The sequence below is a fragment of the Chryseobacterium polytrichastri genome (genome assembly GCF_900142445.1).
Taxonomy (GTDB): Bacteria; Bacteroidota; Bacteroidia; order Flavobacteriales; family Weeksellaceae; genus Chryseobacterium; species Chryseobacterium polytrichastri.
Map to the genome: position 1 here is coordinate 1 of NZ_FRAV01000029.1, position 57671 is coordinate 57671.

Sequence of the window (57671 nt, forward strand, 5' to 3'; positions counted from 1 at the left end):
GATTCACTGTTAAATATACAAAAAAACAACCAGTAAAACAAACTAAATTAACTGAAAATCAATATATTAAAGCCTTAACTTAATGACATTGGGCTAAAGCCCATTCCTATTGATTTCTGCTTTTGCATTTAATTTATTTTCTTTTAAAATTAATCAATATTCTTATCAATTAATTTGCTTAAAATCTTTTGAATATGGAGAATAAGATCCATAAACCTCATCAAAATTTACATCAAGAGTTCCTATTTTAAATTCTTCATCAATTTGATCTAAACACGTTACAACCAGGTTTTTCTTATTGGCAAAAACATAAGCTTCATCTAATTTCAGAGCATAGTTTAATAAGTCATAATCTAAATTTCCAAAGCGAAGATCCTTTTGATATTCGTTGAATAGGCAGGTTTCTTCTTCGTTATTTTTTAGTTCTATTTCATTTTCATTACTCATCCATCCGCTTCCATGACGGGTTGAATAACTTCTTGTCACATAAAACATTTCTATATTTTCAATCTTCAATAATTTACAAACTTCGTAGGCATTCTTTGAAGTTGTATTCGCAAAAGTAACATTCGGAAAAACGCCATGATCCATATCCAATAAAATCCCCTGACTGCCTTCAAAAATAAGATTGTTAAATAAATTCAGGTAAGAATAGCCTTCAATTTTCCAATCAATTGTATCGATCGCTTCTAAAAAATCCTGTAATGCATTTTGGATTTCTTCTCCTTCTTCAAAACCGTAATAATGGGCGATTCCTTTTAATTTTTCAATCAACATTGATCTTGGACTAATCAAATCAATCGCAAATAATTTAAACGGACTTTCTTGTCTTTTCATCGTAGCTCCCACTCCTTTTCCACAGGTTCCGTGTTCTAAGTTTTTGGTGTTTTTCCTGTTACTCAAAACATCGAATGGCGTCGTGACTTTTGCCAATGGATGAATATGCAGTTCAACATTTCCGTTCTTTTGTTTTAATTCTTCTCTTTCATTCCATAAAAAAGTTGGATGAATGGTGCAATGTTCCGTAAAATAAGAAGGCAAACCGCGCAGCGCTCCACATCCAAAACTTGAGTGAATATGCTTTTTGTCATCAATCATCACCGTATGCGCCGCCTGCTGCCCGCCAGAAAACCGAATAACTACAGACTCAGGATTTTGCTGAGCCAGAAAATCTGTAGTGATTCCTTTTCCTTCATCACCAAACCCTAAGCCTATAACTATTTGTGCTGTTTTCATTTTTTAAAACATTTGAATATTATTAAATCCTCTTAAATCTACTGATCTTGAAGATTCATTTTTATATCGGTTGCAAACAATTTCTTTAATCACATTTGGAACCTCTCTGTAATCTTCTATTGATAAACAGTTTTGTCCTAACAGATCTTTCCAACCTTTATCTGCTCTAACCGCTTGATCTGAATGCAAAACACTGATGTGAAAAACTTCGTATTTTTTTTGAGCTTCTTTCAGCAATTCGGTATGCGTAAAAGTGTGTTGCCCCGTTCCCATAATTTCTCTGATCGCAGAAGCCGGAAGTGTTTTCAAGCATGGCTCATCACCTACCGTAAACAATAATCCTTTCTGATTTCTTTTTTCGAAGGCATCCGTTCTCGTGTGAAAAGCGGCAAAATACCAAGCTAATAAATAACTTTCTCCGGCATTTCCTCCACCGCCTGATTCAATATATGTGCGGGTTAGCCACATATCCAATTCTTCATCTCCTGATTCAAACTGCCCCACCTGCAAAGGATATCCGTCGCATTCATGGTCGCCGATTCCTAAGAATAAAAGTGCAGGATCAGGAACGCCTCCCTGGATAATTCCACCCATTAACTTGGGTAGCCCGTCTTTAATTAATTCATGAGGAATATGTCCCATACTTCCTGTAACATCCAATCCTAATATAATAGGAACTGAATTCGGGTGAACTACAGAATCTCTTGATTCTCTAAAAGAAATACCGTTAGGATTCATTGATTCATGTGCCATTCTTTTTGCATTCTGAGTGAAAATTTCACTTGCAGATTTTGATGCATATCCTTCTTTTCTTGCTCTGTCATAACGAGCGTCCATGTCGTATCTTGTACTTCCCATAACTAAAATTTTTTACCAAATAAATATTCAAATCTTTTTGTTGAAACTTCCAATTGAATATTTAAATTTCTGATTGTTAATGATAATTCTATGTCTCTCTGAACGAATGCTTCCGGCTGAAAATCTGCAAATGTTAAACTATTTTTGTCTAACGGACTGATATCAATAAGACCTTCCTGTTCACGTTCCAGTCTTTTTATTTTCAATTCAATATCTTCAACTCGGCGTCTGTATATCAACTCTGAATCTTCTCCGATGGTTCGGGCCCGATCTTCTCTTATCTGATCATTGTTTCTTTGTAATGATTCGATGAATCTTGGTTTTAAGTCTTCTTCCATGTTTTTAATTTTTTTATTTGCGTCAACAATACACTAATTAAAAACTGCATAGTTTTGCCTAAATTCTTTACGAATTACTTTTATGCTTTTAACAAATCCCTTACTTCCATTAAAGCAAAACCTAACAAGTTTTCACCATTCCAAAGAAGTGGGTTTGCTGCTTTTGGATCTGTTTCCAACATTCCGATTCCCCAAATTGTATCGTATGGACTAGCTTCTACCAAGATTTTATCATTTGTTGACAGAAGAAATTCTTTGAACTTTTCATTTTGGGAAAATTTTAAAAGATTTCCTTTTCTCACGATTTTATACTTCTCTTCATTCCAACGTTGCGGATCAAAATTTTTAACTTTTCTTCCTAAGCTTTTAGCCTGATTTGGAGAATCTGATTTTAAAATCTCTTCTAACGTTTTATTATCATTAAATAATTTCGCTTTTCCAGCCATCATATAATGTTCCGCTGTTTTATATTCAATTCCATTTTCTTCAAATTGAAAAGGAAACCATTGGCTGAAACAAGATTTTGTAATTTCATCTTTCACGGTGTGTCCCCAGAAGAATAGAAAGTCTAACTTTTCTTTTCTCTGAAACTTCTCAATTGTTTTTTGTAAGGTATAGCTCATGTTTGTGTTATTGTTACACAAATATAAAGCAATATACTTTTAACTACCAAATTTCATTTGTGTTATTTTTACACTAAATACGGAATCACTTGATTTACAGTGATAAAAATTAAATCACAGGATAATAAGCAATGTTTTCGTTTAAGAAATGCTAAAAACCACAACAAAACTAAGTTTTTAGTTTTGTTATTGAGAGAATTAAAAATTGAGTTTTTAGGGTAATTTCAAGACTGAAATTGAGATAAAAGATAGCTACTTGATTTCGAAATAGAAACCTTGCTCTTCCCATTCTTTATATTTTTCCTGATTGAAGGTAAATAATTTTCCGGGTCTTCCGCTTCCTTCTTTTTTAAAATTATTTGTCTCCTTAAGAAGTTCGTAGCTCATTATCTTTTTACGGAAGTTTCGGCGGTCGATTTCTTTTCCAACAATGGTCTTATATAAATTTTCAAGATCTGAAAAAGGGAATTCTTCATTCAGAAGATTAAAACCGATTGGTTGGTACTGAATTTTCGTACGAAGTCTTTTTAACGCAATATCAATAATTTTATCATGATCAAAAGCAAGCTTAGGAAGTTTGGTAACACTGAACCATTGTGCGTCTTCTGCATCAGAGTCGGCAAACAGTTCATGATAAGACGGGTTCACCAAGCCCAAATAAGCCACAGAAACCACTCGATTCCTAGGATCCCGACCTACGTTGCCAAAAGTATAGAGTTGTTCCAAAAAATCAGGCTTTATGCCCGCCTCTTCATGAAGCTCTCTTTTTACGGCATCATCTAGATTCTCGTCATCTAAAACCAAGCCTCCAGGAAGCGCCCAGCCACCCTTGAAAGGTTCTATTTTCCTTTTAATCAAAAGAATCTGAAGGTCTTTTTTATCAAAATACCCGAAAATAACTGCGTCTACAGCAACTTTTATATCCTGTAATTTTTTTGGAGAGCTCATGTTTGAATTTGCGTTATGAATACACAAAAATACAAAGAATATTCATACTTTTACCAAATAATCCTCATGAAAACATTTTTTTACAGTCTTACAGTCTTCTTATTATTCAGCTGCAAAAAAGAAAAATCTTTTGCGGACAAGATTATCTTTCACGATAGCCATCATGAAAAACTAAACTATCAACAGTTTAATGAAGGGATAGATGAAGCAGGGACCTGTATAATCTATGTGGGAAAAGACACCTCAACTATTGAGTTGAAATATTATATGGGAATGATGGATCCACCAACTCCTCCATTAGGATTTGTTCCCGACAGTTCCTATAGAAAACGTGAACAAATGCTTACCGGATTTTTTTATCATCATTTTAACCGAATTAAATCTTCTGAAAACCTGTCACATTTGACTCTTTATCTAGACAAAATATAGAATGAGTTATAAAATTAATGATACTATCCCAAAATATGCTTACAATCTAGAAACAGGAACAATCAAAAAATACAAAGCATTCCCAGTTTTTATAAAAAACATTTCAGGTAAAAAATTAATCCTGCAGGAGTTTAAATCTTTAACTCTAGCAGTTTTAAATGATCAGCAAAAATGGCAGATGCTATCCAACGATAATGCTATCGTGTGTGGTAATAGTAGGATACAATACCGATATTGGGAATTTAATCCTAATGAAATAATGGTTTTGTCTGTAAACCTCCTGGAAGGAAAAGATAAAGGTAAATTCAAAATATTTTTCTATGATCACTCAACTGAAGCATTTCTAATGAATTACGACAAAAGCATCATTGAAAAGCAACGAAATCTGTTTGAACTGAAATAAAAAAATCCACAGAAAAAATCTGTGGATTCAATATTAAAAATGCATCTAAATGCTTAATCATTTAATTTCAAAACAGCCATGAACGCTGATTGTGGTACTTCTACTCTACCAATCTGCTTCATTTTCTTTTTACCTTCTTTTTGTTTCTCCAGCAATTTACGTTTTCTGGAAATATCTCCTCCGTAACATTTTGCCGTAACGTCTTTTCTTAACGCTTTAATCGTTTCTCTTGCAATCACTTTCGCTCCTAACGCTGCCTGAACTGCAATATCAAACTGCTGTCTAGGAATTAGTTCACGAAGTTTTTCACACATCTTTTTACCGATGTAATATGCATTGCTATCGTGAATCAATGATGATAAAGCATCTACCATATCTCCATTTATCAGGATATCCATTTTTACCAATTTTGAAGAACGCATTCCGATGGGTGAATAATCGAATGATGCATATCCTTTAGAGATAGATTTCAAACGGTCATAAAAGTCGAAAACAACCTCAGCCAAAGGCATATTGAACGTTAATTCTACTCTGTCTGCCGTCAGGTAACTTTGGTTTACAATCTCCCCTCTTTTCTCAATACAAAGCGTCATTACAGAACCCACAAAATCAGATTTAGTAATAATTGAAGCTTTGATATAAGGCTCTTCCACTCTGTCTAAAAGATTGGGATCAATCATTTCAGATGGGTTATTGATCAGGATTGCAGTTTCAGGATCTTTCTTTGAATATCCGTGGTAAGAAACGTTGGGAACAGTTGTAATAACATCCATGTTAAACTCTCTGTCTAAACGCTCCTGAACGATTTCCATGTGAAGCATTCCTAAGAATCCACAACGGAAACCAAAACCAAGTGCTGCTGAACTTTCCGGTTCGAAAACCAGAGAAGCATCATTCAGTCTTAATTTTTCCAATGAAAATCTTAATTCTTCAAAATCTTCAGATTCAATAGGATAAATCCCGGCAAAAACCATTGGTTTTACTTCTTCAAATCCATCAATCGCCGCAGCTGCAGGATTTACAAAAGAGGTAATAGTATCACCTACTTTTACTTCTCTTGCATCTTTAATTCCGGAAATAATGTAACCTACATCACCACAATGAATTGTTTTCTTAGGAACCTGTTTTAATTTTAAGGTACCTACTTCATCTGCACCATATTCTTTTCCTGTTGCGAAAAATTTTATTTTCTCGTTTTTAGAAATACTTCCGTTTACCACTTTGAAATAGGCTTCAATACCTCTGAATGGATTATAAACAGAGTCAAAAATCAATGCCTGAAGCGGTGCATCCGGATCTCCAACCGGAGCTGGAATTCTGTTTACAATATGCTCAAGCAAATCATGAACACCTTCTCCTGTTTTCCCGGAAACTCTAAGAACATCTTCATACTTACATCCTAAAAGCCCCATAATCTCGTCGGTAACTTCTTCTGGATTTGCTGATGGAAGATCTATTTTATTAAGAATCGGAATAATTTCCAAGTCATTTTCTAAGGCTAAATACAAATTACTAATTGTCTGTGCCTGGATACTCTGCGCAGCATCTACAATAAGAAGGGCACCCTCACAAGCAGCAATAGAACGAGAAACCTCGTAAGAGAAATCTACGTGTCCCGGTGTATCAATTAGATTTAAAGTATATTTTTCTCCATTAAGCTCATAATCCATCTGGATAGCGTGAGATTTAATTGTAATCCCACGTTCTTTCTCCAAATCCATATCATCAAGCGTCTGAGACTGTAATTCTCTCTGAGTAACCGTATTGGTATACTCTAAAAGACGGTCTGCCAAAGTACTTTTACCGTGGTCAATATGAGCGATTATGCAAAAATTTCGTATGTTTTTCATTTAAGAACTATGTAATTTGCAAAGATAAAAAAAAGAGAGACAAATCCTCTCTCTTAAATTTTTAGTGTGAAATTAATTTCAATTATTCATCAGAAAAATCATATTCTCCGGTTAAAGGATCAATATAAACTTCAGTTTTTTCGTCTTTTTTCATTTTATTTTGTCTGAATCCCCTCTCAAAAATACCAACAAGCCCAACAGCGAGTCCCCCATACATTCCTCCCGCAGACCCTCCAACACTTACAAAAACCGCTGAGTTTCTAACAGGCAAAATAAACCCTCTATTGCCTATCAAGTAAAATCCCTTTTCATTTTTATTTAATTCTAAAAATCCTGAATAAGTCTTTTTATAAGCTTTCCCATTTTCTACATATATAAACATTTCATTAGCAGAGATCTTATCTTTCTTTCCGTTTTCATCTTTAACTGCCCTCAAAACCTGTCCTCTGTTATTTTTCTCAAGAACATAATTACCTAACTCCGGAGTTTGATTAAAAAATGAAATATAATTTAGATAGACTCCGTCTTTTAGTTGTTCGTTTTTATACGCATCGGAATTAGCTTTTACATACGATTCATAGTCTGTAAGAGCATCAATTGCCACTGAACCCTCCACAGGTTTCATCGTATAGGTCTTCTTCATAAACATCGCAATGATAACGGGAATGTTCTTTACAACGACTTCAGAAATATTTTTATTCTTAAAACTGTAAACCGTATCTTTTTTATATAAAAATCTATAATTGTCTCCTTCTTTCAGAAAAGTTTGCGCTGAAAAATCAACGTCTGCTTCTGTTTCTTTTCCATCTGTCTCACCTATTGATGTTTTTAATCTTTTTAAAACCAAGACCAATTCATGTTTGCCTCCTTTATGATTACTTTCTGTATACCATTGACTTAAAAAATTATCTACAGTTGTTGGAAACACAATTTCTTTCATTTCTTTGTTATCACCAAAAGGCATCTCTCCTATCTTTTTATCTTCTCTTTGGTCTATAACAGCAAGAGATTTATAGATATTCCCTTTCGGATTTGAAAGGTTTCCTCTTTCCTTAATAATTTCCTGACCTTGCGAAAACGAAACAATAAAAATAAAAACGAATGTGATTTGTAAGATTTTTTTCATGTGATAAAAGGTTTTCTCAAAAATAGTAATTTGTTTAAAATCAAACGACTCTCACAAAAAAAGATTTGTAAGAGTCGTCCAACATTAAAAAAATAAACTATTATGGGGCTTGCTTCGGTCCTGCAGCATTGTGGTTTCCGTGAGGTTTTCTTTCATTCATTTTATCTCTCATCATACCCTCAGATTGAAACAGCTTCAAGACTTTCTGGCAAGGAATAACTTCCTGCATCTTATCTGCATATTTTTTTCTATTATCTAATAACTTTTGCCCTACCTCAAAACTTTGCTGCAATTTTGCTTTTGCTTCATCGTCTGATAAAGTTTCAGGGTTAAAATTAGAATTAAACTGGCTTTTTATCTGTTTCTGGTTATCTAGATATTCATTGTAGAGCTGTGTAAATTCAGCCTTATCACTGGCTTCAATATCCAGATTATCCATCACCATATTATTCCTAAATTTCGCTAAAAGAGTTTTTCTTTCTTCCGGAGAAAGATTATTTATTACCTCTTTTCTTTGTTTAGGGTCCATCTTTTTCCAGTCATAGTCGGTCTTTTGGGCATTTAAGCCAAAACCATAAATAATAAAAAGTGTAAATAATATCTTTTTCATCTTTCTTTAATTATATAAATCCAAATAAACATCCTGAGTTGAATTGCTTGCCAATTCTGAAATTTCAGAATTAGAAAAAGAATCCAAATATTCATTCATTTGAGTTTCAGTTTTCTTAGAAACTGGTTTCACTGTTTTAGGAGCACCAACATCCTTTGTTTCAGTTGCCTGTGAAGCAAAGCCTCTACTATTCTGATTAACACCTGTTTGACTATTGTTTTCAACAGAAGTTAAATCAGATTTCAATGTTTCATAAGCAATTTCGCTCTCATTTTTTGGTGCTTGGGTATTTGCAGCATACGTTGCTCCAGAATTCCCTACATTTTTTGTTGAGTCATTATTTTGATTGAAAACATAACTAGCCCCAAAAATCAAAGCCAATGAAGCAGCCACAGCATATACCCAATTTAGTTTAAAAATAGGAGCTTTTTTATTGGCTTTTGCATCATTCATTACTCTTCCCTGAATATTTTCAAACAAATTATCAGGAACCTTGTAAATGTTTTTACGTTCTAATTTTTCTATATCGAACTCTTTCATGTCTTTGCGTCTCAAAAATTATTTTTCGTAATTTTCTTTTATATATTCTTCAATTTTTTGCTTGGCATAATGATAGTTTGTTTTTAAAGTACCTACAGACATATCTACAATTTTTGATATTTCTTCATAAGGTAAATCATCATAATACCGCATCATAAATACCAGTTTCTGCTTTTCGGGCAGGCTTTGTATAGCCCTCTGTAGCAAGATTTGTATCTCTTCTGCATCACTTGATACATTATCTGCAACTAGATTCTGCATATAATATTCAGGATCTTCATCAGTCTTCTGCATCTTCTTTAATTTATTAACCTGCTGTAATGCTTCGTTGGTCGCAATCCTGTACAGCCAGGTGTACAGCTGACTATCATTTTTGAACTGATGAAAATTCTGATAAGCTTTAATGAATGTTTCCTGCAACGTATCCTGCGCAAGGTCACCATCCACAATAATCCTTCTTATATGCCAATACAATCTGCTTTGATAAGCATCCATCAAAGCGCGAACTCCTTTCTCTTGAGTTCGTGGGCTTTGCATCAGCGTAATAATCTCCGCGTCCTTAATCTTCATAAGATGCTTTCATTGTTTTGGATTACAAAAATAATGGAAAGTTAAATTACTTATTCAATTTTTAGTCCAAATATTGAAATAATATCAGACCGTTACGTTTTAAACTTGAAGCAGCAGGCAATAAGCAGATTTACAAAAACTTCCATCTTCTAGCTTTCAACTTACTTTTTCAACTCGGCTTAAAATATTATCTTTGTTTTATGCAAATTGTAATTATTGGTTCCGGAAATGTTGCCTATCATCTGGCAAAAGCTTTTGTTCTGAATAACATTCCATTAGCTCAGATTTTCGGAAGAAACGAAACAGAGCTCCATAAGATTTCGGAAGAATTAAATATTCCTTATTCAACGGAAAAACTAGAAGACGCAAATCTGTACATCATTTGTGTAAGTGACAGTTCTGTTGAAAATGTGTCTAAGATTATTACTAAAAAAGATTGTCTGGTAGTGCATACATCTGGATCCCTTCCAAAAGAAATTTTAGTAGGAGCGTACAGAAAATCAAGCTTTTATCCTTTACAGACTTTTTCTAAATCTAAAGAATTGGATTACGAAAAGATTCCTTTTTTCATAGAAACCGAAAATGAAGAAGATAAAGCGATACTTTTTGACATTGCCTCTAAAATATCCAACAATGTAATGGAAAGCACCCACGAAAAAAGAAAGTACATTCATTTAACCGCAGTTTTTGCCTGCAATTTTGTGAATCATCTTTTTTCAAGAGCTAAGGAAATTTCAGATTCTCAGGAGATTCCGTTTGATTATTTTTTACCGTTGATTGATGAAACCGTTCAGAAAATCCATGAAATTGAACCCAAATCTGCGCAAACCGGACCAGCTGTAAGAAATGATGCACGCATTTTGCAGTTGCATGAACAATTATTGAAAGACGAAAGTCTGGAGATCTATAAAACAATGAATCATTCTATTAAAAAAATGTATGAGTTATAAAGAGAAATTAAAAGATATAAAAGCATTTGTATTTGATGTAGACGGAGTTTTCACAGATGGAAGTGTTTATTTGATGCCTGGAGGAAATATGTCTAGAGTCATGAATGTTCTGGATGGTTATGCTGTTGTTAAAGCGTTAAAAAACAATTATTTAATCGGAGTCATTACGGGAGGAAATGATGAAATGGTAAAACACAGAATCAATTATCTTGGAATTCATGATTATTATGCAAAATCTCATAATAAAATGGTTGATTTCGAAGACTTTAAAAAGAAATACAATCTTAAAAACGAAGAAATTTTAACAATGGGAGATGACCTTCCGGATATTCATATGATGGAAACATCTGCTATTGCAACATGTCCCGAAAATGCAGTTCCTGAGGTGAAAGGAATTTCTGATTATATCTCTCCAAAGCAAGGAGGAAGTGGAGCAGTACGTGATGTCATTGAACAAGTAATGAAAATTCAGGGAACCTGGCTGGAAGACAACACACAATCTATATAATTAACCGATAATGAAATTACTATTAGCATCACAATCGCCAAGAAGAAAAGAATTACTTTCAAGTTTAGGATTTGATTTCGAGGTGGTAAAAATAGATTGCGAAGAAATCTTACCCGAAAATATTGAAATAGGCGAGGCCGCAGCCTATTTATCTGAATTAAAAGCAAATGCATTCAGAAATCTCATAAGCGATGAAGTTTTATTAACATCAGATACGGTTGTAGCCATTGATAATCAGATTTTAGGAAAACCAAAAGATGAAGCTGATGCAAAAAGAATGTTGCAGCAATTATCTGGAACAACGCATCAGGTTTATACCGGGATTACCATCAAAACACTTGATAAAACCATTACAGAAACAGATGTGGCAGATGTAGAACTCGATGATATTTCGGATGAAGAAATAGAGTATTACGTTCAAAATTATAAACCCTTTGATAAAGCAGGAAGCTACGGAATCCAAGAATGGCTCGGAATGGCGAAAATTAAAAAACTATCCGGCAGTTTTTATACGATAATGGGACTTCCTACCCATTTGGTTTACAAAATTTTGAAAGAAATATAAGTATTTTCAATATAAAATTTTATTATTTTTACAAAATCATCAATCTTTTGATAATAAAAAGTAAATTGGCTAGTTATATTGAGTAATGAAAAAAAATATCCTATTCCTTTTAGCAGCTTGTATCGTTCTCTCTTGTGGATCAAAACCCAAGAGGCCAGATCAACGATCGAAGTTCATGAAAGGGTTTTCAACATATTATAATACACTATTTAACGCTAAAGACGCCTTGAATAGTGAATTTACGAGTAGAGACAAAGCCCATAAAGATAATTTTTATGCGCCTTACATTCCTATACTTACCTATGAAGATCAACCTTTAGGCAGTGATCTTGGACAATCTTCTGCGTTTGCTGAAAACACCATGAAAATGGCAGAAGTGAATAATCCTTCTGGTAGAAATGCCCCTGGAAGTGCTCCAGGAAGACCACCAGGCGCTCCTCCTGGAATGCCCGGTAACAATAATGGTAATAATCAAAACAACCAGTTAGAACAGAATGGGCAACCAGAAAATAAAGGAGCCAGTGTTTTAGAAATTGCAGAAGCAAAAGCTTTAAAAGCAATTAATAAATATTCGGTGATCAAGAATGGGGAAGAAAAGAATAAAAAAATATTTGATGCCTACATAATTCTTGCACAATCAAGAATTTACCGAAATAAATCTTCGGAGGCCTTAGATGCTCTGAACTATGTTTTTACTCATATGAAGGATGATAAAAGGATTCCTTTGGCCAAAATTTATCGTGGGGTAGCTTATGATCAAATGAAAGATTATCACAGAGCTCATGAAATATTTTCTTTGTTGAAAGGAGAAGATATTGGTAAAAATGATAAAAAACTATTAAGCATCTATTACTCTGAATCACTTTTAGATGCAGGAAAAAAGGAAGAAGCAGCAAAAGAGCTTGATAACGCTTTTGAATTGAATACCAACAGAAAACTGAAAAGCAGAATTGCCTTCTTAAGAGGTCAGGTTTTAGAAGGTTTAAATCAAAATGAGAAAGCCAGAGAAAGCTTCATGGCTGCCTATAAATATGCCAACGATTTCGAATTTGAAGTTAAATCTCAAATAGAAATTGCCAAAACTTTTAATGGAAAAGGTGATTATGAAGGGGCAAGAAAATATTTAGAAGATATCAGTAAAAAAGGAACTTACGGATCTCGAAAGAATGAGTTTTACTACGCTCTAGGGCTAATGGCCAATAAAGCGGGTAAGAAAAAAGAAGCACAAGACCTTTTCAAAAAATCTTTGAAAGAAAAAGTTTCGGACTTGCAGGTTCGTGGTTTAGCATACTATGAAATAGGGAAGGACTATCTTGATAAAAATGATTATATCGGAGCTGGAAGTTATTATGACTCAGCGCTTGTTGCGATGACGTATGAGCCTTCAAAAATTCTTTTGCAGGAGCAATCTATCAACATCAAGAAAATATCAAAAAACTATTATCTGATCAAGAAAAACGACAGTATTCTGTCTTTAGCCAAAATGTCCGAAGCTCAAAAAACTGATTTTTTCACCAAGCATATCGCCAAATTAAAAATAAAGGAAGAAAAAGAAGAAATTGAAAGGAGACGTGCAGAACGAGCTAAAGGCTTTGATACAGGCGATTACAGTGCAAATTCTATTTTTGCCAATAATTCTAACTCTTTTGAAAACTTCGGAACATCACCAAAAGGATTTTATTTCAGTAATACAGGGACTGTATCAAAAGGATCTTCAACATTTAAACAAGTTTGGGGAGACAGAGCACTTGTAGACAACTGGCGTTACTCTAAAAAGATGAGCTCTATTGATGATATGAAAAATGAAGCGTTAGGCGTTACTTCGGCACCTAATCCAAGACGTTTTGAGCCTAGTTTTTATATCGAACAGATTCCTACTGATCTTGGGAAATTAGATCAGCTTAAAAAAGACAGAGATACTGCTTCTTTAGGCTTGGGAATTATGTATCAGAACTATTTTACCAATACCCCTTTAGCAACAAAAACACTGTATGATCTGGTAGATGTAAAACCTGAAGAAAAAGTAATGCTACAGGCTTTATATGAGATCTTTGCAATGAATTATGAGAAAACACCTCAATCTTCAGAAAGAGCAAAACAGATCTTATTAAAAGACTATCCTTATACTTCTTACGCAGAATTTGCAAGAAACCCTAAAAACAATTCGTTTGTAAAATCTTCAGAAGATGTTCAAAATGAATATAAAAAGGCGTATGCTTTATTTGAATCAGAGAAGTTTGCAGAAAGTAAAGAGATATTAGACCAAGCTCTTGTGAAATATCCGAAAGATGCTTTGGTCCCTAAACTATACTTATTGAATGCATTTAATAGCGGGAAATCCAGTGGTAAAGAAGTAATGATCTTACAGCTAGAGCAAATTGCTTTAAATTATGCTAAAACTCCTGAAGGAATCAAAGCCAAAGAAATGCTTAATTATCTGAAGAGTGAACTTTCTTTCCAGGAAACCGATAATAAAGGGAATACTCTTCAGAAACCTGGAAGTAAGCCATTACAGCAACCTACTTCTCAGAATATGGATAATAACGCTGGTCAAATGAATAATCAAAATGTAAATGTACCGCCATCTACACAGCCAGCAGCACCGGCTCAGGCTGCCAATAGCAATGCAATGCTTTTAGATGATTCTAACCCTGCACCGCCGCCTACTCAGCCAGGCAGTACTCCTGGTCAGAAGCCAAAAAAAACAACTCCGGCAAAAACTAAATAAAATAAAAAAGCGAAGATTACTCTTCGCTTTTTTTATGTCGTTGTTTATTATTTCGTAGTAATTAAGAATCCGTTGATTTCTTTTTCTTTACTCCATGAAAATCTTTTAAATAAAAAGGTTCGAAATAAGCAATATCTTCAAACTCTTTATTTTCAATTTTTTCTAAGGTTTTCTTTACTAAATATTGTGCAGAAGGGTAGATACTTTCATTAAATTCAGCATTGGGAAGCTGTAGAATTTCCTGAGCTTTCTTTGCTCCGTCTCCTACAAACAGTACTTTTTTATCTTTAAATTCTTCAAAAGAAGTTTCATCTAAAATTTTAGCTTCTGTCTGCGAAAGTTCTTTTCCGGTTTCACCGTCATAAACAGCCGTATAAACCTCCATTCTTCTCGCATCGACCATTGGAATTACATAGTCATAGTTCTGCGCTAAAAAAGGCTCTATCATCGTCTCAAGAGAATTAATGGCAACCAATGGAATCTTTAGTCCATAACAAAACCCTTTTGCTGATGAAGCACCAATTCTTAATCCGGTGTAAGAACCGGGTCCTTTTCCTAAAGAAACCGCCTGAATCTCTTTTATAGAAATTCCTGCTCCTTCCAAAGCCCATTCTGCAAAAGTGTGTAGGCTCTCAGACTGTTTATAATTATCAGAAACTTCTTCGCTAACACACAATAGTTTACCATTATCTGATATGGCTACAGAACAGTTTTTGGAAGATGTTTCGAGGTATAAAATTTTCATTTTACAAATTTAAGAATGATAGTGATAAAATAGTGCTTCTTCTTTTAAATTATTTTTTGTTGATTTTTTTAATTTGCTTATCAAAATCAGATATTATTTTTTGAGTTTTATTGAATTCATCATATTCGGAAACCGCTTTTTCATCCGCCATTAATTTCGAAATCTTTCCTTTTCCTTCTAAAATTTTATATTCATTAAAATTAAGAAACTTGTTTACACTTTCTGCCAAAGTATCCATTGTAAAAGTGTTTTCTCTCTCTATTAATCCTTCAATATAATCAAAATAACTGGTAACTGTTCGTTCTAATTGCTTGATTTCTGATTCTTCCAAATAATTTTTAGCAATAATAATATCGTTTTTCAAAACTCTGCCATCTGGAGCATTTTTCCATGTGGTTAAGCCCATATTTTTTTCTTTACTATTCGCTTTTTGGTAAATAATTTCTGCAGCAGTATGCCCTGTAATAGCAAAGTGGAATTTGTTCTGAACCATTGCATAAAAAGTTTTTGTCTCCTCAGAATTTTTGTCATAATCAATGCTGCACTCAGCAAAAATATCTGTGATTTGCTGGTAAATTCTTCTTTCGCTTGCCCGGATTGAACGAACTCGCTGCAAAAGCTCTTTAAAATAATCTTTACCGAAAACTGTTTGGCCTTGTTTAAGACGTTCATCATCTATTACAAATCCTTTGATGATAAACTCTTTTAAAGTCTGTGTTGCCCAGATTCTGAATTGAGTAGCTTTATTAGAATTTACTCTATAACCCACTGAAATAATTACATCTAGATTATAATATTCTATATTTCTAGAAACACTTCTCTCACCCTCAATTTGAACTTGTGCAATTTTTGCACAAGTTGCTTCTTTATCTAATTCTTCTTCTTTGTAGATGTTTTGAATATGCTTTGTGATTACAGTTCTATCAACGTCAAACAAAGCAGCCATAGTTTTTTGTGTAAGCCAAAGCGTTTCGTTTTGTAAAAAAACATCCACCTTTACCTTTTCGTTGGGAGTATTATAAATCAAAAAATTTTGAGCATCATTTTCCATTATGATCTATTTAAAAGTAATCCTATTTTCTGTAAATAGTTCTCGGTTCAGCCTGAGCAGTAGGGTAGATAGTCATATCAGACACACTAACATGCTTGGGAGCATTTACGCAATAGGCAATTGCATCCGCAATGTCTTCTGCTTTTAAGGCTTCATATCCGGCATATACAGTAGAAGCTTTTTCGCTATCTCCTTTAAATCTTACCAAAGAAAAGTCTGTTTCCACTGCTCCAGGTTGAATATTGGTGACTTTAATTCCAAATTCTGTTAATTCTAAACGCATTCCTTCAGAAATCACATCAACCGCTTTTTTGGTAGCGCAATACACAACCCCGTTAGCATACGTCTGTCTTGCCGCTACAGAACTGATATTCACAATATGTCCGGTATTTCTTTCTTTCATTGATGGGATGATCATTTTGGAAACATATAAAAGACCTTTAACATTTCCATCGATCATAGAATCCCAATCATTGGTGTTTCCTGCCGAAAGAGGTTCAAGACCATGTGCATTTCCGGCATTATTAATGAGAACATCAATATTCTTCCATTCTTCTGGAAGAGATGAGATCGCATTTTCTACTTCTTGAAGATTCCTTACATCAAACATTAAACTAAATACTTCGGTGTATTGGGAAAACTCAGTTTTTAATGATTCTAAAACTTCAGCCCTTCTACCACAAATAATAATTCTGTTCCCTTGCTTTGCAAAAAGTTCTGCTGTAGATTTCCCGATTCCGGAAGTTGCACCTGTAATGAGTATTGTTTTCATAAAATTCTTTATATTTAAATATACCAGTCAAAAAAAATTATCATTGTAATAATTATGGGTAAACTGTTAGATTGATATATATATTATATTAGTTAGCATCAAATGCTTCAAAAGCATCTATTATATGTTCTATCGTGAGTTTGCCTTTTTCATCGGGAAGAACTGAGATAATATCAAACCTTACTTCCTGATCTATATTAAACTTTTCCATGTAATGATTGGCAGCAGAAACAATTAATGATATCTTCCTTTTATTAACCGCTTCTTGAGGTAACATGAAAGCATCTGTTGAACGAGCTTTTACTTCAACAACAACAATTAAACTATCTTTTTCGGTAACAATATCAATCTCTGCTTTTTGAAACCGAAAGTTTCTTACTAGGATTTTATAGCCTTTCTTTTGTAAATATTCAACAGCCAAGTCTTCTGCTTTTTTTCCGAAGTCGTTGTGATTTGCCATTATTTTCTAAATTGATAAGCCCACCAAATTAATACAATCTGTAAAGGAAGTCTCAAGACAGTAAGCCAAAAATATTTATGATGGGTCTGATAAAAGTTTTTAGCCATTTCCACATTAGCAGGAAAGACCGCTATAAACAATAATATACTAAGATAGGCACCCAACTTTTGAGTTTGAGGAAAGATCAAAAAAGCACCACACACAATTTCAATAAAACCACTTACATAAACCATTGTCAAATGAGACGGAATATATGAAGGTATTATTTTAATGAAAATCTGAGGTTTCAAAAAATGTAAGATCCCCGCCAATATCAATAAAGAGGAAAGTACAAACTTTGAATATATCATTTTATTTATTATAACTAATTGAAACAGTCTTGCCTATTTTCAAAGATACCTTGCTCCCAATAATCAAAGGTCTGTTGTCCTTAATATGTCCATTTGGAAAACCAAAAACAACGGGGAACTGATACTTTGAAAGTCTTTCTGAGATTAATTGATAAGCAAATTCATCGAAGCTATTTTCGTATTGCTTATTTTCTTTTTCATCTCCCATGTTGGTCATTCCCCCAACAATTAAGCCCGAAATTTTAGTAAAAACTCCGGCAAGTTCCAAACTCATAATCATTCGATCTAATGCATAAAAATTCTCCCCAATATCTTCAATGAATAAAATTTTATCTTTAAAATCAAATGAATATTTTGTTCCTAAAAGAGCATAGATTAAAGCCAAATTTCCTCCAACCAATTCTCCTTTAACATTTCCTTTTTGATTAAATGGGTTAGTTTGTAAGTGATATTCCGAAGTCTTTCCTTTTAAAATATCAAAGATCAGATCATAACTTTCATCCGTCACTCCGAAACTTGAAGTTTTAATCGTCTGCCCATGAATGGAGGCAAAACCTTTCTTCAACAAATAACTTTGGATAACGGTGTTATCAGAATATCCAATATACCATTTTGGGTTTTGCTTAAATTTATCTAGCTTCAAATGCTGAATCAGATGTTGACATCCATATCCACCTCTGGAAGCCCAGACTGCAGAAATATCTTTATCATTTAAAGCCCAATTGATATCTTTTATTCTTTCCTTTTCTGTCCCGGCGTAATTGTAGCCATTTGAGAATTTAGTATAAAGATGCTCTCCTAAAACAGGAACAAAACCTTTATTCTTGATCATTTTTATTCCCTTTTCAAGTTGAGATGCATCTACAGCACCGGCAGGGGAAATAATAGCTATTTTATCACCTTTTTTAAGGGACTTTGGAAAGATTATTTTTTTCATTTGTTCTTTTGAAATTTAACTTCTTTTTTTTCTGCTTCTTCTAATCGCTTATCAAATTGGTTGAATTTTTTAAAGCTCTGTAAAAAGATAAAGAAACTGAAAAGGATAAGAATTACCCCAACAATTCGTCTGATCTTATTGGCCAATGTTTGTGTTAATTTATCATGAAATTGTTTTGCCAAAAATATTTTAGCAAGATCAATACATAAATAAGTCCCAATCACTAAACCTATATAAAGGATAAAACTACCCGTATCCGGATATTCTTTTCTCACTGAAATTACCGTAACCAACCAAAATAGAATAACCCCAACATTTAAAATATTGAAGAGAAAACCATTCATGAAGGTCTTAAAATAATTTTGACCTATGATTCTTTCTTCACCCGGCATATGCATTTTGGTTTTCGTGACCATCATGACAATACCATATACAAAAATTAAGATCGAGGTGACTCTGTAAAATCCAGGATGTTTATCTATTAAGCTTACCAAATCTGCACTTGCATAATACGCCGCAATAATGCACAACAAGTCTGCCGTAATTACTCCTACATCTAAAGCCAAAGCATGCTTGGGACCTCTAGAGAAGCTGGTTTCTATTAATAAGAAAAATATTGGGCCAATAAAAACAAGACTCAACATGAATCCTAAAATAACAGCAGATAGTACTAATTCAAACATTTAAAATTTGTTTCTCTTCCAAATTTAAAAATTATATTTCTATTTGTCGATAAAATCCAATTCTTTTAAGTTTTCAATATTCATTCTGAAATTTTTTAAAACAAAAAAAAGACTGCAAAATTTGCAGTCTTCATTGATATATTGTGATTATTATTTAGTCAACAATTTTAAAGTCCAGTTGCTTTTGAATTAAATTAGCTTTAACTACTTTTATCTGAACCTGATCTCCTAATTGGTATCTTTTTCCTGTTCTTGAACCATATACAGCATGAGTAGATTTATCATAAGTATAAGAATCATCCACAAGGTCTCTTAGCTTGATCAATCCTTCCGCTCCGTTTTCAGGAATCTCTACCCAGAAACCGAATTCTGCAACTCCAGAAATAACACCACCGAAAGTTTCTCCCAAATGTTTCTCCATGAATTTTACCTGCATGAATTTGATTGAATCTCTTTCAGCATCGGCAGCTAATCTTTCTCTTGAGCTACAATATTTTGCTTTCTCTTCAACTTCTTCTCTGCTGGTAGATTTTCCACCATCCAAATAATGTTGAAGAAGACGATGAGCAATTAAATCCGGATAACGACGAATAGGAGAGGTGAAGTGAGAATAATAGTCGAACCCTAACCCATAATGACCGATAGGTTCTGTAGAATAAACCGCTTTGCTCATGCTTCGCATCGCCAATGTTTCCACCATATTTTCTTCGCCTTTTCCTTTTACATCACTTAGTAATCGGTTTAAAGATTCTGCTACTTTTTTGGTATTTGCCAAATCCATTTTATATCCGAAAGTAGAAACAAAATCTCTTAATGCTTCTAATTTTGCAGGATCCGGATCATCGTGAACTCTATAAATAAATGTATTTTGAGAAGGTGATCCATTTTTAGTTAATGAAACAAATTCTGAAACTTTTTTATTCGCTAAAAGCATGAATTCTTCAATCAGGTGATTCGAATCTTTACTCACTTTAAAGTAAACTCCAATAGGCTGATTATTTTCATCAAGATTAAATCTTACTTCGCTTCTGTCAAATGTAATAGCGCCTTGTCTTATACGTTCAGCACGCATGATCTTTGCTAAATTATCAAGAACTAAGATCTCTTCTGTATAGTCTCCTTCTTTATTTTCAATTCTTTCCTGCGCTTCTTCGTAAGTAAACCTTCTGTCGGAATGAATTACTGTTCTTCCAAACCACTGCTTCTTAATTTCTGCATTATCATTTAATTCAAAAACGGCGGAAAAAGTATATTTATCCTCATTCGGACGAAGTGAACAAACGTCGTTACTTAAGACTTCCGGTAACATCGGTACAACACGGTCAACTAAATATACCGATGTAGCCCTTTCATAGGCTTCATCATCTAAAATAGTTCCCGGAATTACGTAATGAGAAACGTCTGCAATGTGGACTCCAATTTCCCAATTTCCATTATCCAATTTTCTTATCGATAAGGCATCATCAAAATCTTTTGCGTCTTTTGGGTCAATGGTAAAGGTTGTGATTCCTCGCATATCCCAACGTTTTGCAACTTCCTCTTCTGTAATTCTTCTGTCTATTTTATCGGCATCTGCTTCAACTTCCTCAGGGAATTGATAAGGCAACCCATATTCAGCAAGAATAGAGTGAATCTCGGTCTCATGCTCTCCAGGAGCACCTAGAACTTTGATAATTTCCCCTTCAGGGTTTTTATCTCCAGGTCTCCATTCAGTCATTTTCACAACAACTTTATCTCCATCATTTGCTCCTCCAAACTTTCCTCTTGGAATAAAAATATCTGTATTAATCGATTTTTTATCGCAAACAACAAATCCGAAATCCTTATGAGTAACAACCTGTAAAGTTCCTACAAATTCAGTTCTGGTTCTTTCCAAAACTTCCAATACAGAACCTTCTAGTTTCTTTCCTTTATAGGTATAGGTAACAATTAAAACTTTATCCCCTTGCAATGCATCCTTCACGTTTTTTGAATGAATGAACACATCATCTTCCAGGCTTTCTACCTTTACATAGGCATTTCCAGATTGGTTAAAATCTATGGTTCCTGTTAAGGTTCCTGCAATGTTTAGATTAATGATATATTTTCCTTTTTCAGTTTCTTTAATTTTTTCTGAAGCCTGAAGTTTGTGCAAAGCCTGAATCACAAGTTCTCTTTGTCTTGGATTCTTATAATCAATTCCGTCTGAGATCTGTTTATAATTATAGATCTTCGACATATTTTCATTCATAAAACGTAGGATCAATCTTCCGATCTCCATAAGTTTATGATCATTTTTTTGGCTTATATATTTTCTTTTTTTCATTAATTTTAAAATTTAAATTCATCTTTAGTGAGTATTTCTTTCCATTCTTTATCATTGTATTGAAAAGTTTTATACTCAGCTTTATTATTAATATTATATTTTACGACGACTATCCTGTCTAAATAATTTCTAAACTGTAAATTGAGAATATCTGCATCATCAATATTCACCTTAGTATGTTCAGCATTTGGTAAATAATAAAAATTCCTTTTCTTATATTTTCTCTTCTTTAGAGTCGTGATAAAATTTTTTGCCTCTTTTCTTACGTATCCTTTTGTATTATCTGTTTTATCAACAAAAACTTCATTATTACCAAAACCAAAGTATTTAATCATAAAAATTAAGTTCTTATCAAGCTTTAAACTGATTGCTTTAACAGATTCTTCATTCCAAAAATTTCCTTCACTATATAAAGGATTCAGCCTATTCACATTAGAATAACAAAGAGAATAATCTATCTCATTACCACAAATAGTTCTTATGCTCCTTAGATATATTTTTAAATTATTAGTTTTAAAACTACTTTTATTGATCCCATTTATTATTGTTCTGTTTAAAGTTGAATAATCTACCTCCTTCCAATCTTTGATCAACTCATCATACAATTGTTTTTCTTCATGATGAAATTCTGTACAGTCCGGCATTTTCATTTGTTCCAAAGTATCTCTCTTTTTCTGGCCTTCAACTAAAGATATAAAGGAAACTAAGAAAATAGACATAAGTAGTTTCATACAATTCATTTATTAATTCCTCATTTTAATAAGATCAGTTTTCTGTCTAAGTTTGATAAGGATAGTTTTTGTTTTGTATAAATTTAATACAAATATGGAGAAGAGAGGAGAAAAACCTTTTATATATACTTATTAAATTATATATAGGTTTTGAGAGGTATCTATAGAATATACTTCTATTAATATGGCAAAGATAAGAAATTAAAAATAAACAAGGCTTGCAGTTTGATTTGCAAGCCTTTATATTATTATTAACAGAATGCAATTTTGTCAACTCTGTTTTGGTGTCTACCTCCTTCAAAGTCTGTAGAAAGAAACTTATTTACAATTTCTATAGCTACTTCTTTTGCAATGAATCTTGCAGGAATTGAGATCATATTTGCATCATTATGCTGTCTTGCCAGCTGTGCAATCTCAGGCATCCAGCAAAGAGCGCAACGAATCTGCTGATGTTTGTTAGCAGTGATCTGAACTCCATTTCCGCTTCCGCAGATCAAAATTCCTAATTCGTTCTCTCCATTCTCCACAGAGGTTGCTGCGGGGTGTACAAAGTCCGGATAATCCACACTGTCTGTGGAGAACGTTCCAAAATCCTGAACCTCAAAGCTTTCTGATAAATAGTTCTTAACAATCTCCTTATACTCGAAACCTGCATGGTCTGCGGCAATAGCGATTTTTCTTTTCATAATTCTTGTATTAAGCCTTTTTAGATTTATATCCACACAAATGTAAGTATAATGTGGATAAGTCTTAAATTTTTGCCAGTTTAATGTGAGTATCCTTGTTAGTAAGTGTTAATAACAATGGCAAGATAAATGTTTCGTAACATTAAAATAATTTGTAATAGAAATGCTCTCCAAAAAATTTAACATTTATTTTCAAAAACTTTCCACAGAGAATTCTTCATCTTTTCCATAATACAGTTATTAAGAATTACTATTGTGGGAAAGTTATTCACAATTGTTGATAACACTGATAGTAGATACATTTTCAAAGCTTTATAATGTCAGTAAAATGTGAATTTAGTACAAATTAAATGTTATCAATTATTAGCAAAAAACTTATCCCCCAAACTAACAACACTCAACAACAACTATCATTTATTCTTTTTTATAAAAGAGAAAATAATGTTGATAGAATGAATGAGTGTCCTGAAAACTTTTTGAAAACTTTTATTGGGGTGAAGGTGTTCAAAAATTTTAAACTCTTACATTTGTGAAACGAAAAATCAAAAGAAATTTATGAAGACAATCAATGATTTCAATTTTAAAGATAAGAAGGCTCTGGTAAGAGTTGATTTCAATGTTCCGCAGGATGATCAGCTTAACGTTACCGATAATACTAGAATCGCAGCCGTAAAGCCTACTGTAGAAAAAATTCTTAATGACGGTGGTTCTGTAATTTTAATGACACACCTTGGAAGACCTAAAGGAGAAGTGAAGAATGAATTCTCCCTGAAAAACATTCTAGGAGAAGTTTCTAGCGTACTAGGGCAGCAAGTTAAGTTTGTTGATGAATCAATAGGAGAGAAGGCTGAAAAAGCGGCCGCAGAGCTTCAACCTGGAGAAATTTTATTATTAGAGAACCTACGTTTTCATAATGAAGAAGAAAAAGGAGATGAAGGATTCGCTGAGCAGCTGTCTAAATTAGGAGATGCTTATGTGAATGATGCATTTGGTACGGCTCATAGAGCTCATGCTTCTACAGCAGTTATTGCTAATTATTTTGAATCAACTAAATTCTTCGGTTTACTTATGGCTGATGAACTAAAAGCCATTGATAAAGTGTTGAAAAGTGGTGAGAGACCTGTTACAGCTATATTAGGTGGATCTAAGGTTTCAACTAAAATTACCATTATAGAAAATATACTTCCGGCAGTAGATAATTTGATTATTGGTGGTGGTATGGCTTTCACTTTTATTAAAGCTCTTGGAGGTAAAATAGGAACTTCATTGGTTGAAGAAGATAAATTACCTTTAGCGTTAGAAATTTTAGGAAAAGCAAAAGAACATAATGTAAAAGTATATCTTCCTTCTGATACGATCATCGCTGAAAGTTTCAGTAATGATGCAGAAAGAAAAGAAGTAGATATTTATGCAATTCCTGAAGGATGGATGGGATTGGATGCTGGACCAAAATCGAGAGATCAGTTCAACGATGTTCTTTTAAATTCAAGAACAATTTTATGGAACGGACCTATCGGAGTTTTTGAAATGTCAAACTTTTCTGCGGGAACTGTTGCTCTAGGAGAAAGTATTGCTGAAGCAACAAAACTTGGAGCTTTTTCTTTAGTTGGAGGAGGAGACAGTGTTGCTTTTGTAAAACAATTTGGTTATGCTGATAAAGTAAGTTATGTTTCTACCGGAGGTGGAGCAATGTTAGAAAGCTTGGAAGGTTTGGAACTTCCAGGTGTTGCTGCTATCAACAAATAGAAAAATAAATTTTTATACATTTTAAGTCCACTGAAAAAAATCAGTGGACTTTTTTATTTCTCCATTTGTACATAATTTATTTTCAGATTATGTTTTTAATCTAAAGAATTCCTCGGCGTAGCTTATTAAAAAAGCTTAAAATTTTTTTTTTAAATTATTTTTATTTCTAAAATTCAAACTAATATATTTTCCTTGAAATATTTGTTTATATGGAATTTTTGCTTTTGCTATAAAATTTCTATCTCTTCAACTTTTCTCTTTGAAATCTAAAATAAAAATTTTGAATAATCTTTTAAAATGAATTTCAGAATTATATTTACATTTTAAGATTTTCACAGAAAGCTATCAGAATTGAAATTTGATGGTAAGGGTGTATCTCTTAAAAATTCCATTTTATAAATTTTGATATTTTTTTTGAATTGAGTAATTGTGTAGATTTTTGTTTTTTCTGAATGGAAATCCGGCTTACTAACATATTGTTAACAATTTCAGTAATAAAACGTTCATTTTTATAAATTCTCGTTTCAAAAAGAAATATTGATATAAAAGTATGGAGTAGGGGAGTAGTCTCATACAATAAAAAAACTCGAGGTATTGCCTCGAGTTTGTATTTTTTAAGTGGAAATGATGAAAATTGACCTCTATAAATAGCTTAAAAATCGATTTTCTACTTTTTTTCGATAATGTATATCAAACTCGAAAATTCGTTAGAAAAAAGGGCTTTTACGTTGGAAATCGTTCCATAGATTGTTGCTTTTAGCCAAAAAAGAGGTGATTTCTTGTATTTTTCGCTCAACATAGAGATATAATAAGAGTCAAGAACCAAAGGTTTGATCTTTCTCATTTTCCAGTTGGGTTTCTTAGAAATTAAATTTTCCATTCCGGTTTTTGAAAAATGATAGATGTGTCTTGGTACATCATACGCTGCCCAATATTCTTTATAATGTTTTGCATCGTAAGAAGTAGGATTAGGAACTGCAATAATTAATAATCCTTTTTCTTTTAATTTTGAATGAAAAATTTGAAGCATCTCATCTTGATTTTCTACGTGCTCGAAAACATGCCATAAAGTAATTGCATCTAAACTTCCATCTTCAATGGTGTTTAAATTATCTATTATTTTTGCTTTTTCAATTTTACTTTGTGCGGCTTTTCTAGCATCAGCATCAGGTTCAAAACCTAAGGTTTCAAAATCATTTTCTATATATTTTACAAATTCTCCAGCCCCGCATCCGTAATCCAGCACTTTTGAACCTTTCTTTATTCTGTCAATAAGGATCGTTTTTTTATATTGAAGATTGAAAGACTGTAAGAATTTATATAGCTTTTCTTTTAAACTTCCTGAATCCTGATGATGGGAAATATAATCTTCACTTTCATAATATTTAGAAATATTCGATGGAATAGGGGAGGTCTTGAAAACTCCTTTTGTTTCTGTTTCTTTAATTTCAAATATTTCCTGAGAAAGAAAATGATCTTTAATTTTCATTTGAATAACTTCTTTTATATTAAAAATTAAGATATTTATAAACTTTTGCAAGCTCATAGATATCTTAATTTTCGTTTTTATTTTACAAATGTTTCACGTGGAACATTTCTTAATTTAACGTCCTAGATATACCATTAAAACATTAACATCGGCGGGAGATACTCCGCTTATTCTACCTGCTTGGGCTAAGGTTTTTGGTTTTACCTTAGTCATTTTCTGTTTAGCTTCTGCAGAAAGGCTTGAAATAGCTATATAATCAAAATCTTCCGGAATCTTAACGTTTTCCAGACGGTTCAGTTTGGCTACATTTTCTTTTTCTTTCTCAATATATCCTCTGTATTTAATATTTACTTCTGCTTGCTCTCTTACTTCATCATCATATGTAGAAGTTACTTCCTTAATAGCTTCAATGTTCTCTAGTTTTTCTAGGGTAATATTTGGTCTTGTAAGGAATTGAGCAGCTCTGTAAGCTTGGTCAACAGGATTGCTTTCTATGCTTTCAAGGATAGGATTAATGACTCCAGGCTTTAAAGAAGTTTCTCGTAAGAAGGCTTCAAGTTCTTCACTTTTAGAGATTTTCTCCTGAACTCTTTTCAATCTATCTTCTTTTGCTAAACCTAAGTTGTAAGCCTTTTCAGTTAATCTGATATCTGCATTATCTTGTCTTAAAAGAAGTCTGTATTCTGCACGAGAAGTAAACATTCTATAAGGTTCTTCTGTACCTTTTGTAATTAAGTCATCAATTAAAACTCCGATATAGGCTTCATCTCTGTTAAGAATGAAATCTTCTTTATCATGTACTTTATTGTGGGCATTTATTCCTGCAATTAAACCTTGTCCGGCAGCTTCTTCATAACCCGTTGTACCGTTAATTTGACCTGCGAAATATAAATTACTTACCAATTTAGTTTCTAAGGTATGCTTTAATTGAGTAGGAGGGAAGTAGTCATATTCAATAGCATAACCCGGACGGAATACTTTTACATTCTCAAATCCTGGTATATGTTTCATTGCTTTAATCTGAACATCTTCTGGAAGAGAAGAGCTGAAACCATTTACATAGATCTCTACAGTTTTCCATCCTTCCGGTTCTACGAAAAGTTGGTGTCTTGTTCTTTCTGCAAAACGATTGATTTTATCTTCAATACTAGGGCAATATCTTGGTCCTAAACTTTGAATGGTACCATTGAACATTGGGCTTCTATCGAAACCTTCACGTAAAATATCATGTACTTCTTCGTTGGTGTAAACGATGTGACAGCTTAATTGTTTTGTTAATTTTGGAGTATCAAGGTAGCTGAATTTTTGAGGGTTTTCATCTCCTTTTTGTTCCTCCATTTTAGAGTAATCTAAACTTCTTCCGTCTACACGGGGTGGGGTACCGGTCTTCATTCTTCCAGATTCGAAGCCTAAAGAAACAAGTTGTTCTGTGATACCAAATGCTCTTGGTTCACCCATTCTTCCACCGCCTAATTGCTTATCTCCAACGTGGATTAATCCGTTAAGGAAAGTACCATTTGTAAGAACTACAGATTTGGATCTTATTTGAATTCCTAGTGAAGTTACAACTCCAACGGCTCTGTCATTTTCAATAATTAAGCTCTTCACCATATCCTGAAAGAAATCAAGATTTGGAGTATTTTCTAAAGCATAACGCCATTCTTCAGCGAAAAGCATTCTGTCATTTTGTGTTCTTGGAGACCACATTGCAGGACCTTTTGATAGGTTTAGCATCTTAAATTGAATCGCAGATTTGTCTGCTATAATTCCGGAGTAACCTCCCATTGCATCGATCTCTCTTACAATTTGTCCTTTTGCAATTCCTCCCATTGCCGGGTTGCAACTCATTTGTCCGATCGTTTGCATGTTCATTGTAACGAGCAAAGTTTTCGAACCTAAGTTAGCCGCTGCTGCTGCTGCTTCACATCCTGCGTGACCTGCACCAACTACGATTACATCATATATTTCTGAAATCATTTTTATGTTGCTTGTTTTAAGCCTTAATTTTTTTATCTTTTATAAATGTTTCACGTGAAACATTGCGTCGAAATAAATTCTAAAAAGAGTTTCTATTTCGTGTTATTTAGCTTAGATAAAAATCTCTTCGATATAAATTAATTATTATACTTTGCTAAATAAAAATCTTCTTTTCCTCGCATTGCTTTCTCTTCTTCTTCCGTTTTATCTTTGTATCCGCAAAGATGAAGAATACCATGAGCTAAAACTCTTCTTAGTTCTTCTTCGTAATTTTTGGATAGGGTAGAAGCGTTATCTGAAATGCGCTGCAAAGATACAAAAATCTCAGCGCTTATTGTTTTGCCTTTTACATAATCAAAAGTGATGATATCTGTATAGTAATCATGCTGTAAATAGTCTTGATTTATCTTCAAAAGATATTCGTCATCACAGAAAATGTAATTAATTTCGCCTATTTTTTTTCCTTCTGAAAGTATCAGATCTTCCAGCCATTTTGTGTATTCTGTATTTACCGTTGATGGTAAATTTTCGTAAAAGAATTGTATCATTGTTTTAAAACCAGTGCCCTAATATAACACTGAATATGCCTTTTTGATTATTTTTAAGTGAGTGACTAAAGTTTAGTCTTATTTGTCCGAAAGGAGATTTGTAACCTGCCGAGATTCCTACTGAACTATAATTAAGTTTAACAGCATCTTCGAAAGTAATATCGTTGGATAAATTAGCAAAAGAAAAATTTCCGCTTAGAAAATAATTCTTCTCAAATTTAAACTGAAGATCATTGGATATTAAGATAACATTATTTGAGTTTAGCTGTGAGAAGTAGAATCCGGCAAAGCTTTTAAAGTTGACCATGTTTTGCTCGAAAACACCTCCTAAACGATATTGGTAAAATTGAGGTAGATGTTCGCCAATGGTAATCCCACCATAAAGATTAAGGTGATAAGAGAATTGTTTTGCTAAAGGAATATTAATTCTAATATCAGCTTTTACTTGTATTATTCTTTTATCTACTTCAGATTTCATTAAATCTATTGCCTTTCCTTCTGCAGAAATATAAAGCCCTTTGGTAGGGAAGTCTTTGTCATCCTGGGTATCACTTTTGATGAAGATATAAGGGTTTATAAAGCGGCTAATGCGCTCATTGGTACCGTTGGCTTCAGCATCGAAGTAATCGTGGCTTAAACCGCCTCCTATGGCGAATTTATCTTTCCATGTAGATTGAATGTAGATTTCATTTCTTAGCCATTTCCATTTGTCTACATTATAATTATTTACATCTTTTAAATCGAAGCTCATTCCAGAAGAGTACAATCCTAATCCTGGAATGTATCCGTTATCAATAAAATAATTTAAATAATATCTGGGTTTATCTCCTACAATTACATCAAGTGAGAGATTTGAATTTTTAAATAACAGACGTTTTGCTGAATAGTTTAGTAACAACCCCGTCTTGAATACTTCGTCATAATGAAGACCAAATTTTACAAAATGTCTGGCTTCATCTTCGGTCACATAAAGTTTAAGATAGTTGGCATCGTTCTCTGAAATAATATCATAATTGATAAACTTATAATTGTTGGTGGCTACCAATTTATCAATCTTTTTATTGATACTTCCATAGGTTTGTAAAGAGGGTAGGCGGAGGCCCATTTTTCCTAAGACATAGTTTTTACCAAAGATTTTATCTCCCTCCAACGCAATACTGTCTATCTTGTATACATTAGAATAAATTGGATTTATCTTTTGTCTTAGTCGATCAAATGATCGCTTTGGAAGTTCATTTAATATATCTACATACTTCAAGCCTTCCACGTATCCACTATCCAGAATTTTTTTCTTGTCATCATAGCTTGTAGCAGACATTCCTTTTAGATTAGGCTTAATATTGATATCTGTGTATTTGTATTGACGTTTTGTATCCTTGTGGATGTTCATGTCAATAACTTGATTTAGGATTGATATAATACTGTTTAAATCTTCTCTGCTTGATAGGTCTTGGTTCAGATCCACACCAATCACGATGTCAATTCCTTTATCCTTTAATGGCTTCGAAGGATAGTTTACCGTCATGGCGCCATCAATATAAATACTGTCACCAATTTTTACAGGATCCATCAATGAAGGAAAGGCAGAACTCGCCATGATAGATTGTACGAGATCACCTTTCTCAAAGATTTCCATATTTCCACTTTCTAGGTTTGTTGCAACGCACATGAAAGGAATTGGAAGTTTTGAAAAGTCATCAATATTGGAAACATTTTTGAAAAGCTCTTTCAGTAAATAAACATTTTTCTGTCCTGAGCTTATGGAAGATGGAAGTGTGATTTTACCATTTTTTAATGGAATAGAAAAAAGATATTTATCAACGGATTTATTAAAGAATGTACTTTCTTTTCTAGATTTAGGATCCATGATTAAAGAATAGAAATCGGTGTCCATTACAATTTTTTCAATCTCTTTTCCAGAATATCCGGATGCATATAAACCACCAACGATGGCTCCCATACTTGTCCCGGCAATATAATCTACTTTTACTCCTAGAGAATCTAATACTTTGAGAACTCCAACATGCGAAAAACCTTTGGCTCCGCCTCCGGCCAATGAAAGACCTATTCTGGGATTTTTAGGGATTACCAAATTCTTTTTTACTTGAGAATGTATCAAAAGTAATTGGAAAGCGAATAAGAGAATCAGGAGTTTTCTCATAGTTAGTCTTTTATATAAATCCTTTTCACCCGAGGTGAGATGGAAGTTAGTACTTCGTAGGTTATGGTTTTGCAGTATGCTGCGAATTCTTTTAAACTTGGTTTTGCATTGAAAATAGTTACCGTATCTCCTTCTTTCACATTGGGAATATGATCTACATTCAGCATCATCATATCCATACAGATATTACCTACAATAGGGGCTAAGGTTTTGTGTACCGCAAAATTTCCTATTTGGTTTCCTATCAATCTTGGAATTCCGTCTGCATAGCCAACAGGAACTGTTGCAATTTTGGTTGTATGATCTGTCTTATATTTTCTGCTGTAGCCTACAGATTCTCCGTTTTCTACCAAAGAGATTTGGGAGATTACTGTTTTAAAGCTTACAACAGATTGTAATTGTTTTTGTATTTCACTACTTGGTGATTCACCTAACATTCCAATACCAATTCTTACCATGTCATATTGATGATGGGTATAGCTAGTAATTCCTGAAGAATTTAAGATGTGTCGGATAGGCGTGTAGTTCAATTTTTCAATTAAGTAACTGGAATTTTTGTCAAATGTCTTTAATTGATTCAATGTAAATTCTTTCTCAGTCGGTACATCTGAAGACGATAGATGACTGAAAATACTTTGAACCTGTACATTGATATTGTTTAAGGTTTCACTTAATTGATCTAATTCGGCATCTTTAAAGCCAAGACGGTGCATCCCTGTTTCCAGTTTGATATGGATAGGATATTTTTTGTCATACCCTGATTTTTGAACTGCTTCATAAAATAACTCCAGTACTCTGAAACTATAAATTTCCGGTTCAAGATTATATTGAATTACCGTATCATAACTGTGCTGCTCAGGGTTCATCACCACAATAGGGATGGTAATTCCTTTTTTTCTAAGTTCCACACCTTCATCTACAAATGCAACACCAAGATAATCAATATGATGATGCTGTAAAAATTCTGATATTTCATAACTTCCTAATCCATAAGCATTTGCTTTTACCATAGCCATCATTTTGGTGGAAGGCTTCAGTAAAGACTTATGATAATTGATGTTATGAAGAATTGCATTCAGGTTAATTTCTAAAACCGTGTCATGTTTCCTTAGTTCAAGGAGGTCTTTCAGTTTTTCAATCTCAAATTTTCTTGCTCCTTTCAGAAGAATAATCTGATTCTCAATTTCTGTAAGGTGTTTGCTTTCAACTAATTCTTGAGTGTTAATGAAAGTAAATGTTTTAGATTTAAATAAATCACTAAACTTTGATATTTCATCACCAATTAAGAAAACCGAATCAAATTTTTGTTCATTCACAAGTTCTGAAACTTCTTCATACAACTCCTGAGAATTAGAATTCACACCAACAATATCGGTGAGGACTAAAGATTTTTTAGACTTATTATATTCTTTTAAAAATTGTAGGGCGGTTTTTAAAGAATCCAGATCCAGATTAAAAGAATCATTAATGATGATATTATTTTTACTTCCTTCAATCGCTTCAAGTCGCATTTCTACAGCCTTCAAAGCGTTGATTTTTTCAATGATCTTTTGATTTTCTATTCCTAACTCCTTTAACACCGTTATAAGAGCTAAGGCATTGGTTAAAGTAGCTTCATCTCTTTGATGGGCAGGAAAACTGATCACTTCCCCAAAATATTCCACAACAATATTTTCATCTTTGGAAATATTATTTTTAATGAAAACTTGGTTCTCTTTTTTAAAGCCGTAAGAAATTAATTTTTTACTTGAATACAGTTTGTTTATTTTATTGCTGACGAGTGCATTATCGCCATTATAAATAATCACTTCAGAATCTTTAAAAAGTTTAATCTTCTCATCGATTAATTCTTCCTCCGATTCGAAATTGGCAGCATGTGCTGTTCCAATATGAGTAAGCAAACCAATCTGCGGATGGAAAATGTTTTCCAGATTCTTCATTTCGTTAGGCTTTGAAATTCCTACTTCAAAAATTCCCAATTGGTGAGAATTATTAATTTGAAGCAGAGAAAGGGGAAGGCCAATCTGTGAATTAAAACTTTTTGGGCTTTTCACCGTTGGAAATTCATTCCAAAGACATTGGTATAACCATTCTTTTAGAATTGTTTTTCCGTTACTTCCAGTAATTCCTATGGATTTTATGGAAGAATTTTCGAAATGATATTTCGCTAATTTTTGAAGGAATTCAACAGAATCTTCAACAATGATCCAAGTTATATTTTCAAACTGTGGATAATGATGTTCAGAAATAATTATGGTTATTCCTCTGTCAATAGCAGATTCAATAAATTTTTCCCCTGAATTTTTTTGAGTATTAATTGCAATAAAGGCGGCATTCTTAGTAGAATATATAATCCTGCTATCAAAAGCTATGTTTTTGATAATTAAATTTTTATCTCCAATAATTTGTGCATTGGTGATTTCTGCAATTTGGTGTACTGTATAATTCATTGGTGCCCTTTCTGCTTTATTTTTTTGTTGGCTGTTTTGTTGGAAATTAGAAAGACGTAAGGTTTTATTAATTTTATTTACGTCTTTATGTTTAACCAAGATATATTTTAATTAAATCTAACATTAAACTTAATATTAGCCTAATTTACTGTTTATTTATTCTTTTTTGAAAGTACTTCTTCAATAAAAACACGACGGCTTACTGCTTCGTAACTTTCGGTTTCTCCTAATTCTACCAAATCATCTCCCTGAGAAGTTCTCATGGAGTAGTTGGCCAAATTACCCGTTCTCTTACAAATAGCATGCACTTTTGTAACATATTCTGCAGTAGCCATTAAGTTAGGCATCGGGCCAAAAGGTCTTCCTAAAAAGTCCATATCCAACCCTGCGATCACTACTCGTATGCCGCTATTGGCTAATTGATTGGCAATTTCGACAATACTTTCGTCGAAAAACTGAGCTTCATCAATGCCTACAACATCACAATTAGACCCCAATAATATGATTTCATTAGGGTTTTCTACTGCCGTACTGCGAATGGTATTCTTGTTATGAGAAACTACGTCCTCATTAGAATATCGAGTATCGGTTTTTGGTTTAAAAATTTCCACATTTTGCCCTGCCATTTCAGCTCTTCGAAGTCTTCTGATCAACTCTTCCGTTTTTCCGGAAAACATTGAGCCACAAATAACTTCCATCCAACCACTTTGTTTGGAATGATTAATTGTATTTTCTAAAAACATTTGTTAAATTAGCCGTATATTTTTAACATCAAAAGTAAGCAATTTTAACAACAATCTTAATATGCAGAATATCCAAGATTTAAAGGAAAAGATTTTTTTTGAATCCAAGAATATCATTGATATTTTGGAGAAAATAAACAATGTTGACGAATTACTTTCTAAGCAAGATCTTGTAGATGAGCTTGCTAATAGAATCTCTTTCTTAAGATTGTTAGAAAAAAATATAGAGTATTTCCTCCCTGAAAATCAATCTCAGGTCTCAGAAAATGAAAAAAGCATTTCTTTTGTAAATAATGATTTTGAATCTCAGGAATCAAACCATGAAGTTACTGAAGAAGAAGCTATTTTTAATAATGAGTTCAACGAAATAGACGAAAACGACAACAAATCTTCTTACGAAGAAAATGGTGTTGGCTTTGTTGAGGGTGAAAATAATACGCCAAATCTTCATGTAGGAGCAGTTGAGGAAGAAGCCATTTTCAACAATCAGTTAAATGAAATAGTTGAAAATGAATATCATGAAAATGTAGTTACCTTTGTTGGAGAAAATTCTGATTCGGTTGATACCCTTCATGAAAAAAAATGCAATGAAGATGTAACGGAAGAGGAAGTGATTTTTAATAATCAGCTCAATGAAATTGATGAAGATCAGCCCTCGGATTATCAAGGAAGTATTTTAAACTTTGTAGATGAAGAGCGAATTCTTGCCAATGCAGAACCTGAAACTGATGAAGATATTCAAGAAGAAATATTCAACCAGCATCTCACGCAAGAGGAAGTTATTTTTAACAATCAATTGAATGAAATAGATGAATTTGAAAATGAACTTTCTGATGATCGTGGAAACGAGATCAATAATTTTGATGAAGAAGAAAAAGTTCAGTACAATTTTGAATCTGAAGAATTAAAAAGAGAAATTCAGGAAGCAATTCCAACTGCTTTTGAAACTGAAATTTTAGATGATGATGAAATGCTTATCGAAGAAAACGAAGAACAGTTTGTATCTTCTAATGTGGCGATAGAGCAAGGCGAAATGGTGAACGAAACGTCTAATGTTGAAAATATTCTCAGCGAAATTAAAAATGATGCTCAGGTTGAAGAAAAACAAGAGCAAAAAATAGTTGAAGAAGAATCTGACAAAAGAAAGATTGTAGATTTTGATAGACCTTCTCATGATGACGAAAAGGAAAATCTAGCTTCTGATGAGAGTTTTGAAAATTTAGATGCTTATAATCAGGAGAAAAAGATAAGACTGTCTAATATCAAAGGATTAAAGGCTGTTCAGTCGTTATTCGATGATGACCATCTGGAAGCATTAGAAACACCTAAGGAAAAACCGGTTCCGGTAGTAAAAGAAGAAACCGGAAGCATCCTGAAAACAAATATTCCGACCAACTTAATGGAGGCGGAAAAAACAAAACCTGAATTTAAATTAGATTTAAATGACAGGATTGCTTTCACAAAAACACTGTTTGGAGGAAGTCAATCTGAACTGAATGATGCTATTGGAGTCCTTAACAGATTCAGAACATTAGAAGAAGCAAAAGAATACTTAAGTGATCTTTACTACGACAGAAAATGGAGTAAGGTAGATGAATATGCACAAAGACTGTGGATATTAGTAGAAAATAAATTTTTATAAATTAAATTTTGAGCGGAATCCTTTATTTTGTTCCCACACCGGTTGGGAACTTAGAAGACATGACTTTCAGGGCGGTAAAAGTACTGAAAGAGGTAGATTATATTTTATGTGAAGACACGAGAACTTCCGGAATTCTTTTAAAACATTACGAGATCTCTAAACCATTAAGATCTTATCATTTACATAATGAGCATCAGGCAACAGAAAAGGTAATTAATGATCTTAAAAGCGGTCAGAACATTGCTATTATTACCGATGCAGGAACACCGGGGATTTCAGATCCGGGATATTTATTAAGCAAAGCAGGTTCAGACAATGATATTGAAATGATATGCCTGCCGGGAGCAACAGCTTTTGTTCCGGCTTTGGTGGTATCCGGACTTCCGAATAATGAGTTTTTATTTGCTGGTTTTCTTCCTCAAAAGAAAGGGAGGCAGACAAAGCTGAAACAATTGGCAGAGGAGAAAAAAACGATAGTTTTATACGAAAGCCCACACAAGATCAATACTACGCTGGAGCAGGTTAAAGAGTTCTTCGGAGAGCATACAAAAGCAAGTTTGAGTCGTGAGATTTCGAAGAAATTTGAAGAAACTAAAAGAGGAACAATCAATGAATTAATTGAATTTTCCAAAAGCAAAACTTTAAAAGGAGAGATCGTTCTTATTATCAATAATTCTATTTAAATCTTTAATTGAAAAATCTAGTTTTCGTATTGTTTTCATCGCTTTGTATAGCACAACAAACGGATCAATACACTAATATTCTGTTATCCAAAAAACTGGGTAAAGAAGTCCAGTCTTATTCAAAAGGATATGGAATAATCGTCGATCATGAAACTGGAAAATCAGGTATTGTTGATTCTTTAGGTACCATTACGTTTACTTATCCGTATAAAAATGAGATCACCCATTTATGGAAAGATAGATTTATCTTAAAGGTAAAAGAAGGAGAGGCTAAAGGGCAGACGGCTTTAATTGATGTGAACGGGAAGGAGTTAATCCCTCTGGATAATTTTAAATTCAGAACCTGGGAGAATAAAGATAAACTGATTTATTCTAAAAGTGGGAAAGTGGCTGTATTTGATTTTAACGGAAAGGAGATCATCCCTTTCTTTGATGATATACAATTTGCCAGTGAGAACAGATTTTTTGTAAAAAAAGATAAAAACTGGGTAATCTATAATTTTGATGGCCAGCAGGTTTCTGATAGAGAATTTAAGGATAATCTTCGTTTTTATAAAGGAAGGGTTTATCTTATGTCGGGCGCTAGAAGTGGCGAAGTACTAGACAATAACGGGAAAACAATAAGTACATTTTCTGATCATTATGTTGAAGATATCAATGGATATCCTTTCATCATTACAAAAAATGAAGCCAAAAATAAATATGGAATCATAGATGAAAATGAAAAGGTTTTAGAAGATGAAATCTACGATCAGGCTTTTGTAGGAAGAGAATATATTTACCTGGTAAAAGATAATAAAGCAAGTATTTTTTCGAAAGCAGAGAAAAAATCTTATCCTACCGATTTTGAGTTTGTAAGCCATTTGTTTAATGGAATGTTTAAATCTTTAAAAGACGATAAAAACCCTAAAATAGCTGTTATTCGTACCAACGGAGAGACTGTTCTTCCCAAAGAATATGATGTAATAGAAGCTTTTAAGTTAAGAGGTGAAAATTATCTGTATGTAAGTAAGGATGGCGAAGAGAAGCTTTTAGATAAAGACTTAAAGAGTGTTTTAGAAGAAGATTACCAGATAGAAAAAGTGTTTTTTAATAATTTAATTGTAAAAAAAGGAGATACTTTCTATACCTTTTCTCCGAAAGATAAATCTTACACTCCACTTAAGGATGTGGCAGCTATAAAGCCGTTTCAGTCTTATCCGGCTGTCATTTGTAAAAACAATGAAAACCTTTACGGAATGATAGACGAAGAAGGTAAACAAATCGTTCCGTTTATGTATGATGATATTGTTACTTTCACTTCCGGAAATGAAGTGGTTGTACAAAAAGGGGATAAATTCGGGGTTACAAACCTGAAAAATGAGCCATTAAAAGATGTTATTTACGATAAATATTCTGCAGATAGAAAAGGGTTGAAGCTTACGAAAGATAAAACCACAGAATACTTAAGCTTTTCATCCTCAGAAAATAAAATCCAATTAGATTAATGTCTACACATGACAAAAAACAGTCTTAATTTTTTATTAAAATAATAGTTTAAAATGCATTGAATAACAATTTATAATATCTTTGCGCACCATTTAATTTGGATAAAATTAAATAGATTAAATTAGCCAAAACACAATAAGCTAATTCATTAAAGGAAAAAATAATTGTCATAGATATGAAACTATTAGAAGGAAAAGTAGCACTAATTACCGGAGCTACGAGAGGAATCGGGAGAGGAATTGCAGAAATGTTTGCTCAACAGGGAGCAAAAGTAGCATTCACTTACGCTGGTTCTGTAGATAAAGCAAAGGAATTAGAAGCGACTTTAAGTTCTGTAACTCACATTAAAGGGTACCAATCTGATGCATCAGATTACGATGCAGCTCAAAAATTAGTAGATGATGTAATGACGGAGTTTGGTAAAATTGATATTCTTGTAAACAATGCAGGAATTACCAAAGATGGATTATTAATGAGAATGTCAAAAGACGATTGGGACAATGTTATCAAGGTAAATTTAGATTCAGTATTCAACCTTACAAAGGCGGTGATTAAGCCGATGATGAAGGCAAAATCTGGTTCTATTATTAATATGAGTTCTGTTGTAGGTATTAAAGGAAATGCAGGACAGGCAAATTATGCAGCTACTAAAGCGGGAGTTATTGGATTTACAAAATCTGTGGCTTTGGAATTAGGTTCAAGAAATATCCGTTGTAACGCTGTTGCACCAGGTTTTATTGAAACTGAAATGACAGCAGCTTTAGATGAAAAAGCAGTACAAGCTTGGAGAGATGGGATTCCATTGAAAAGAGGTGGACAGCCTGAAGATATTGCGAATGCATGTGTTTTCTTCGCAAGTGATATGTCTGCTTACGTTACAGGTCAAACATTGAATATTGATGGTGGAATGTTAATGCCATAATAAGCTTTACATTAAAATATATAAAAAGCCGTTCAGATGAACGGCTTTTTTTATTTCTAAAAAATCAGTCTTTAAAAACCTGATTTTCCTGTTCCTGAACTCTAATAAAAGTCGTTCTTTTTGACAACTCTTTCAGCTTCGATGCTCCCACATAAGTACATGTTGAACGTACACCTCCTAAAATATCTTTCACGGTTTCTGAAACCGGACCTTTATAAGCTACTTTTACCGTTTTTCCTTCTGAAGCTCTGTATTCAGCAACCCCACCTGAGTGTTTGTCCATTGCTGTTTTTGAACTCATTCCGTAAAAAGTACGGTATTTTTTGCCGTTTTCTTCGATAATTTCACCACCGCTTTCATCATGACCGGCAAACATTCCGCCAAGCATCACAAAATCTGCACCACCTCCGAAGGCTTTAGCAACATCTCCCGGAACTTTACAACCTCCATCTGCAATGATATGACCACCTAAACCGTGAGCAGCATCAGAACATTCAATAATGGCAGAAAGTTGAGGATAGCCAACTCCGGTTTTTACACGGGTTGTACATACAGAACCTGGCCCGATTCCTACTTTAATGATATCTGCACCCACTAAAAGAAGTTCTTCTACCATTTCACCGGTTACTACATTTCCTGCGATAATGATCTTATCAGGGAAATTGGCTCTTGCTTTCTTTACAAAATCCACAAAATGCTCTGAATAACCATTCGCTACATCAATGCATAAAAACTCGATTTTTGGGTGTTTTCCTATGATTTGTTTCAGCTTTTCTTCATCTGCTTTTCCGGTTCCCGTGCTTAAGGCAATATATTGATGAATACTTTCGGGCTGGCTATTTAAAAAGGTACTCCATTCTTCAACAGAATAATGTTTATGGATGGCTGTAATGATTTTATCTTTTGCTAATTCTACCGCCATTTCAAAAGTTCCCACGGTATCCATATTAGCAGCGATAATGGGAGTTCCCTGCCATTTCTTTTGGGTATGTTTGAAAGTAAATTCTCTTTCTAGGCTAACTTCCGAACGGGATTTTAATGTAGAACGTTTCGGGCGGAACATAACGTCCTTAAAGCCCAGTTTTATATCGTATTCTATTCTCATAATTTGGATAAATTAATAAGAATAAATTTAGGAAAAAGATTCAATGAAAATAAGAAGAAAGTGGACTTTGTGAATTAATTATGAGTAAATTTTAAATGTTTTTAAGCCTTTAACATTTTTTTAGACAGAAGAATATTTGATAGAATAAGGCGTAAAATAATTTACGCCTTATGTTTATTTTAATCAAATTTCATGACTTCTTCCAACGTTTTGATATATTCATACGCTGTCATATCAAATTTTACAGGTACGATTGAGATATATCCGGCTGCTAAAGCTGTTTCATCAGCATCCTCAGATTCATCCATATTATTAAAATATCCTGTTAGCCAGTAATATTTTTTTCCGTGTGGGTTTACTCTTTCGTCGAAACTTTCTTCCCATTTTGCATTGGCCTGTTTGCAAACTTTAATTCCCTTAATTTCTCCAGCAGGAAGTTTCGGAATGTTTACATTTAGTACAATTCCTTTTGGCATTGGGTTTTCCAATGTTCTTCTAACGATATTTTGAATGAATTCTTTGGCTTGAGAAAAATCCGCTTCCCAACTGAAATCAAGCAATGAAAATCCGATCGCAGGAATTCCTTCTACACCAGCTTCCACCGCTGCAGACATTGTTCCGGAATAGATTACATTAATTGAAGAATTCGCTCCATGATTGATTCCTGAAACTACAATATCCGGTCTTCTTGTCATGATTTTATCAAGAGCCATTTTCACACAGTCAACAGGAGTTCCACTACAAGAAAAGTCTGTTTGTGGACCTTCTAACGTTACTTCTTCGTAACTTAAGGTAGAATTAATGGTAATAGCGTGTCCTTTTCCGCTTTGAGGAGAATTGGGCGCTACAACAACAACTTCTCCGATTTCGTTCATAAAACTGATAAGATTTCTGATACCAGGTGCTGTAATTCCATCATCATTAGTAACCAGAATAAGAGGTCTTTCCATATTATATTTTAATTTTAACAAATATAGTGTAAAAGACTTTCTTTAAAAACCTTAAAGTTTAAATATTATTTGAACTTTGATCACTTTTGTTCATTTTTGCAAAAACTAATTTCAAATGAATTTTTTTCAATTCACGATTTTATTGATAGCAATTGTAAGTATAATTTACTCCTGGAAGAAGAATAGGCTTGTGGCAAATTTTCTTTTAGGAATATTAATTTTAATCGGTTTGAGCAGTCTTGATTTTCTCGACTTTCAAGGAGAAATAGGTATACTTACGGCTTGTTTTATGATGTTCAGTTATCTGGGTTTTAGTTTCACCTATGTTATTTATGCTGCTAATAAAAATTCTGATTATCATATTACTTATTCGTGCAGTTTTTTAGTTATTTTTATCTCAGTCTGCTTTTTCTGTATCGATAGCGGAAAATATTATGAGTATAAATTTGGAGAAGCTTTGAGAATCATCGTTTCATTCTTTCCTTTGTATATTTTGACATTAATTGAAGATCGAAAAATAAAGCAGCATACTTCTAGTAATAAAAACTCTTAAAACTATCTGATATTTATAAATAAGGTATTAAATTTGATAGTTTGTAACAGTAATTTAAAAATTACTACTAATTAAAATACTTTTTAAAAAATTAATAAAAATACATTACAGATTTATGTGGAAAAATTTCAAGCTAAATAAATTTTTACTCCTAATTCCATTAACAAGTCTAATGTTTTGTTTCAACTCACCTAAAAATGATGATGAAAAGATGCAGACGATAATGGTGAGCGTAAAGAACACTCTTTCTTATCTACATTACAGCCCTAAAGCTATTAATGATGCTTATTCTAAGGATGTTTACAAACAATATTTTGAGATGATAGATCCGGGAAAAAGATATTTCCTGCAGTCTGATATGGATGAATTCAGCAAGCATGAAACAAAGCTTGATGATTATCTAAATGTCGGAGATCTTACGTTTTATAAATTGACAACGGACAGACTTTTTCAAAGGGTTGATGAGATTGATAAATTAACTCAGGATATTTTCAGCAAACCAATCAGCCTAGAAGAAGATGAGAGTTTGGTGTTAGAAAATAAAATTAAAAAAGCTCCGGCTTCTAAGCAAGATCAATACAATGAATGGAAGAAGTTCATTAAATACAATATTCTTCAGGAAATTGAATCTTTAAACAGCAAAGAACTTGCTCAAAAAGAGAAGAAAGATTCTGTACAGAAATATAAATTACAGGATACCATTAAACTTCAAATCCTTACGCCTGAGCAGAAGAAAGTAAAGGCTACAGACGAAGTAAAAGATCTTGTAAAAGATACGTTTACGAGGTTTAAGAAGAGAAATAAAATGAACTGGTTCACGGTGTATATGAATGCATATACAGAAGTTTTTGATCCACATACGAATTACTATTCTCCGAAAGATAAGGAAGAATTTGATATGGCTTTCACAGGAAAAGTGATCGGAATCGGAGCAGTGATTCAAGAGAAAAAAGGATATTTATATTTAGGTCCTCTTACCATTGGAGCACCTGCTTGGAAATCGAAGCAGCTTACAGAAGGAGATAAGATCCTAAAAGTAAAATCTAAACCAAAAGATGATGCTGTAAACGTGGTAGGAATGCTTTCCGAGGAAGCGGTAAGATACATCAGAGGTGAAAAAGGAACTCCGGTTACTTTAACGGTTCAGAAGAAAGACGGAACAACTAAAGAAGTAACAATGATCCGTGAAGAAGTTGCTATTGAAGATACTTTCGCAAGAAGTATTGTTGTAAACTCTCCAAACGGTAAAAAATATGGTTTCATTAATTTACCAAGTTTCAATGCAGATTTTGAAGATCCAAAAGGAAGAAATGCTTCTGATGATATTAAAAATGAGATTATTAAACTGAAAGCTCAAAACATCGAGGGAATTGTTTTAGACCTAAGAAATAACGGTGGTGGATCTCTAACGGAAGTAGGAGATATCATGGGACTTTTCATGAATGCAGGACCTTATGTTCAGGTAAAAGATGGAAATGGAAAGATTCAGACGTTGAAGAACAAACAAGAAACTCCAATCTGGACAGGACCTCTTATTATTATGCAAAATGAACTTTCGGCTTCAGCTTCAGAAATCTTGGCTGGTGCAATGCAGGATACTGGAAGAGCGATGGTTATTGGTTCTCCACAGTCTTTCGGAAAAGGAACGGTACAGACTTTTGTTGATTTGAATAGATTTTTAAATACTGAAGATGATTTTGGTTCTTTAAAATTAACGATCCAGAAGTTCTACAGAATTACAGGAGAGTCTACTCAGAGAAAAGGAATTGTGTCTGATATTCAAATGAAAGACTTCTTTACTTATGCTGAAATAGGGGAGAGATATGACGACTATGCATTGGCATGGGATAAAATTCCTAGCACAAACTTTCAGAAGTTGAACTATTTTGATGTGAAAGCATTAGAAAAAGCAAGCAACGATAGAATGGCCAAAAATACCAACTATCAATTGTTGTTAGAATCTGCTCAATGGAGAGAGAAATTAGATAAGGAAGAAACCATTACACTTAATATCAATAAGTTTAATGATGTGATGAAGCAAAGAAAAGCTCAGATCGAAAAATTCAAAGCACTAACGAAATTTGAAAATGGTCTTCAGTTTACGCTTTATCCAAATGAAGTTGACAGAGAGAAAAAAGATGAAGCATTCAAGAAGAAATCTGAAATGTGGATCAAAAATCTTAAGAAAGATCTTTACCTTCAGGAAGCAATGAATATCATTGGAGATATGAATGTAAAAAAATAAAAATAGAAACCCCGCTAATGAAAATTAGCGGGGTTTTTTATGCTATAAAATCGATTATTTAATTTCTACACATCCAACTCTTCCACCTGCATTTCCAGTAGGCTGAGTATGGAAATCATCTGCTGCTGCATGAATGATCATTCCTTTTCCGATAATGTTTTTAGATTCGTCTGTACATCCAAGACACCATTTATCGGTTTTGAAAGTCAGCGTTGCAACACCATCTTTATTAGCCACTAAATTCCCGATATCTCCCATGTGGAAATGCTCAGCACCCCATTTACCGTGATCGTCTTTTCCTGGATTCCAGTGCCCTCCTGTAGAAGTTCCATCTGCTGCAGAACAGTCACCTTTTTCATGAATGTGCACTGCGTGGATCCCCGGAGTAAGATTTGTGACATCAAGTTTCATTACAACTTCGTTTCCGTTTTGAGTAAACTTTGCAGTTCCTCCCGTCTGTGTTCCGCTTTTAGCGTTTACAGAATACATTTTTGTGGTTCCGCAAGAAACAGCAAATAATGCACAACCAGCCAATAATGCTAATGTTTGTACTTTCATTTTAAATGATTTTTTATATTGATATAAAGGTAAGTAATATTTAAAATAAAAATTCATAGAATCTTTATATACAACATTCGCAATAAAAGACAAATTCTCTATTCTTTATCTTCTTATTTTTACAGATAAAAACAACAATTGGAAGAATATAAAAGAAGAATCATCAGGATCATTAAGCATATAGATGAACATTTGGATGATGACCTCAGTCTTGAAAAAGTGGCAGCAATAGGTGCCTATTCTCCCTTTCATTTTCATAGAATTTTTAAGCTCATTACAGGAGAAACACTTCAGAACTATATCATCCGAAAGAAGATAGAAAAAAGTGCTTTATATCTTGCTTTAAAAAAGAATGTAGACATTAAGGAAATATACATGGAGCTGGGGTTTGCTAACCATTCTGTCTTTAATAAAACATTTAAAAAATACTATGGACAGTCGCCTTCAGAATTTCGAAGGTCTGCTCCGGAAAGTTTCCACAAGATTTTACAAGTTGAGAGCAAGAACGGACAAGTTGATACGGTTTTTCGACAATACATTTGCAACGTAGAAAACCTATTAAACTGGCGAACAATGAATTTAAAAATTAAAGTAACACAGTTGCAGGAAATGAATCTTGCATGTGTAATGAGCCTTGGATTGGCTGATGTAGAAAAGTCTTATGATATCTTAATCGATTGGGCTAAAAGGAAACAGCTTTTCCCCCGCGAAAATGTAAAAATGATCTCGGTTTATCATGACAGTTTCAAAGTAACACCTCCTGAAAAAGTAAGGATTCACGCATCTATGCTTCTAGATGAGCAGCTCATGGAACAGGAAGGGGAAGTTTTTCCTGAGATTATTGAAACGGGTAAATTTATCATCGGAAGCGGTGAAGTTACCCTGCATGATTTTGAAAAGTGCTGGGCCTCTTTATTCTTATGGATGAATGAAAACCATTATTCCATCCGAAAAGCTTTTCCTTTTGAAATTTATCATTCCAATTTCAAAGAGCATCCGGAAGAGAAAATGATTGTTGATTTTTGCATCCCTATCCACTAATCTGCGACTCAGAGTTCAAAGTATGCCTTTCGGTAAGTTTTTTTTTACCGAAAGGCATTTTCAACTGTATTTTTGATCCGAAAATTAACAACAATGAAAACGCAGACACAAAGATTTTTATTTCTTATTGCTTTTTTCTCATTTTTTCTAAGCTATGCTCAGGTGAAAATTACAGGAAAAGTAACTTTTAGAAATAAGGGAATCAGCGAAATAAATATCACCTTGAAAGACACGTATGATGGAGCTACAACTGATACAAATGGTAACTTCTCATTTGAAACGTCAGAAAAAGGAAATCATACTTTGATATTTACCCATTCAAAATATAATGATGTAGAAAAACCAATTGTCATTGAAAATCAGGAAATATCCGTCAATGTAGAATTGAAAGAACAGATTAACGAGATTGATGCCGTCGTGATCTCAGCAGGCTCCATAGAAGCAAGCGATAAGAAAAGAGCAACCGCATTATTAACACCTATTGACGTGTACACAACAGCAGGGGCAGACGGCCAGATTACTTCTGCATTAACCTATCTTCCTGGCGTACAGAAAGTAGGAGAGTCTGAAGGATTATTCATCAGAGGAGGGACAGGAACAGAATCTAAAATTTTTATGGATGGAAGTTTAATTAACAATTATTTTTCCAGTTCAGTTCCGGGAATTGCGGGTAGAGATCGTTTTAATACGTCACTTTTTAAAGGAAATGTATTTTCAAGCGGAGGATATTCAGCCTTGTATGGGCAGGCTCTTTCCGGAGCATTAATGTTGGAAAGTGTAGATCTTCCGGACCAGAGTTCTTATGATTTCGGTATTTCTTCGATTTTTGCGAATGCTGGCTTTCAAAAGCTAAGTGATGATAAAACCCACTCTTATGGCGCAACTTTAGGATATTCTAATTTGAATTTAATGCAGAAGGTTTTCGATTTTAATACCGATTTTATAGATGCTCCGCAAGGATTGAATGCTGATGCTAATTTTAGAATTAAAACAAAATCAGGTGGATTTTTCAAATATTATGGGAAATATGATACCAATAGTATGGGCGTAAAAACAGAAAGTTTAGAGGCTGATAATGAGTATTCTATAATTAAGTTGAAAGGAAAAAATACCTATCACAATTTATCTTTCAAACAAAAATTCGGAAAATATCTTCTTAACGCAGGAACGTCTTATTCATTCAACAGAACAGATCTTAATTTTTCAACCGAGTCCAATGACATTGAATCAGATAAGACAAGATTGCTTACCGACGGAAATTATATCAATTTTAAAGCAGTTTTAGAAAGAAAAATAAATAGAATCAGTGCTGTTAGAGGAGGTTTTGAAGTAAACAATACTGACGAAAAGCTGACGTTTGAAGAAATCAATAAGCATTATAAAGATTTAATCTCAGCTGCTTTTGTAGAAACAGATTTGGGTTTCAGTAACAATTTATCTGCTAAAATAGGAGTGAGGGCAGAGAATTCATCTTATCTCGGAAAAAGCAACATTGCACCTCGACTGGCTTTGGCTTATCGTTTTGCAAAAGACTGGACCACCTCTTTCGCTTATGGATTATTCTATCAAAACCCTGAAAGTAAATATATTAATGGTCCTGCCAATCTTGATTTTCAAAAGTCTCAGCATTATATTTTTCAGGTTCAGAGAGCAACGGATGGCAGAAGCTTACGATTCGAGGCTTTTTATAAGAAATATGATCAGCTGATTAAAGTGTCAAATCTTGGATTTAATGATAATCAAACTCAACCGATCCAAAGAGCTGATAATAATAATGGTTTTGGGTATGCAAAGGGGTTGGAGCTGTTCTGGAGAGACAAGAAAACTTTTGATAATATCGATTATTGGATCAGTTATTCATACTTGGATTCAAAAAGAGATTTTATGAATTATCCTGTAAGTTTACAACCCAATTTTGCATCTGCACATACTCTTTCAGCGGTTGCCAAAAGATTTATTCCTGAATGGAAATTAGGGGTTAACCTATCGTATAGCTACGCAAAAGGACGCCCATATTATGACTTTGCAACGAAAGATGTTAATGGACAAATCATTAATTATACAAGAAATGAAGGAAGACTGAAAGACTATAGTGCACTTAATTTAAGTTTTAATTATCTTCCGAATCTTGGAAAAAAAGATGCTAAAGCTTTCACCATTTTTGTTTTGAGTATTTCTAATGTTTTAGGAACAAAAAATGTATACGGATACAATTTTTCTCAAGACGGATCCAGAAGTTCTGGAGTGGTTCCGCCGATTAATACCTTTGTTTTTGTAGGCGCATTTATAAGTTTTGGTGTTGATAAAACCCAAGATGCTATCAATAATAATTTGTAAAATAGTAGAAACCGAATCGGTTTTTTAATTAAAGATATAACAGACATTACAATATAAACTAACCTCAAAAAAACTTAGAAAAAATGAAAAAATACCTATTAAGCTTTGCTTTAGTATTGATGAGTTTAACGGCTTTTGCTCAGACTGCTTATGAAAAAGCAATGACTGAAAAAATTGCAAAATTAGAATCATGTAAATCTTCAGAAGATTTTCAGACATTAGCGAATGATTTTGACAGAATTGGAAAGAAAGAAACAACGCAATGGTTACCGTCTTATTATGCTGCTTTTGCCTACATTCAAAAAGGGAGAGTTCAGATGAGAGAAGGGAATATGATAGAGTTGGATATCATTGCCGGACAAGTAGAAAAATATCTGGATGCTGCTGAAAATGCAGGTCAAAAAAATAATGCTGAGATTCATTTATTAAGAAAAATGGCGTCTTCTTTAAAGATGATGGTGAATCCTCAACAAAGATTTATGACAGATGGTGCAAAAGCGGGAGAACAACTTAAAATTGCTGAGAAATTAGATCCAGCCAATCCAAGAATTGCTTTGATAAAGGCTGAAGATACCTATTTCACTCCTGAACAATACGGAGGAAGCAAGACCAAAGGGATTGAGATGTTTAAACAGGCATTAGAGAAATTTAATTCTTATCAACCAAAATCTGCATTAGATCCAAACTGGGGGAAAGGAGAGGCTCAGTATTTTATCAGTCAGGCCACCAAATAATCAATGTAACAATATTCTAAGCCTTCCAGATCATGGAAGGTTTTTTTGTGCCGTTCAGGAATTAAATATGACGGTTCGGCAAGAAATAATTTTAAGTATTTTGAATATAGTCTAAATTTGAGCTAAGAAATTGAATCATGAAACGTAAAAACTTTATCACCTTACTTTGGATATCATTGGCAACTTCAATGTTTTTCTTTTTCGTTTTTACAGATGAAAAAACGATTGAAAACTTTTTATTAACTGTCTTGATATCTTTCATGTATTCATTCATATTGGCTGGCGGAAATGGTATGCTTAATGATTTTCTTAACAAGAAATTTCCCTGGTCTGAAGCCACCACCAAAAGAGCCGCGATAAGCATTATTTCGATTCTTATTGCCAATGTCATATTGGTGTATTTCTGTAATTATGTGAATTTTGTACTGATTCAGAAGGCGGTAAATACAACAGAATATTTTTCAGGGCGATATAATTTCATCAATTGGTTTACCATTAATGTTGCTTTATTAATCTCTGCTTTTCTTCACGCAAGAGGTTTTATGGAGGAATTGAAGAAAACCTCCAAAAAAGAAGTAGTAGAGCAAAAGCTCATTGCAAAATCTGCCAACGCACAGTTTGAAAGTTTAAAAAACCAGCTTGATCCGCATTTTCTTTTCAATTCATTAAATGTTTTAAGTTCGTTAATTGATGAAAATCCGAGGCAGGCGCAGAAGTTTACGGCTTCAATGTCAAAGATTTACCGGTATGTTTTGGAGCAGAAAGATAAAGAATTAGTTACAGTAGAAGATGAAATAGAGTTTGCAAAAACGTATTGTGATTTATTAAAAACAAGATTTGAAGACAGTGTAGATTTTGTTTTTGATGTTAATCAGGAAGATTACCGAAGATATGTCGTTCCTCTTTCACTGCAGTTGTTGTTGGAAAACTGTATCAAACATAATTTTGCTACATCTTCAAAACCATTAATTATTAAAGTTTTTTCTGAAAATGATACATTATGCATTGAAAATAATCTGCAGGTTAGAGAGCAGATGAAAGAGAGTGCTGGGATTGGGTTGGCGAATATTGTTCAGCGTTATTCTTTACTCACGAAAAAGAATGTTTTCATTGAAAAATCTGAAGATTATTTTAAAGTAAAGCTTCCGATATTATCAGGTAAACCAAACGTTGTGAATGTGAAACCTGAAGATAATGATAAAGCTTATGAAAGAGCAAAAAAACGAGTGAAAGAGATCAAAAGCTTTTACGGAAACCTTATTTCTTATTGTGTAATTATTCCGTTTTTGATCATTATTAATTTGATTACAAACCACAAACATATTTGGTTTTACTTTCCGATGTTGGGTTGGGGAATTGGGGTTTTAGCACACGGAATGAATGTTTTCGCTATCGGAAAAACATGGGAAGAAAAAAAGATTAGAGAGATTTTAGAGAAACAAAACAAACAATAAAAAACGATAACTATGGAAACTATTGACGAAAGCGACATTCGCTACAAAGAAGCTGAAAGAAAGGTAAAAAAGATTAAAAATTTCTACTCTTTTGTTTTTATTTATGTAGCAGTGAATATATTTGTTTTGTTTTTGAATTACAGAGAATTAGAACCTGGACAAACCATTTGGAGCTTAAAATATTTTGCTCTTCCCATATTTTGGGGAATAGGAGTTGTTGGCTACGGAATGAGGTTTTTTTTTCCGGGATTTATCCTGGGAAATAATTGGGAGGAAAAGAAAATCAAAGAATTAATGGATAAAGAACATTAACATGGAAACATTACAAATCATTTTTTATCTTTCAATGGGTGCTTGGTTTTTGAGCGAATTTCTTTATAAAAGAATATTGAAATCGGGAGAAAAAGATCAGAAAAATAAAGATAAATCTACATTAAATATATTATGGATCGCTATTCCTTTTTCTATTGCCGTATCTGTAACGGTTTCAAACATAATAAAATTTCCCATCACTCACTCGAACTGGATCTTTTATCTTGGTGAAATTTGTATTCTTATCGGAATCATTTTAAGATTCATCATCATCAGGTCTTTAGGAAAGTATTTTACGGTTGATGTAACGATAAGAGAAGATCATAAAATCAAGAAAGAGGGATTTTATAAATATCTGAGACATCCATCGTATGCCTTTTCTTTGTTGACTTCTTTTGGTCTTGGTTTGTATTTAAATAATTGGTTTTCATCGATTTTAGCATTTGTTCCTCCCTTATTAGCATTTATCTATAGAATCAGAATAGAAGAACAGGCTTTGGTAGAACAATTTGGAGAAGAATATATCGAATATAGAAAATCTACAAAAAAACTGATTCCGTTTATTTATTAAATAGAACTAATCGTAAACTTAAACCTTGTTGAGGCGTCTATTTTCCACACAAAAATTAAACCTAATCATCTGCGTAATCTGCAAAATCCGAGAGAGAAAGAAAAATTAAGCCCCGTAATTTCCATTAAATTTAGATTTTTACATTTCAGTATCCATTTTCTACAGCTCAGTAAGATAAAGTTGATTGGAAGTTCTTTATTGACCTAAATTTGATTCAAGAAAAACAAACAAATCTTTAAAATAACATATTATGGAAACTTACCCAAACAAAGAAAATTTAGCTTATAAAAAAGCAACAAAAAGAGTAAAAGAGCTCAAAGGATTCTATGGAAATCTTACTTCTTATTGTTTGATAATTCCTTTTTTATTGGTTCTTAATCTTTTAACTTCCTTTAATCATTTATGGTTTTATTGGCCAATGTTAGGATGGGGAATCGGTCTTGTGGCACACGGAATCAACGTTTTTGGAATAGGAAAAGACTGGGAAGAAAAAAAGATCAAAGAGTTGATGGATGAAGAAAGAAAAAGCGTAAAAACACTTTAATAGATTAATAATAACTTTTTAAAAATCAATATCATGAATTATAATCAGGCAGAACAAAGAGTAAAAGAACTAAGAAAATTCTATAAAGGTATATTTTGGTTCGCAATCATTTTAGGATTCGTTTTCTTAGACGATATCTTTGAAAAAGGAGTATTTGATTTTTCACTTTTTGATGGGTCAATTATTTTAGGAATCTGGGCGGTTATTTTGACTGTAAAAGCGGTAAAATTATTTGTTTTTGATTCCGAGTGGGAAAAATCGGTGATGGAAAAGAAAATGAAAAAAACAAAAGAACCTATAAACTTTTAATAGCTGAAAACTTTTATTTAATTTTATTTCGAAATCAAAAACTAAAAATCAATGATCAAAACTGTCATTATCGAAGACGAAAAACCTGCAGCAAGAAAGATAGAAAGAATGTTGAGTTTGTTTCCTGAATTAGAGGTTGTTGCAAGTATTGAATCTGTGGAAGACGGAGTAAAATGGTTCTCAGAAAATGAGCATCCGCAGCTTATCTTTTCGGACATCGTTTTGGGAGATGGTTTATCATTTGATATTTTTGAAAAAGTTCCTACCAAAGGATTTATCATTTACACGACAGCTTTTGATCAGTATACTCTGAAAGCCTTTAAGTTAAACAGCATCGACTATCTTTTAAAGCCTATTTTGGAAGAAGATTTGTCGGGAGCTATTGAAAAATTTAAATCATTTCTTCCTTCAGGTAATCCTGTTACTTCACAGGAAATTAAGCAGTTGATCAAAAAAGATAAAACAACACTTTCCAGAGTTTTAGTGAAAATCGGATATAATTTGAAGATTGTTCAAACCAGTGAGATCAGTTGCTTTTTTAGTGAAAATAAGATTGTTTATCTTCAGACAGAAGATCGTACTTACCCTTCGGATTTCACGTTGGATGAGCTGGAAGATGTCTTGGATGAAAAGAAATTCTTCCGTGCAAACAGACAGTTTATTATCAGTTCAGATTACATCAAAAATATTCATACTTCACCCAATTATAAAGTAGAATTAGATTTTCAACCCCAAGAGGAAATCACCGTAAGCCGCGATCGTGTGAAAGATTTTAAAGATTGGTTAGTAGGTTAATTTTTATCCAAAAATGGAATACGATTAACAATCAACTAATTACCTGTAATCAATTCTGTTAGACTCTGTATCTTCAAGCTGTTGTACAATTGATTTTGGAATTTCCTCACTTTCAATCGGAAAGCTTATGGAATCTGGAACAAAGGTCTTTCGATCAGCTTTCTGAAATATTTCGAACAGAGCAATAGGCTCTTGATTAAAACTAATACATGTACTTATAAAATGGAATTCATGGAGCTTATATTCTGGATTTTTCAATTTTTCCTTGATATCTTTTATCCTTGACACAAAATGTCTTTGTCGGATATTTGATGATAATTTTAATTTTAGAAATTATTGTTATAGCATTCTTTATCTTACCTAATGTAAAGTATAGAATTAAACAATAAACCCGAAACATTGCTGCTCCGGGTTTACTAAATTTATAATGATTGTTTAGTCTTGCTGACCTTTTTCTGGTGTTGTTTTGTATCCAAATTTCTGTATCATAACATAGGTAAGAGCTACTAAAGCAATACTTAAGATAAGATGCGAATTCTCTGGATGCATCATTGCCTGATAAATATTGTAACCTAAAACAGCAGATACAATTGCTATTAATACTTGATTTGCTTGAGCGTACTGGTTTTTTAATGAAGTTTTCATAATTAATATTTTTAATTGTTATTTACTTAGTAAGTATCACAACTTAAAATACGTTACAGAAAAATGTGAAAACTTTCTTTTTTACGCAATTACTCCGCTTCCAATAAGTTCATCATCTAGATACCAGGAAGCAAATTGTCCTTCCGCAATCGCAGATTGAGGTTCTTCAAATTCCATGTAAAAAGCATTTTCAAACTGGAAGATCGTTGCTTTCTGCAAAGCTTGTCTGTAACGGAATCTCGCCAATACTTCCATAGATTCTCCATTTTTTAATCTTAGGTCTTCACGAACCCAGTGCAATTCGGCATTATCAACTTTCAAAGCTTTTTTATGTAATCCTGGGAAGCTGTGGCTTTCGCCCACAAAAATGATGTTGTTTTCCATATCTCTGGATACGATAAAACAGCTTTCTTTGTGTCCGCCAATTCCTAGCCCTTTACTTTGCCCGATCGTGAAAAATTGAGCACCCTGATGCTTTCCAATTACTTTTCCGTCAGCTTTTTTATAATCGATTTTTTTACTTAAAAATTCTAATTCTTCTTCTTTTGAAGAGAAATTCGGTGTTTCTTGAGAAAACAAAGGTGAATCTTTGAAAATTTCTACTATTTCTCCTTCTTTAGGAACCAATTGTTGTTGTAAAAATTGAGGAAGACTTACTTTTCCAATAAAACATAATCCTTGCGAATCTTTTTTATCAGCCGTAACTAATCCGATTTCTTTAGCGATTTCTCTTACTTCAGGTTTTGTTAATTCTCCAATAGGAAATAACGCTTTAGATAATTGATCCTGATTCAATTGACACAGAAAATATGATTGATCTTTATTATTATCTTTTCCTGCTAACAAATGGAAAATTTCCTTTCCATTTTCGTCAAAAGTAGAGTCTACTCTTGCATAATGTCCTGTAGCCACCTTGTCGGCACCTAAAGACATCGCTGTTTTCATGAAAACATCAAATTTTACTTCTCTGTTACACAAAACATCAGGATTCGGAGTTCTTCCTTTCTGATATTCATCAAACATATAATCAACGATTCTTTCTTTGTAAAGATCGCTCATATCAATCACCTGAAACGGAATTCCTAGTTTCTGGGCAACCATCAACGCATCATTGCTATCCTCTATCCAAGGACATTCATCTTCTAACGTTACGGAAGCATCGTTCCAATTTCTCATAAACAAAGCCACTACTTCATGACCTTGTTGTTGTAATAAATACGCTGTAACACTGGAGTCTACACCTCCTGATAATCCTACTACTATTTTCATTTTATTTCAATTTTACGAAACTCTTAACGGGAGTTCTTAGTTTGATGCGGCAAAAATACAACTAAAAATATTCGTAAAAAAACCATAATTTTAAACATTGATAAAAACGATATTAATATGAAAAAAATTACTATTGCATTGATGCTGATACTTTCAGGGTCAGTGTTTTCCCAAGTTTCAGTAGGTGCACCCATACAACAAAATAATAAATGGACTTTTGGAGGAGGAATTGGTTTAGGCTTCGGAAGTAACAGTGCTTTTTACCTCCAGGCTTCCCCAAGAGTAGGATATAGACTAACCGACGATTTAGAAGCAGGAGTTATAGGAAGTGTCTCATGGCAGACCTCAAAATATTATAGCTCAACAATGTTTGGAGCTGGTCCTTTTGCGAACTATTATTTTGCGCGATCTTTTTATGTAGGAGCCAATCTTCAACATTATTTCATTGATTATAAAGACAAGTTCTACGATTACAAAGATCACAGAGAAGAAACCGCTTTATATCTTGGAGGTGGATATATGCAGCGCATAGGTGGAAATTCTTTTATGCAAATTGGTGTAATGTATAATGTGCTTTGGAAAGAGAATTCAAGTGTGTTTTCTAGTGGGCTAGTGCCTAATATTGGGTTTGTGGTGGGGCTGTAATTTTTTTATTTTCTACAGATTTTATATTAGTTTCATTTGCAGAAATTATTTCAGTATAAAAGAAAAGCATCGAGAATTTCCCGATGCTTTCTATTTAAAAAATTAAATTATTTATTAAGAAGATTTTTCAACCGTCTTTTTTGTTTTCTGAGCTTTTCCGGCTAGGCCATCTTTCGCTTCATTCACATCTAAAATAATAGTTTCTCCTTCGTTTAATTGTTTGTTTACCAGCATTTCAGCCAATAAATCTTCAATGTATTTCTGGATTGCTCTTTTTAGTGGTCTTGCACCGAAGTCTTTGTCCCAACCTTTTTCAGAAATAAAGTCTTTAGCTTCATCAGTTAAGTCAACTTTATATCCTAATTTATCAAGTCTGGTGTAAAGCTTGTTCAATTCAAGATCAATGATTTTCTTGATATCTTCTTTCTCAAGAGAGTTGAAGATCACAATATCATCAATTCTGTTTAAGAACTCAGGAGCAAATGCTTTTTTAAGGGCATTTTCAATGGTTCCTCTTGCTCTTGTATCAGAACCTGTTTTCTTAGCAGAAGTTCCGAATCCTACACCATCTCCGAAGTCTTTAATATCTCTCGTTCCGATGTTTGAAGTAAGGATAATGATTGTATTTCTAAAATCAATTTTTCTACCTAAACTGTCTGTAACGTGACCTTCATCTAAGATCTGTAATAAGATATTGAACACATCTGGGTGAGCTTTTTCAATCTCATCCAAAAGAACTACTGCATAAGGTTTTCTTCTTACAGCTTCTGTTAATTGTCCACCCTCTTCGTATCCAACGTATCCCGGAGGCGCTCCAACCAATCTTGAAACTGCAAATTTCTCCATGTATTCACTCATATCGATTCTGATCAAAGATTCATCAGATTCGAAAAGCTCTCTTGCCATTACTTTCGCCAGCTCAGTTTTACCAACCCCGGTTGTTCCAAGGAAAATAAAAGTTCCTATCGGACGGTTTGGATCTTTAAGACCGGCTCTGTTTCTTTGAATAGCTTTAACAACTTTCTTCACAGCATCTTCCTGACCGATAACTTTTCCGTTCAGTTTTTCGTCCATCTGAGCTAGTTTATCAAGTTCATTTTTACCAACTTTCGTTACAGGAACTCCACTCATCATAGAAACTACTTCTGCTACATTTTCGTCAGTTACAGTTTCTTTTTTCTCTTTTACATCTTTATCCCATTTATCCTGAGCAGCATTAAGTTCCATTTGAAGACGTTCTTCTTCATCTTTAAGCTTTCTGGCCTCAAGATAATCCTGAGCTTTTACAGCTTTCTGCTTCAATTCTTTGATGTCTTCAATTTTCTGTTCAAAATCAATGATCTCAGTAGGAACTTTCATGTTTTTAATATAAACACGAGATCCTGCCTCATCCATTGCATCAATTGCTTTATCTGGTAAGAAACGATCTGTAATATATCTTGCCGTTAAGTTTACACAAGCCAGAATTGCTTCTGGAGTATACACAACATTATGATGTTCTTCGTATTTGTCTTTAATCTGATTCAAGATTTGAATGGTTTCTTCAATGTTGGTAGGTTCCACCATTACTTTCTGGAATCTTCTTTCTAAAGCCCCATCTTTTTCAATATACTGACGGTACTCATCAAGAGTTGTGGCACCAATACATTGGATCTCACCTCTTGCTAAAGCCGGTTTAAACATATTGGAAGCATCTAAACTTCCTGTTGAGCTACCAGCACCAACAATTGTATGAAGTTCGTCAATGAACAAGATCACATCACGGTTTTTTTCTAATTCCGTCATGATGGCCTTCATTCTTTCTTCAAACTGTCCACGGTATTTTGTTCCCGCAACTAAACTTGCAAGATCTAACGTGATTACTCTTTTACCATAAAGAACTCTGGAAACTTTCTTCTGTTGAATTCTTAAAGCTAATCCTTCAGCGATGGCAGATTTACCAACACCCGGTTCACCAATAAGCAACGGATTGTTTTTCTTTCTTCTTGATAGAATTTGAGAAACTCTTTCGATTTCTTTCTCACGACCAATCACTGGATCTAATTTCCCGTCTCTTGCCAAAGAAGTAAGATCTCTACCAAAGTTATCCAATGTTGGAGTTTTACTTTTTGCAGATCCTAGATTTCCCGTAGGCTTTCTCATTTGCTCAAAATCTTCTCTTTCTTCATCGTCATCATAAGCACTCATTTGTGGTGCCTGTCCGGAGTTTTTAAGCATCGTTTGATATTCTTTTGAAACTCCTTCATAATCGATGTCGTAAGCTCCTAATATACTTGAGGTAGGGTCTTCATATTTATATAGAATGCCTAAAAGCAAATGAACGGTATTAATTTCATTACTTTTGTATTGTCTGCATTCTAACTCAGCACGTTTGATGGAATGATCTGCCATCTTAGTGAAAGAAATATTGGTAACCTCCTCAGAAATAGGATTAAGACTTACTGTATTTAGAGTTTCAATTTTTCTTCTGATTTGTGTTAAATCCGCATTAAGGTTTTGAAGGATTTCTTTTGCAGAGTTTTCCGTTTTTATAATACCTAAAAGTAGATGTTCTGTATTGAGAAATTCACTTTTCAGCCTTTTAGCTTCGCTTTTGCTTTGTTTGAACACCTGGCTCAAACCTTGTGAAAACTTATAATCCATAATATATCTCATTAGAATAAAAGCAACATTGCCATTTATTCATTATCTAAATTACAAATATTTTACCAAAAATCAAATAATGACTTTATGGCAGAAAAAAACTTTATTAT

General features: G+C 33.3%; 56 protein-coding genes. 23 read left to right on the forward strand and 33 right to left on the reverse strand.

Annotation, left to right across the window (positions count from 1 at the left end; all coding sequences use genetic code 11):
* Nucleotides 1–165: 165 nt before the first annotated feature.
* From BUB80_RS16495 to BUB80_RS16515, 5 genes are all read right to left on the reverse strand, one after another.
* Complete coding sequence (locus tag BUB80_RS16495) at nucleotides 166–1236, reverse strand: adenylosuccinate synthetase (protein WP_073295069.1); 1071 nt, start codon at nucleotides 1234–1236, stop codon at nucleotides 166–168.
* A 3-nt stretch (nucleotides 1237–1239) separates the two neighbouring features.
* A complete protein-coding gene (locus BUB80_RS16500; protein ID WP_073295072.1) occupies nucleotides 1240–2094 on the reverse strand; it encodes a hypothetical protein in 855 nt (284 codons plus the stop codon).
* Between the two features lie 2 nt (nucleotides 2095–2096).
* Nucleotides 2097–2432 carry a hypothetical protein gene (locus tag BUB80_RS16505; RefSeq protein WP_054512508.1) on the reverse strand — a complete coding sequence of 112 codons (336 nt, stop codon included), beginning with the start codon at nucleotides 2430–2432 and terminating at the stop codon, nucleotides 2097–2099.
* Nucleotides 2433–2512: 80 nt separating this feature from the next.
* Complete coding sequence (locus BUB80_RS16510; protein ID WP_073295074.1) at nucleotides 2513–3055, reverse strand: NADAR family protein; 543 nt, start codon at nucleotides 3053–3055, stop codon at nucleotides 2513–2515.
* A gap of 252 nt (nucleotides 3056–3307) precedes the next feature.
* Entirely contained in the window at nucleotides 3308–4003 is a 696-nt protein-coding gene (locus tag BUB80_RS16515; protein WP_073295077.1) for an NUDIX hydrolase, read from the reverse strand.
* Between the two features lie 66 nt (nucleotides 4004–4069).
* On the opposite strand from BUB80_RS16515, the gene BUB80_RS16520 reads away from it, so the two are divergent.
* On the forward strand, nucleotides 4070–4432 hold the full coding sequence (locus tag BUB80_RS16520) for a hypothetical protein (protein WP_139262743.1): 363 nt from the start codon (nucleotides 4070–4072) through the stop codon (nucleotides 4430–4432).
* Nucleotide 4433: 1 nt separating this feature from the next.
* Nucleotides 4434–4835, forward strand: a complete 402-nt coding sequence (locus BUB80_RS16525; RefSeq protein ID WP_073295082.1) for a hypothetical protein — start codon at nucleotides 4434–4436, stop codon at nucleotides 4833–4835.
* A gap of 53 nt (nucleotides 4836–4888) precedes the next feature.
* Here BUB80_RS16525 and lepA read toward each other — a convergent pair whose 3' ends face one another.
* From lepA to BUB80_RS16550, 5 genes are all read right to left on the reverse strand, one after another.
* A complete protein-coding gene (gene lepA, locus BUB80_RS16530) occupies nucleotides 4889–6685 on the reverse strand; it encodes a translation elongation factor 4 (protein ID WP_073295084.1) in 1797 nt (598 codons plus the stop codon).
* Between the two features lie 82 nt (nucleotides 6686–6767).
* Nucleotides 6768–7811 carry a hypothetical protein gene (locus BUB80_RS16535; RefSeq protein WP_073295086.1) on the reverse strand — a complete coding sequence of 348 codons (1044 nt, stop codon included), beginning with the start codon at nucleotides 7809–7811 and terminating at the stop codon, nucleotides 6768–6770.
* A 100-nt stretch (nucleotides 7812–7911) separates the two neighbouring features.
* Nucleotides 7912–8421, reverse strand: coding sequence for a hypothetical protein (locus BUB80_RS16540; protein WP_073295088.1), 510 nt, complete (start codon nucleotides 8419–8421; stop codon nucleotides 7912–7914).
* Nucleotides 8422–8427: 6 nt separating this feature from the next.
* On the reverse strand, nucleotides 8428–8961 hold the full coding sequence (locus BUB80_RS16545) for a hypothetical protein (RefSeq protein ID WP_073295090.1): 534 nt from the start codon (nucleotides 8959–8961) through the stop codon (nucleotides 8428–8430).
* 18 nt (nucleotides 8962–8979) lie between these two features.
* Nucleotides 8980–9531 carry an RNA polymerase sigma factor gene (locus BUB80_RS16550; protein ID WP_073295092.1) on the reverse strand — a complete coding sequence of 184 codons (552 nt, stop codon included), beginning with the start codon at nucleotides 9529–9531 and terminating at the stop codon, nucleotides 8980–8982.
* Nucleotides 9532–9731: 200 nt separating this feature from the next.
* Between BUB80_RS16550 and BUB80_RS16555 the strand changes: the two genes are divergently transcribed.
* The 4 genes from BUB80_RS16555 to porW all read left to right on the forward strand — a co-directional run bounded on the left by BUB80_RS16555 (nucleotide 9732) and on the right by porW (nucleotide 14282).
* Complete coding sequence (locus tag BUB80_RS16555; protein ID WP_073295095.1) at nucleotides 9732–10481, forward strand: Rossmann-like and DUF2520 domain-containing protein; 750 nt, start codon at nucleotides 9732–9734, stop codon at nucleotides 10479–10481.
* Nucleotides 10471–10989, forward strand: a complete 519-nt coding sequence (locus BUB80_RS16560; RefSeq protein ID WP_073295098.1) for a KdsC family phosphatase — start codon at nucleotides 10471–10473, stop codon at nucleotides 10987–10989. Before BUB80_RS16555 ends, BUB80_RS16560 begins: the two co-directional genes overlap by 11 nt.
* Before the next feature lie 10 nt (nucleotides 10990–10999).
* The gene (locus BUB80_RS16565; RefSeq protein ID WP_073295101.1) at nucleotides 11000–11554 is read left to right on the forward strand and encodes a Maf family protein; all 555 of its coding nucleotides are present in this window, start codon (nucleotides 11000–11002) and stop codon (nucleotides 11552–11554) included.
* Between the two features lie 85 nt (nucleotides 11555–11639).
* Nucleotides 11640–14282, forward strand: coding sequence for a type IX secretion system periplasmic lipoprotein PorW/SprE (gene porW, locus BUB80_RS16570; protein ID WP_228433863.1), 2643 nt, complete (start codon nucleotides 11640–11642; stop codon nucleotides 14280–14282).
* Nucleotides 14283–14343: 61 nt separating this feature from the next.
* On the opposite strand, the gene tsaB is transcribed toward porW, so the two are convergent.
* From tsaB to rpiB, 10 genes are all read right to left on the reverse strand, one after another.
* Complete coding sequence (gene tsaB / locus BUB80_RS16575; protein WP_073295103.1) at nucleotides 14344–15027, reverse strand: tRNA (adenosine(37)-N6)-threonylcarbamoyltransferase complex dimerization subunit type 1 TsaB; 684 nt, start codon at nucleotides 15025–15027, stop codon at nucleotides 14344–14346.
* Between the two features lie 49 nt (nucleotides 15028–15076).
* Nucleotides 15077–16078, reverse strand: a complete 1002-nt coding sequence (locus tag BUB80_RS16580; protein ID WP_073295106.1) for a virulence RhuM family protein — start codon at nucleotides 16076–16078, stop codon at nucleotides 15077–15079.
* Between the two features lie 22 nt (nucleotides 16079–16100).
* Nucleotides 16101–16850, reverse strand: coding sequence for an SDR family NAD(P)-dependent oxidoreductase (locus BUB80_RS16585; RefSeq protein WP_073295108.1), 750 nt, complete (start codon nucleotides 16848–16850; stop codon nucleotides 16101–16103).
* An 88-nt stretch (nucleotides 16851–16938) separates the two neighbouring features.
* Complete coding sequence (locus BUB80_RS16590) at nucleotides 16939–17310, reverse strand: YraN family protein (RefSeq protein WP_073295111.1); 372 nt, start codon at nucleotides 17308–17310, stop codon at nucleotides 16939–16941.
* Nucleotides 17310–17660 carry a DoxX family protein gene (locus BUB80_RS16595; RefSeq protein ID WP_073295113.1) on the reverse strand — a complete coding sequence of 117 codons (351 nt, stop codon included), beginning with the start codon at nucleotides 17658–17660 and terminating at the stop codon, nucleotides 17310–17312. Before BUB80_RS16595 ends, BUB80_RS16590 begins: the two co-directional genes overlap by 1 nt.
* A gap of 1 nt (nucleotide 17661) precedes the next feature.
* The gene (locus BUB80_RS16600; protein WP_073295116.1) at nucleotides 17662–18597 is read right to left on the reverse strand and encodes a S66 peptidase family protein; all 936 of its coding nucleotides are present in this window, start codon (nucleotides 18595–18597) and stop codon (nucleotides 17662–17664) included.
* Nucleotides 18594–19280 (reverse strand): LysE family translocator, encoded by a 687-nt coding sequence (locus tag BUB80_RS16605; RefSeq protein WP_073295118.1) that lies wholly within the window; start codon nucleotides 19278–19280, stop codon nucleotides 18594–18596. The genes BUB80_RS16600 and BUB80_RS16605 overlap by 4 nt, the downstream gene beginning before the upstream one ends.
* A 154-nt stretch (nucleotides 19281–19434) precedes the next feature.
* A complete protein-coding gene (gene rnr, locus BUB80_RS16610; RefSeq protein WP_073295121.1) occupies nucleotides 19435–21585 on the reverse strand; it encodes a ribonuclease R in 2151 nt (716 codons plus the stop codon).
* Between the two features lie 5 nt (nucleotides 21586–21590).
* Complete coding sequence (locus tag BUB80_RS16615; protein ID WP_139262746.1) at nucleotides 21591–22316, reverse strand: hypothetical protein; 726 nt, start codon at nucleotides 22314–22316, stop codon at nucleotides 21591–21593.
* A 251-nt stretch (nucleotides 22317–22567) separates the two neighbouring features.
* Nucleotides 22568–23002, reverse strand: coding sequence for a ribose 5-phosphate isomerase B (gene rpiB / locus BUB80_RS16620; protein WP_054512885.1), 435 nt, complete (start codon nucleotides 23000–23002; stop codon nucleotides 22568–22570).
* 555 nt (nucleotides 23003–23557) lie between these two features.
* Here rpiB and BUB80_RS16630 point away from each other — a divergent pair.
* The gene (locus tag BUB80_RS16630; RefSeq protein ID WP_073295129.1) at nucleotides 23558–24748 is read left to right on the forward strand and encodes a phosphoglycerate kinase; all 1191 of its coding nucleotides are present in this window, start codon (nucleotides 23558–23560) and stop codon (nucleotides 24746–24748) included.
* Between the two features lie 667 nt (nucleotides 24749–25415).
* Here BUB80_RS16630 and BUB80_RS16635 read toward each other — a convergent pair.
* The 6 genes from BUB80_RS16635 to BUB80_RS16660 all read right to left on the reverse strand — a co-directional run bounded on the left by BUB80_RS16635 (nucleotide 25416) and on the right by BUB80_RS16660 (nucleotide 34116).
* Nucleotides 25416–26237 carry a class I SAM-dependent methyltransferase gene (locus BUB80_RS16635; protein WP_073295216.1) on the reverse strand — a complete coding sequence of 274 codons (822 nt, stop codon included), beginning with the start codon at nucleotides 26235–26237 and terminating at the stop codon, nucleotides 25416–25418.
* A gap of 114 nt (nucleotides 26238–26351) precedes the next feature.
* A complete protein-coding gene (gene mnmG / locus BUB80_RS16640) occupies nucleotides 26352–28214 on the reverse strand; it encodes a tRNA uridine-5-carboxymethylaminomethyl(34) synthesis enzyme MnmG (protein ID WP_073295131.1) in 1863 nt (620 codons plus the stop codon).
* A gap of 137 nt (nucleotides 28215–28351) precedes the next feature.
* Nucleotides 28352–28762, reverse strand: a complete 411-nt coding sequence (ybeY, locus tag BUB80_RS16645; RefSeq protein ID WP_073295134.1) for an rRNA maturation RNase YbeY — start codon at nucleotides 28760–28762, stop codon at nucleotides 28352–28354.
* A 4-nt stretch (nucleotides 28763–28766) separates the two neighbouring features.
* A complete protein-coding gene (locus BUB80_RS16650) occupies nucleotides 28767–30923 on the reverse strand; it encodes a patatin-like phospholipase family protein (RefSeq protein WP_073295137.1) in 2157 nt (718 codons plus the stop codon).
* A gap of 2 nt (nucleotides 30924–30925) precedes the next feature.
* Complete coding sequence (locus BUB80_RS16655) at nucleotides 30926–33373, reverse strand: bifunctional UDP-N-acetylmuramoyl-tripeptide:D-alanyl-D-alanine ligase/alanine racemase (RefSeq protein ID WP_073295221.1); 2448 nt, start codon at nucleotides 33371–33373, stop codon at nucleotides 30926–30928.
* A 152-nt stretch (nucleotides 33374–33525) separates the two neighbouring features.
* A complete protein-coding gene (locus BUB80_RS16660; protein WP_054512479.1) occupies nucleotides 33526–34116 on the reverse strand; it encodes a thymidine kinase in 591 nt (196 codons plus the stop codon).
* A 61-nt stretch (nucleotides 34117–34177) separates the two neighbouring features.
* On the opposite strand from BUB80_RS16660, the gene BUB80_RS16665 reads away from it, so the two are divergent.
* From BUB80_RS16665 to fabG, 4 genes are all read left to right on the forward strand, one after another.
* Entirely contained in the window at nucleotides 34178–35758 is a 1581-nt protein-coding gene (locus BUB80_RS16665; protein ID WP_073295139.1) for a hypothetical protein, read from the forward strand.
* Nucleotides 35759–35766: 8 nt separating this feature from the next.
* A complete protein-coding gene (gene rsmI, locus BUB80_RS16670; protein WP_073295142.1) occupies nucleotides 35767–36441 on the forward strand; it encodes a 16S rRNA (cytidine(1402)-2'-O)-methyltransferase in 675 nt (224 codons plus the stop codon).
* Nucleotides 36442–36449: 8 nt separating this feature from the next.
* Nucleotides 36450–37928, forward strand: coding sequence for a WG repeat-containing protein (locus tag BUB80_RS16675; RefSeq protein WP_139262749.1), 1479 nt, complete (start codon nucleotides 36450–36452; stop codon nucleotides 37926–37928).
* A gap of 176 nt (nucleotides 37929–38104) precedes the next feature.
* Nucleotides 38105–38851, forward strand: a complete 747-nt coding sequence (fabG, locus tag BUB80_RS16680) for a 3-oxoacyl-[acyl-carrier-protein] reductase (RefSeq protein WP_073295147.1) — start codon at nucleotides 38105–38107, stop codon at nucleotides 38849–38851.
* A gap of 64 nt (nucleotides 38852–38915) precedes the next feature.
* Here fabG and BUB80_RS16685 read toward each other — a convergent pair whose 3' ends face one another.
* Nucleotides 38916–39956: a GMP reductase gene (locus BUB80_RS16685; RefSeq protein WP_073295149.1), complete on the reverse strand. Its 1041-nt coding sequence runs from the start codon at nucleotides 39954–39956 to the stop codon at nucleotides 38916–38918.
* Between the two features lie 179 nt (nucleotides 39957–40135).
* Nucleotides 40136–40906 (reverse strand): 5'/3'-nucleotidase SurE, encoded by a 771-nt coding sequence (surE, locus tag BUB80_RS16690; protein WP_073295152.1) that lies wholly within the window; start codon nucleotides 40904–40906, stop codon nucleotides 40136–40138.
* A 115-nt stretch (nucleotides 40907–41021) separates the two neighbouring features.
* Between surE and BUB80_RS16695 the strand changes: the two genes are divergently transcribed.
* Both BUB80_RS16695 and BUB80_RS16700 read left to right on the forward strand, forming a co-directional pair.
* Nucleotides 41022–41459 (forward strand): hypothetical protein, encoded by a 438-nt coding sequence (locus tag BUB80_RS16695; protein WP_073295155.1) that lies wholly within the window; start codon nucleotides 41022–41024, stop codon nucleotides 41457–41459.
* A 115-nt stretch (nucleotides 41460–41574) separates the two neighbouring features.
* Nucleotides 41575–43704 (forward strand): carboxy terminal-processing peptidase, encoded by a 2130-nt coding sequence (locus tag BUB80_RS16700; protein WP_073295157.1) that lies wholly within the window; start codon nucleotides 41575–41577, stop codon nucleotides 43702–43704.
* Between the two features lie 54 nt (nucleotides 43705–43758).
* Here the strand turns inward: BUB80_RS16700 and BUB80_RS16705 are convergent, their stop codons facing one another.
* Nucleotides 43759–44262: a superoxide dismutase family protein gene (locus tag BUB80_RS16705; RefSeq protein ID WP_054512882.1), complete on the reverse strand. Its 504-nt coding sequence runs from the start codon at nucleotides 44260–44262 to the stop codon at nucleotides 43759–43761.
* 138 nt (nucleotides 44263–44400) lie between these two features.
* Here BUB80_RS16705 and BUB80_RS16710 point away from each other — a divergent pair, with 138 nt between their 5' ends.
* The 9 genes from BUB80_RS16710 (at nucleotide 44401) to BUB80_RS16750 (ending at nucleotide 52359) form a co-directional block, all read left to right on the forward strand.
* The gene (locus BUB80_RS16710) at nucleotides 44401–45303 is read left to right on the forward strand and encodes an AraC family transcriptional regulator (protein ID WP_073295160.1); all 903 of its coding nucleotides are present in this window, start codon (nucleotides 44401–44403) and stop codon (nucleotides 45301–45303) included.
* Nucleotides 45304–45396: 93 nt separating this feature from the next.
* Complete coding sequence (locus tag BUB80_RS16715) at nucleotides 45397–47640, forward strand: TonB-dependent receptor (protein ID WP_073295161.1); 2244 nt, start codon at nucleotides 45397–45399, stop codon at nucleotides 47638–47640.
* An 83-nt stretch (nucleotides 47641–47723) separates the two neighbouring features.
* Nucleotides 47724–48374 carry a hypothetical protein gene (locus BUB80_RS16720; protein ID WP_073295164.1) on the forward strand — a complete coding sequence of 217 codons (651 nt, stop codon included), beginning with the start codon at nucleotides 47724–47726 and terminating at the stop codon, nucleotides 48372–48374.
* Between the two features lie 137 nt (nucleotides 48375–48511).
* Nucleotides 48512–49828 (forward strand): 2TM domain-containing protein, encoded by a 1317-nt coding sequence (locus BUB80_RS16725; protein WP_073295167.1) that lies wholly within the window; start codon nucleotides 48512–48514, stop codon nucleotides 49826–49828.
* A gap of 12 nt (nucleotides 49829–49840) precedes the next feature.
* The gene (locus BUB80_RS16730; RefSeq protein ID WP_073295170.1) at nucleotides 49841–50140 is read left to right on the forward strand and encodes a 2TM domain-containing protein; all 300 of its coding nucleotides are present in this window, start codon (nucleotides 49841–49843) and stop codon (nucleotides 50138–50140) included.
* Between the two features lies 1 nt (nucleotide 50141).
* Nucleotides 50142–50711 (forward strand): methyltransferase family protein, encoded by a 570-nt coding sequence (locus BUB80_RS16735; RefSeq protein WP_073295172.1) that lies wholly within the window; start codon nucleotides 50142–50144, stop codon nucleotides 50709–50711.
* A gap of 250 nt (nucleotides 50712–50961) precedes the next feature.
* Nucleotides 50962–51255 (forward strand): 2TM domain-containing protein, encoded by a 294-nt coding sequence (locus BUB80_RS16740; RefSeq protein WP_073295175.1) that lies wholly within the window; start codon nucleotides 50962–50964, stop codon nucleotides 51253–51255.
* A 33-nt stretch (nucleotides 51256–51288) separates the two neighbouring features.
* A complete protein-coding gene (locus tag BUB80_RS16745; RefSeq protein ID WP_073295178.1) occupies nucleotides 51289–51564 on the forward strand; it encodes a 2TM domain-containing protein in 276 nt (91 codons plus the stop codon).
* Nucleotides 51565–51615: 51 nt separating this feature from the next.
* Nucleotides 51616–52359, forward strand: a complete 744-nt coding sequence (locus tag BUB80_RS16750) for a LytR/AlgR family response regulator transcription factor (RefSeq protein WP_083547204.1) — start codon at nucleotides 51616–51618, stop codon at nucleotides 52357–52359.
* Nucleotides 52360–52398: 39 nt separating this feature from the next.
* On the opposite strand, the gene BUB80_RS16755 is transcribed toward BUB80_RS16750, so the two are convergent.
* From BUB80_RS16755 to mnmA, 3 genes are all read right to left on the reverse strand, one after another.
* Nucleotides 52399–52617, reverse strand: coding sequence for a hypothetical protein (locus BUB80_RS16755; protein WP_228433865.1), 219 nt, complete (start codon nucleotides 52615–52617; stop codon nucleotides 52399–52401).
* Nucleotides 52618–52794: 177 nt separating this feature from the next.
* A complete protein-coding gene (locus BUB80_RS16760) occupies nucleotides 52795–53004 on the reverse strand; it encodes a hypothetical protein (RefSeq protein WP_073295180.1) in 210 nt (69 codons plus the stop codon).
* A gap of 81 nt (nucleotides 53005–53085) precedes the next feature.
* Nucleotides 53086–54273: a tRNA 2-thiouridine(34) synthase MnmA gene (gene mnmA / locus BUB80_RS16765; protein WP_073295183.1), complete on the reverse strand. Its 1188-nt coding sequence runs from the start codon at nucleotides 54271–54273 to the stop codon at nucleotides 53086–53088.
* Nucleotides 54274–54390: 117 nt separating this feature from the next.
* Between mnmA and BUB80_RS16770 the strand changes: the two genes are divergently transcribed.
* Nucleotides 54391–54918: a hypothetical protein gene (locus BUB80_RS16770; protein ID WP_073295186.1), complete on the forward strand. Its 528-nt coding sequence runs from the start codon at nucleotides 54391–54393 to the stop codon at nucleotides 54916–54918.
* Nucleotides 54919–55032: 114 nt separating this feature from the next.
* Here BUB80_RS16770 and BUB80_RS16775 read toward each other — a convergent pair whose 3' ends face one another.
* Nucleotides 55033–57561, reverse strand: coding sequence for an ATP-dependent Clp protease ATP-binding subunit (locus tag BUB80_RS16775; protein ID WP_073295189.1), 2529 nt, complete (start codon nucleotides 57559–57561; stop codon nucleotides 55033–55035).
* Between the last annotated feature and the right edge of the window lie 110 nt (nucleotides 57562–57671).

Coding starts and splice junctions, on each gene's coding strand:
- BUB80_RS16685 (WP_073295149.1), bottom strand. CDS start 39,956: ATGAGAATAGAATACGATATAAAACTGGGCTTTAAGGACGTTATGTTC.
- BUB80_RS16500 (WP_073295072.1), bottom strand. CDS start 2,094: ATGGGAAGTACAAGATACGACATGGACGCTCGTTATGACAGAGCAAGA.
- BUB80_RS16725 (WP_073295167.1), top strand. CDS start 48,512: ATGAAACGTAAAAACTTTATCACCTTACTTTGGATATCATTGGCAACT.
- BUB80_RS16700 (WP_073295157.1), top strand. CDS start 41,575: ATGTGGAAAAATTTCAAGCTAAATAAATTTTTACTCCTAATTCCATTA.
- BUB80_RS16600 (WP_073295116.1), bottom strand. CDS start 18,597: ATGAAAAAAATAATCTTTCCAAAGTCCCTTAAAAAAGGTGATAAAATA.
- BUB80_RS16745 (WP_073295178.1), top strand. CDS start 51,289: ATGAATTATAATCAGGCAGAACAAAGAGTAAAAGAACTAAGAAAATTC.
- lepA (WP_073295084.1), bottom strand. CDS start 6,685: ATGAAAAACATACGAAATTTTTGCATAATCGCTCATATTGACCACGGT.
- tsaB (WP_073295103.1), bottom strand. CDS start 15,027: ATGAAAATTTTATACCTCGAAACATCTTCCAAAAACTGTTCTGTAGCC.
- BUB80_RS16505 (WP_054512508.1), bottom strand. CDS start 2,432: ATGGAAGAAGACTTAAAACCAAGATTCATCGAATCATTACAAAGAAAC.
- BUB80_RS16585 (WP_073295108.1), bottom strand. CDS start 16,850: ATGAAAACAATACTCATTACAGGTGCAACTTCCGGAATCGGGAAATCT.
- BUB80_RS16510 (WP_073295074.1), bottom strand. CDS start 3,055: ATGAGCTATACCTTACAAAAAACAATTGAGAAGTTTCAGAGAAAAGAA.
- BUB80_RS16535 (WP_073295086.1), bottom strand. CDS start 7,811: ATGAAAAAAATCTTACAAATCACATTCGTTTTTATTTTTATTGTTTCG.
- porW (WP_228433863.1), top strand. CDS start 11,640: ATGAAAAAAAATATCCTATTCCTTTTAGCAGCTTGTATCGTTCTCTCT.
- BUB80_RS16770 (WP_073295186.1), top strand. CDS start 54,391: ATGAAAAAAATTACTATTGCATTGATGCTGATACTTTCAGGGTCAGTG.
- BUB80_RS16705 (WP_054512882.1), bottom strand. CDS start 44,262: ATGAAAGTACAAACATTAGCATTATTGGCTGGTTGTGCATTATTTGCT.
- BUB80_RS16665 (WP_073295139.1), top strand. CDS start 34,178: ATGCAGAATATCCAAGATTTAAAGGAAAAGATTTTTTTTGAATCCAAG.
- BUB80_RS16655 (WP_073295221.1), bottom strand. CDS start 33,373: ATGAATTATACAGTACACCAAATTGCAGAAATCACCAATGCACAAATT.
- BUB80_RS16720 (WP_073295164.1), top strand. CDS start 47,724: ATGAAAAAATACCTATTAAGCTTTGCTTTAGTATTGATGAGTTTAACG.
- BUB80_RS16545 (WP_073295090.1), bottom strand. CDS start 8,961: ATGAAAGAGTTCGATATAGAAAAATTAGAACGTAAAAACATTTACAAG.
- BUB80_RS16560 (WP_073295098.1), top strand. CDS start 10,471: ATGAGTTATAAAGAGAAATTAAAAGATATAAAAGCATTTGTATTTGAT.
- BUB80_RS16660 (WP_054512479.1), bottom strand. CDS start 34,116: ATGTTTTTAGAAAATACAATTAATCATTCCAAACAAAGTGGTTGGATG.
- BUB80_RS16730 (WP_073295170.1), top strand. CDS start 49,841: ATGGAAACTATTGACGAAAGCGACATTCGCTACAAAGAAGCTGAAAGA.
- BUB80_RS16775 (WP_073295189.1), bottom strand. CDS start 57,561: ATGGATTATAAGTTTTCACAAGGTTTGAGCCAGGTGTTCAAACAAAGC.
- BUB80_RS16760 (WP_073295180.1), bottom strand. CDS start 53,004: ATGAAAACTTCATTAAAAAACCAGTACGCTCAAGCAAATCAAGTATTA.
- BUB80_RS16750 (WP_083547204.1), top strand. CDS start 51,616: ATGATCAAAACTGTCATTATCGAAGACGAAAAACCTGCAGCAAGAAAG.
- BUB80_RS16740 (WP_073295175.1), top strand. CDS start 50,962: ATGGAAACTTACCCAAACAAAGAAAATTTAGCTTATAAAAAAGCAACA.
- BUB80_RS16595 (WP_073295113.1), bottom strand. CDS start 17,660: ATGATATATTCAAAGTTTGTACTTTCCTCTTTATTGATATTGGCGGGG.
- BUB80_RS16615 (WP_139262746.1), bottom strand. CDS start 22,316: ATGAAACTACTTATGTCTATTTTCTTAGTTTCCTTTATATCTTTAGTT.
- BUB80_RS16495 (WP_073295069.1), bottom strand. CDS start 1,236: ATGAAAACAGCACAAATAGTTATAGGCTTAGGGTTTGGTGATGAAGGA.
- BUB80_RS16540 (WP_073295088.1), bottom strand. CDS start 8,421: ATGAAAAAGATATTATTTACACTTTTTATTATTTATGGTTTTGGCTTA.
- BUB80_RS16650 (WP_073295137.1), bottom strand. CDS start 30,923: ATGAGAAAACTCCTGATTCTCTTATTCGCTTTCCAATTACTTTTGATA.
- rpiB (WP_054512885.1), bottom strand. CDS start 23,002: ATGAAAAGAAAAATCGCTATTGCCGCAGACCATGCAGGTTTCGAGTAT.
- BUB80_RS16715 (WP_073295161.1), top strand. CDS start 45,397: ATGAAAACGCAGACACAAAGATTTTTATTTCTTATTGCTTTTTTCTCA.
- BUB80_RS16635 (WP_073295216.1), bottom strand. CDS start 26,237: ATGAAAATTAAAGATCATTTTCTTTCTCAGGAAATATTTGAAATTAAA.
- BUB80_RS16555 (WP_073295095.1), top strand. CDS start 9,732: ATGCAAATTGTAATTATTGGTTCCGGAAATGTTGCCTATCATCTGGCA.
- BUB80_RS16630 (WP_073295129.1), top strand. CDS start 23,558: ATGAAGACAATCAATGATTTCAATTTTAAAGATAAGAAGGCTCTGGTA.
- BUB80_RS16515 (WP_073295077.1), bottom strand. CDS start 4,003: ATGAGCTCTCCAAAAAAATTACAGGATATAAAAGTTGCTGTAGACGCA.
- ybeY (WP_073295134.1), bottom strand. CDS start 28,762: ATGATACAATTCTTTTACGAAAATTTACCATCAACGGTAAATACAGAA.
- BUB80_RS16520 (WP_139262743.1), top strand. CDS start 4,070: ATGAAAACATTTTTTTACAGTCTTACAGTCTTCTTATTATTCAGCTGC.
- mnmG (WP_073295131.1), bottom strand. CDS start 28,214: ATGATTTCAGAAATATATGATGTAATCGTAGTTGGTGCAGGTCACGCA.
- BUB80_RS16605 (WP_073295118.1), bottom strand. CDS start 19,280: ATGTTTGAATTAGTACTATCTGCTGTTATTTTAGGATTCATGTTGAGT.
- BUB80_RS16550 (WP_073295092.1), bottom strand. CDS start 9,531: ATGAAGATTAAGGACGCGGAGATTATTACGCTGATGCAAAGCCCACGA.
- surE (WP_073295152.1), bottom strand. CDS start 40,906: ATGGAAAGACCTCTTATTCTGGTTACTAATGATGATGGAATTACAGCA.
- rnr (WP_073295121.1), bottom strand. CDS start 21,585: ATGAAAAAAAGAAAATATATAAGCCAAAAAAATGATCATAAACTTATG.
- BUB80_RS16695 (WP_073295155.1), top strand. CDS start 41,022: ATGAATTTTTTTCAATTCACGATTTTATTGATAGCAATTGTAAGTATA.
- fabG (WP_073295147.1), top strand. CDS start 38,105: ATGAAACTATTAGAAGGAAAAGTAGCACTAATTACCGGAGCTACGAGA.
- BUB80_RS16565 (WP_073295101.1), top strand. CDS start 11,000: ATGAAATTACTATTAGCATCACAATCGCCAAGAAGAAAAGAATTACTT.
- BUB80_RS16590 (WP_073295111.1), bottom strand. CDS start 17,310: ATGGCAAATCACAACGACTTCGGAAAAAAAGCAGAAGACTTGGCTGTT.
- BUB80_RS16735 (WP_073295172.1), top strand. CDS start 50,142: ATGGAAACATTACAAATCATTTTTTATCTTTCAATGGGTGCTTGGTTT.
- BUB80_RS16580 (WP_073295106.1), bottom strand. CDS start 16,078: ATGGAAAATGATGCTCAAAATTTTTTGATTTATAATACTCCCAACGAA.
- mnmA (WP_073295183.1), bottom strand. CDS start 54,273: ATGAAAATAGTAGTAGGATTATCAGGAGGTGTAGACTCCAGTGTTACA.
- BUB80_RS16525 (WP_073295082.1), top strand. CDS start 4,434: ATGAGTTATAAAATTAATGATACTATCCCAAAATATGCTTACAATCTA.